48 protein-coding genes and 3 tRNA genes (1 of these 51 running past the window's edge) are annotated in these 56,453 nt (G+C 70.2%); 23 read left to right on the plus strand and 28 right to left on the minus strand.

Going from position 1 to position 56,453, the window contains the following annotated elements; genetic code table 11:
* Positions 1-275: 275 nt before the first annotated feature.
* Positions 276-349, plus strand: a tRNA-Lys gene (locus tag ABZ854_RS26380).
* Here ABZ854_RS26380 and ABZ854_RS26385 read toward each other — a convergent pair.
* From ABZ854_RS26385 to ABZ854_RS26400, 4 genes are all read right to left on the minus strand, one after another.
* On the minus strand, positions 315-1,976 hold the full coding sequence (locus ABZ854_RS26385; protein ID WP_361215092.1) for an AMP-binding protein: 1,662 nt from the start codon (positions 1,974-1,976) through the stop codon (positions 315-317). The genes ABZ854_RS26380 and ABZ854_RS26385 overlap by 35 nt on opposite strands.
* A 57-nt stretch (positions 1,977-2,033) precedes the next feature.
* A complete protein-coding gene (locus ABZ854_RS26390) occupies positions 2,034-2,393 on the minus strand; it encodes a VOC family protein (RefSeq protein WP_361215094.1) in 360 nt (119 codons plus the stop codon).
* Between the two features lie 99 nt (positions 2,394-2,492).
* Entirely contained in the window at positions 2,493-2,954 is a 462-nt protein-coding gene (locus ABZ854_RS26395) for a DUF3592 domain-containing protein (RefSeq protein WP_361215096.1), read from the minus strand.
* Between the two features lie 88 nt (positions 2,955-3,042).
* Complete coding sequence (locus ABZ854_RS26400) at positions 3,043-3,465, minus strand: DUF3592 domain-containing protein (RefSeq protein WP_361215098.1); 423 nt, start codon at positions 3,463-3,465, stop codon at positions 3,043-3,045.
* A 249-nt stretch (positions 3,466-3,714) separates the two neighbouring features.
* Between ABZ854_RS26400 and ABZ854_RS26405 the strand changes: the two genes are divergently transcribed.
* A complete protein-coding gene (locus ABZ854_RS26405; protein ID WP_361215100.1) occupies positions 3,715-4,164 on the plus strand; it encodes a hypothetical protein in 450 nt (149 codons plus the stop codon).
* A 152-nt stretch (positions 4,165-4,316) separates the two neighbouring features.
* Positions 4,317-5,651: a glycosyltransferase gene (locus ABZ854_RS26410; protein WP_361215102.1), complete on the plus strand. Its 1,335-nt coding sequence runs from the start codon at positions 4,317-4,319 to the stop codon at positions 5,649-5,651.
* Here ABZ854_RS26410 and ABZ854_RS26415 read toward each other — a convergent pair.
* Complete coding sequence (locus tag ABZ854_RS26415) at positions 5,582-6,709, minus strand: SPFH domain-containing protein (protein WP_361215104.1); 1,128 nt, start codon at positions 6,707-6,709, stop codon at positions 5,582-5,584. The two genes, ABZ854_RS26410 and ABZ854_RS26415, sit on opposite strands and share 70 nt — an antisense overlap.
* A gap of 66 nt (positions 6,710-6,775) precedes the next feature.
* A complete protein-coding gene (locus ABZ854_RS26420) occupies positions 6,776-7,861 on the minus strand; it encodes a peptidoglycan-binding protein (protein ID WP_361215106.1) in 1,086 nt (361 codons plus the stop codon).
* Positions 7,862-8,034: 173 nt separating this feature from the next.
* Between ABZ854_RS26420 and ABZ854_RS26425 the strand changes: the two genes are divergently transcribed.
* Positions 8,035-8,108 (plus strand) — tRNA-Lys (locus tag ABZ854_RS26425).
* Positions 8,109-8,295: 187 nt separating this feature from the next.
* Here the strand turns inward: ABZ854_RS26425 and ABZ854_RS26430 are convergent.
* From ABZ854_RS26430 to ABZ854_RS26455, 6 genes are all read right to left on the minus strand, one after another.
* Complete coding sequence (locus tag ABZ854_RS26430) at positions 8,296-8,967, minus strand: class F sortase (protein WP_361215108.1); 672 nt, start codon at positions 8,965-8,967, stop codon at positions 8,296-8,298.
* 2 nt (positions 8,968-8,969) lie between these two features.
* Positions 8,970-9,551, minus strand: coding sequence for a hypothetical protein (locus ABZ854_RS26435; RefSeq protein ID WP_361215110.1), 582 nt, complete (start codon positions 9,549-9,551; stop codon positions 8,970-8,972).
* A gap of 133 nt (positions 9,552-9,684) precedes the next feature.
* Complete coding sequence (locus tag ABZ854_RS26440) at positions 9,685-10,464, minus strand: HAD-IIA family hydrolase (RefSeq protein WP_361215111.1); 780 nt, start codon at positions 10,462-10,464, stop codon at positions 9,685-9,687.
* 181 nt (positions 10,465-10,645) lie between these two features.
* Positions 10,646-11,470, minus strand: coding sequence for a hypothetical protein (locus tag ABZ854_RS26445; protein WP_361215113.1), 825 nt, complete (start codon positions 11,468-11,470; stop codon positions 10,646-10,648).
* 160 nt (positions 11,471-11,630) lie between these two features.
* Positions 11,631-11,834: an orotidine 5'-phosphate decarboxylase / HUMPS family protein gene (locus ABZ854_RS26450; RefSeq protein ID WP_361215115.1), complete on the minus strand. Its 204-nt coding sequence runs from the start codon at positions 11,832-11,834 to the stop codon at positions 11,631-11,633.
* A gap of 149 nt (positions 11,835-11,983) precedes the next feature.
* The gene (locus tag ABZ854_RS26455; protein WP_361215117.1) at positions 11,984-13,192 is read right to left on the minus strand and encodes an ROK family transcriptional regulator; all 1,209 of its coding nucleotides are present in this window, start codon (positions 13,190-13,192) and stop codon (positions 11,984-11,986) included.
* A 55-nt stretch (positions 13,193-13,247) separates the two neighbouring features.
* On the opposite strand from ABZ854_RS26455, the gene ABZ854_RS26460 reads away from it, so the two are divergent.
* Positions 13,248-14,318, plus strand: coding sequence for a Gfo/Idh/MocA family oxidoreductase (locus tag ABZ854_RS26460; protein ID WP_361215119.1), 1,071 nt, complete (start codon positions 13,248-13,250; stop codon positions 14,316-14,318).
* Between the two features lie 106 nt (positions 14,319-14,424).
* Here ABZ854_RS26460 and ABZ854_RS26465 read toward each other — a convergent pair whose 3' ends face one another.
* From ABZ854_RS26465 to ABZ854_RS26490, 6 genes are all read right to left on the minus strand, one after another.
* Positions 14,425-15,282 (minus strand): fumarylacetoacetate hydrolase family protein, encoded by an 858-nt coding sequence (locus ABZ854_RS26465; protein WP_361215121.1) that lies wholly within the window; start codon positions 15,280-15,282, stop codon positions 14,425-14,427.
* A 150-nt stretch (positions 15,283-15,432) separates the two neighbouring features.
* Complete coding sequence (locus ABZ854_RS26470; RefSeq protein WP_361215123.1) at positions 15,433-16,173, minus strand: YidC/Oxa1 family membrane protein insertase; 741 nt, start codon at positions 16,171-16,173, stop codon at positions 15,433-15,435.
* Positions 16,174-16,300: 127 nt separating this feature from the next.
* Positions 16,301-16,612: a DUF6412 domain-containing protein gene (locus ABZ854_RS26475; protein ID WP_361215125.1), complete on the minus strand. Its 312-nt coding sequence runs from the start codon at positions 16,610-16,612 to the stop codon at positions 16,301-16,303.
* Positions 16,613-16,690: 78 nt separating this feature from the next.
* Entirely contained in the window at positions 16,691-17,512 is an 822-nt protein-coding gene (locus ABZ854_RS26480; protein ID WP_361215127.1) for a class E sortase, read from the minus strand.
* Between the two features lie 89 nt (positions 17,513-17,601).
* Positions 17,602-18,360: a TIGR03943 family protein gene (locus ABZ854_RS26485; protein ID WP_361215129.1), complete on the minus strand. Its 759-nt coding sequence runs from the start codon at positions 18,358-18,360 to the stop codon at positions 17,602-17,604.
* Positions 18,357-19,433 (minus strand): permease, encoded by a 1,077-nt coding sequence (locus ABZ854_RS26490; RefSeq protein ID WP_361215130.1) that lies wholly within the window; start codon positions 19,431-19,433, stop codon positions 18,357-18,359. Before ABZ854_RS26490 ends, ABZ854_RS26485 begins: the two co-directional genes overlap by 4 nt.
* Before the next feature lie 143 nt (positions 19,434-19,576).
* On the opposite strand from ABZ854_RS26490, the gene ABZ854_RS26495 reads away from it, so the two are divergent.
* The 6 genes from ABZ854_RS26495 (at position 19,577) to ABZ854_RS26520 (ending at position 28,241) form a co-directional block, all read left to right on the plus strand.
* On the plus strand, positions 19,577-20,587 hold the full coding sequence (locus ABZ854_RS26495) for a tetratricopeptide repeat protein (RefSeq protein WP_361215131.1): 1,011 nt from the start codon (positions 19,577-19,579) through the stop codon (positions 20,585-20,587).
* Positions 20,588-20,857: 270 nt separating this feature from the next.
* The gene (locus ABZ854_RS26500; protein WP_361215133.1) at positions 20,858-22,411 is read left to right on the plus strand and encodes an ATP-binding protein; all 1,554 of its coding nucleotides are present in this window, start codon (positions 20,858-20,860) and stop codon (positions 22,409-22,411) included.
* A gap of 58 nt (positions 22,412-22,469) precedes the next feature.
* Positions 22,470-25,427, plus strand: coding sequence for a Z1 domain-containing protein (locus tag ABZ854_RS26505; protein ID WP_361215135.1), 2,958 nt, complete (start codon positions 22,470-22,472; stop codon positions 25,425-25,427).
* A gap of 11 nt (positions 25,428-25,438) precedes the next feature.
* Positions 25,439-25,888 (plus strand): very short patch repair endonuclease, encoded by a 450-nt coding sequence (locus tag ABZ854_RS26510; RefSeq protein ID WP_361215137.1) that lies wholly within the window; start codon positions 25,439-25,441, stop codon positions 25,886-25,888.
* Complete coding sequence (locus tag ABZ854_RS26515) at positions 25,876-26,871, plus strand: DNA cytosine methyltransferase (protein WP_361215139.1); 996 nt, start codon at positions 25,876-25,878, stop codon at positions 26,869-26,871. The genes ABZ854_RS26510 and ABZ854_RS26515 overlap by 13 nt, the downstream gene beginning before the upstream one ends.
* An 11-nt stretch (positions 26,872-26,882) precedes the next feature.
* Complete coding sequence (locus ABZ854_RS26520; protein ID WP_361215141.1) at positions 26,883-28,241, plus strand: DNA cytosine methyltransferase; 1,359 nt, start codon at positions 26,883-26,885, stop codon at positions 28,239-28,241.
* A gap of 2 nt (positions 28,242-28,243) precedes the next feature.
* On the opposite strand, the gene ABZ854_RS26525 is transcribed toward ABZ854_RS26520, so the two are convergent.
* Genes ABZ854_RS26525 through ABZ854_RS26535 form a run of 3 tightly spaced genes read right to left on the minus strand, consistent with a single transcriptional unit; the run spans position 28,244 to position 32,252 of the window.
* Entirely contained in the window at positions 28,244-29,122 is an 879-nt protein-coding gene (locus ABZ854_RS26525) for a DUF6339 family protein (protein ID WP_361215143.1), read from the minus strand.
* Positions 29,119-30,114, minus strand: coding sequence for a hypothetical protein (locus ABZ854_RS26530; RefSeq protein WP_361215145.1), 996 nt, complete (start codon positions 30,112-30,114; stop codon positions 29,119-29,121). Before ABZ854_RS26530 ends, ABZ854_RS26525 begins: the two co-directional genes overlap by 4 nt.
* The gene (locus tag ABZ854_RS26535; protein WP_361215147.1) at positions 30,111-32,252 is read right to left on the minus strand and encodes a helix-turn-helix transcriptional regulator; all 2,142 of its coding nucleotides are present in this window, start codon (positions 32,250-32,252) and stop codon (positions 30,111-30,113) included. The genes ABZ854_RS26530 and ABZ854_RS26535 overlap by 4 nt, the downstream gene beginning before the upstream one ends.
* Positions 32,253-32,588: 336 nt before the next feature.
* Here ABZ854_RS26535 and ABZ854_RS26540 point away from each other — a divergent pair, with 336 nt between their 5' ends.
* The 5 genes from ABZ854_RS26540 to ABZ854_RS26560 all read left to right on the plus strand — a co-directional run bounded on the left by ABZ854_RS26540 (position 32,589) and on the right by ABZ854_RS26560 (position 44,743).
* Entirely contained in the window at positions 32,589-32,858 is a 270-nt protein-coding gene (locus ABZ854_RS26540; protein ID WP_361215149.1) for a hypothetical protein, read from the plus strand.
* Positions 32,859-32,977: 119 nt separating this feature from the next.
* Positions 32,978-37,729: a DEAD/DEAH box helicase gene (locus ABZ854_RS26545; protein ID WP_361215151.1), complete on the plus strand. Its 4,752-nt coding sequence runs from the start codon at positions 32,978-32,980 to the stop codon at positions 37,727-37,729.
* Positions 37,726-39,630 carry a UvrD-helicase domain-containing protein gene (locus ABZ854_RS26550; protein WP_361215153.1) on the plus strand — a complete coding sequence of 635 codons (1,905 nt, stop codon included), beginning with the start codon at positions 37,726-37,728 and terminating at the stop codon, positions 39,628-39,630. Before ABZ854_RS26545 ends, ABZ854_RS26550 begins: the two co-directional genes overlap by 4 nt.
* Positions 39,627-42,884, plus strand: coding sequence for a helicase-related protein (locus ABZ854_RS26555; protein ID WP_361215155.1), 3,258 nt, complete (start codon positions 39,627-39,629; stop codon positions 42,882-42,884). The genes ABZ854_RS26550 and ABZ854_RS26555 overlap by 4 nt, the downstream gene beginning before the upstream one ends.
* Complete coding sequence (locus tag ABZ854_RS26560; protein ID WP_361215157.1) at positions 42,881-44,743, plus strand: DUF1998 domain-containing protein; 1,863 nt, start codon at positions 42,881-42,883, stop codon at positions 44,741-44,743. The genes ABZ854_RS26555 and ABZ854_RS26560 overlap by 4 nt, the downstream gene beginning before the upstream one ends.
* A gap of 73 nt (positions 44,744-44,816) precedes the next feature.
* Here ABZ854_RS26560 and ABZ854_RS26565 read toward each other — a convergent pair whose 3' ends face one another.
* A complete protein-coding gene (locus ABZ854_RS26565; protein ID WP_361215159.1) occupies positions 44,817-45,467 on the minus strand; it encodes an ATP-binding protein in 651 nt (216 codons plus the stop codon).
* A 263-nt stretch (positions 45,468-45,730) separates the two neighbouring features.
* On the opposite strand from ABZ854_RS26565, the gene ABZ854_RS26570 reads away from it, so the two are divergent.
* The 3 genes from ABZ854_RS26570 to ABZ854_RS26580 all read left to right on the plus strand — a co-directional run bounded on the left by ABZ854_RS26570 (position 45,731) and on the right by ABZ854_RS26580 (position 47,337).
* The gene (locus ABZ854_RS26570; RefSeq protein ID WP_361215161.1) at positions 45,731-46,582 is read left to right on the plus strand and encodes a helix-turn-helix transcriptional regulator; all 852 of its coding nucleotides are present in this window, start codon (positions 45,731-45,733) and stop codon (positions 46,580-46,582) included.
* Between the two features lie 8 nt (positions 46,583-46,590).
* The gene (locus ABZ854_RS26575; RefSeq protein ID WP_361215163.1) at positions 46,591-46,788 is read left to right on the plus strand and encodes a hypothetical protein; all 198 of its coding nucleotides are present in this window, start codon (positions 46,591-46,593) and stop codon (positions 46,786-46,788) included.
* 246 nt (positions 46,789-47,034) lie between these two features.
* On the plus strand, positions 47,035-47,337 hold the full coding sequence (locus tag ABZ854_RS26580) for a hypothetical protein (RefSeq protein ID WP_129308939.1): 303 nt from the start codon (positions 47,035-47,037) through the stop codon (positions 47,335-47,337).
* 112 nt (positions 47,338-47,449) lie between these two features.
* On the opposite strand, the gene ABZ854_RS26585 is transcribed toward ABZ854_RS26580, so the two are convergent.
* Positions 47,450-48,370: an AraC family transcriptional regulator gene (locus ABZ854_RS26585; protein ID WP_361215165.1), complete on the minus strand. Its 921-nt coding sequence runs from the start codon at positions 48,368-48,370 to the stop codon at positions 47,450-47,452.
* Between the two features lie 102 nt (positions 48,371-48,472).
* Between ABZ854_RS26585 and ABZ854_RS26590 the strand changes: the two genes are divergently transcribed.
* Positions 48,473-49,444: an MBL fold metallo-hydrolase gene (locus ABZ854_RS26590; protein ID WP_361215167.1), complete on the plus strand. Its 972-nt coding sequence runs from the start codon at positions 48,473-48,475 to the stop codon at positions 49,442-49,444.
* 29 nt (positions 49,445-49,473) lie between these two features.
* Here the strand turns inward: ABZ854_RS26590 and ABZ854_RS26595 are convergent, their stop codons facing one another.
* On the minus strand, positions 49,474-50,811 hold the full coding sequence (locus tag ABZ854_RS26595) for an SGNH/GDSL hydrolase family protein (RefSeq protein WP_361215169.1): 1,338 nt from the start codon (positions 50,809-50,811) through the stop codon (positions 49,474-49,476).
* Between the two features lie 346 nt (positions 50,812-51,157).
* Between ABZ854_RS26595 and ABZ854_RS26600 the strand changes: the two genes are divergently transcribed.
* The 3 genes from ABZ854_RS26600 (at position 51,158) to rdgB (ending at position 54,884) form a co-directional block, all read left to right on the plus strand.
* Positions 51,158-52,636: a DUF445 domain-containing protein gene (locus ABZ854_RS26600; RefSeq protein ID WP_361215259.1), complete on the plus strand. Its 1,479-nt coding sequence runs from the start codon at positions 51,158-51,160 to the stop codon at positions 52,634-52,636.
* 87 nt (positions 52,637-52,723) lie between these two features.
* A complete protein-coding gene (locus ABZ854_RS26605) occupies positions 52,724-54,262 on the plus strand; it encodes an MFS transporter (RefSeq protein WP_361215171.1) in 1,539 nt (512 codons plus the stop codon).
* 19 nt (positions 54,263-54,281) lie between these two features.
* A complete protein-coding gene (rdgB, locus tag ABZ854_RS26610) occupies positions 54,282-54,884 on the plus strand; it encodes an RdgB/HAM1 family non-canonical purine NTP pyrophosphatase (protein ID WP_361215173.1) in 603 nt (200 codons plus the stop codon).
* A gap of 41 nt (positions 54,885-54,925) precedes the next feature.
* On the opposite strand, the gene ABZ854_RS26615 is transcribed toward rdgB, so the two are convergent.
* From ABZ854_RS26615 to bcp, 4 genes are all read right to left on the minus strand, one after another.
* Positions 54,926-55,008, minus strand: a tRNA-Leu gene (locus tag ABZ854_RS26615).
* A gap of 13 nt (positions 55,009-55,021) precedes the next feature.
* Complete coding sequence (locus ABZ854_RS26620) at positions 55,022-55,501, minus strand: HNH endonuclease (RefSeq protein WP_361215175.1); 480 nt, start codon at positions 55,499-55,501, stop codon at positions 55,022-55,024.
* Complete coding sequence (locus ABZ854_RS26625) at positions 55,498-56,151, minus strand: HNH endonuclease (RefSeq protein WP_361215177.1); 654 nt, start codon at positions 56,149-56,151, stop codon at positions 55,498-55,500. Before ABZ854_RS26625 ends, ABZ854_RS26620 begins: the two co-directional genes overlap by 4 nt.
* A gap of 139 nt (positions 56,152-56,290) precedes the next feature.
* Positions 56,291-56,453: the 3' portion of a thioredoxin-dependent thiol peroxidase gene (bcp, locus tag ABZ854_RS26630; RefSeq protein ID WP_361215179.1), read on the minus strand. The gene runs 305 nt beyond the window's last position; the window shows 163 of its 468 coding nt (coding positions 306-468); its start codon lies off the right edge, out of view; it ends in the stop codon at positions 56,291-56,293.

Raw genomic sequence — 56,453 nt, forward strand, 5'->3', positions numbered from 1 at the left:
CCGTACCGGGCGGCGGCTGGAGCTGGGGCCGAAGGAGCACTTCCTAAAGGGCCTGGGGGACCCCCAGGGCGGCACGGGTGGGCGGTGGGGGTCCCCCCGCTCGAGCGAAGCCGAGAGTAGGGGAGGCACCACCCAGCGTGCAGCGCTTGTAGCGGCCCCTCCCCCACGCACCCGCACTGGTCGGAAGCACCCGGCCCTGGTCAGAAGCACCCCTTAGGACCAGGTACTATTTTCTTCGTCGCCGCCCGCGAAACACCGCGGACGGCGGGAGTCACGCGCCGCTAGCTCAGTTGGTTAGAGCAGCTGACTCTTAATCAGCGGGTCCGGGGTTCGAGTCCCTGGCGGCGCACAGCATCGAAGGGCCCCTCATCCCCCGGGACGAGGGGCCCTTCGGCGTCCTCCATCCCCAGCACCCGATACGCCCCCTCCTCCGGCGGACACCACCACACCGGATCCCCGCACCCCACCCCCTCCCTCCGCAGCCGCCCCCGCTGGATCTTGTTCGTCGCCGTGACCGGCATCCGCTCGACCACCCGCACGAACCGGGGCGCCATCTTCGTCCCGAGGTCCGGCTGGGCCGCCAGGAACTCCGCGAAGGCCCCCGGCTCGAACCTCCCGGCGATCGTCGCCATCACCTGGTCCCCGGTCACCGGGTCCGGCACCGCGTAGACGGCGACGGCATCGGCACCGTCGTAGCGGGCGAGGATGTTCTCGATCATCGCGGCGGCCAGGTTCTCGCCGTCGACCCGGATCCGGTCGTCGGTGCGGCCGGCGAAGTAGAGGTAGCCGTCGGTGTCCCGGTAGAACAGGTCGCCCGTCCAGTACCCGTCGTCGCGCCGCCGCTCCCGCTCCGCCTCCGGGTTGCGCCAGTAGCCCTCGAAGGGGTTCGGCCCCCGGTTGACCAGCTCCCCTATCGCCTCGTCCCCGTTCAGCAGCCGGCCCGCCCGGTCGAAGACGGCGCGCGGGCACTCGGCCCCGGTCTCCTGGTCGAGTACGACGAGACCGGGCGCCGCCCGTCCCACCGCGCCGGCCGGGGTGCCCGGCGACCACTGCACGGCCGCCCCGCCCTCGGAGGAGCCGTAGCCCTCCACCAGCCGCACTCCGAACCGCCGCTCGAAGGCCGCCGCGTCGACCGCGCCGGCCTCGGTGCCGAAGCCGACCCGCAGGGGATTGTCCCGGTCGTCGTCGCGTTCCTCGGTGGCCAGGATGTACTGGACGGCCCGCCCGACGTAGGTGAAGTACGTCGCCCCGTACCGGCGTACGTCCGCGAGGAACCCGGAGGCCGAGAACCGCCGCCGCAGCGCCACCCCGGCCCCGGCGGCCAGCGCCGGCGCCCAGTCGGCGATCACCGCGTTGCCGTGGAACATCGGCATGCACACGTAGTGCACGTCCTCGGGTCGCACCCCGAACTGCCCGGCCAGCGCGTAACCGGCGGCGGCGAGCCGGCCCTGGGTGCAGATCGCGGCCTTGGGCGCGCCGGTGGACCCGGAGGTGAAGTACAGCAGCAGCCGGTCGCGGGGCCCCGCCCGCGACGGGTCGGGCACGGCACCGGCGTACGGCGCGAGCAGCTCGCCGTACCCGGGCCTGTCCGTGACGAGCAGCCGCACGCCGGGCAGCTCCAGTCCGTCCAGCAGCGGCAGGTGGGCCTGCTCGGTGACCAGCAGCGCACACTCGGTGTGCAGGATGTCCCGCGCCAGCTCGGCACCGCGCCGGGTCGGGTTGATCCCGGCGACGGCGGCCCCGGCGAGCGCGGCGGCACCCAGCCACAGCGGGAACTCCTCGGTGTTGTCGAGGAGCACCCCGAGGTGCGGTACGGCACCTGCGGGCAGCAGGTCGCCGAGCAGCGCGGCCCGGGCGGCGGCACCGGCGGCCACCTCGTGCCCGCTGAGCACCCGCTCCTCGCACCACAACCGCGGACGGTGGTCGTCCCACCGGGCGGCGACCAGCTCGGCCAGCGTGCACGCCTTGGATTCCATGGCCGCGCAGGTTAATTGACGAAGCGTCAGAAATGGAGACCCGCGCGAGATCCGCTGTCAGTCGTCCGGGTGGCTGACGATGTTCAGGACGTTGCCGGCGGGGTCGCGGACGAAGAACCGGCGCAGGCCCCAGGGTTCCTCGGTGAGCGGGTACACGATCTCGTACCCCCGCCGGCGCGCCTCGGCGTACGCCTCGCCGACGGCCGCCCCGGCCATCACCGAGACCACCGAGTCCACCGGCGCGGTGGCGTCCCGCGTGACCAGTTGCAGCCGCGCCCGGCCGTCGGGCGACTCGTACCGGGCGACCCATCCCATGTTCAACGACTCGACGCTCAGGCCGAGAAAGCCGGTGTAGAAGTCCCGGACGGCGCCGATGTCGGCGACGCGCAGGTTCGGTGTGATGCCGGTGGGTTCCATCGGGGCCTCCTCGGAAGGGCGCACGGGCCGTACACCCTGCGCCCACCACCGAACCACAGGCCCCGTGGGCGGGAGCCGTGGCACGCCGGGCCGTCCCGCCTACGGCATCAGGCTCGACGACTCCGCGAAGATGACGTGGACGACGGCCATGAAGCCCACGCAGAAGGCGATGCCGACGCCGAAGAAGGCCACCACGCAGCCCGTGGACGCGGCGAGCTTGCCCCGGGCCGGGGCGTGGGCGGTGGCCTGCTCGGGGTGGTCGGGCAGGTAGTGGACGGTGACGAGGTCGCCCTCCACGACGGTGGCCGGTCCGTGCGCCTCGTCGAAGCGGACCGCGCGGCCGTCCAGCGTCGTGAACTCGTACACGTGGTGCACGTCGGTGCTCACCGACGTGCTGCCGCCGCCGCTGGTCGTGGTGTACGTCCGCAGACAACGGCCCTGCGCGGTCAAGCCGTTCTCCCAGGCGCGGCCGATCTGCTGCGAGCGGCGGAGCATGACGGTCGCCATGGCCACCATGGCGACGATCATGAAAATGGGCAGGACGTAGAAGATCAGTTCCATCGAGGCCCCCCGTGGTCCGGTACGCCGGCAGGTGATCGGCGTGCGGGGAACTTACCCGCACCGCAGGGGAATCGGCCTCAAGCAAAGCTCAGAACCGCGAGAGCTCCACCCACTCGTGGATCAGGTAGATCGCGCAGGCTGCCATGACGGCCAGCCAGACCACGGTCGTCGTCATGTCCTTGCCGGGCTGCGGCTCGGAGGCGGTGGCCCGTTCAGGGGCGTGCGGGGCGTAGTGGACGAGGACGGTGTGGCCCGTGGCGCGGTCCCGGGGGCCGCCGGACTCCTTGAAACGGACGGCCCGGCCGTCCGCCGTGGTGTAGTCGTACTCGTGCCACTGGACGCGCTGGGCCACGTTGTTGACCACACGCGTGGCGGCCCAGGCACGTACCACCCGCGCCTGCGCGGTCATGCCGCTCGCCCAGGCCTCGCGCCGCTGCCGGGTCCGGCGGACCAGGGCCACGCCGGCACAGACGAAGAGGGCGAGCAGACCGAGCATGACTATGTCGAACATGGCGTCCACGGTGAGTGGTTCCCCCGTACCTCGTCGGCCGTACCCACACCGACATTATCCCGGGCGACCCGGGCCGATGACCTCCGAGCAGGCGTTGAACCACCGCCCTACCGCGAGGGTTTACCGGCCGTGCCCCCGTCGCCGTAGCCCCGAGTTCCAACCGTCGTGGGACGACCGGCCCCGCCGACGGCCCGTACGGTCTCCACTGACCGCTTCTTCGGAGGCACTTCAGTGTCAGGGGGAACAACCATGCGAAGCAGCAGCACGCGCAGGACCGGCCTGGCCGCGGTGGTCGCGGCCGGGGCACTGGTCGCCGGCATCGCCCCGGCGACAGCGGCGACAGGGACGGCGGCTCACGGGGTTCGGAGCGCCGCCGCCTGCAAGGTGAAGGTCAAGGCGTGGGGTTACACCGGCTACCGGATGTGCGGCGCCCACCACTACTGGTCCGCCGACTGGAACCACGACAAGACCAGGGACGAGGTCTTCGTCATCGCGCCCAACCGCGAGATCTGGCACGTGTGGGCCAACGCCGGCGGCTGGAAGGAGATGCCCGGCAACGGGCACGGCGACAGGCTCTACGACTGGAGCAAGAACGGCAGCCACCGCTGTGTCTCCGTGGTGGCCAACGGAGCGGGCGTCTGGAAGAACGTCTTCGGCGGCCATTCGTGGTCCGGCTGGAAACGCGGCACCTGCCGCTGACGGCCGCCGGCAGAACAAAAGGCAAGGAGGTCGAATCGATACCCCTTGCCACTATCAACCTATAGCGCACCGGGGGGCTTGCGGCAAGACCCCCCTCATACCTCAGGATGGGCGGCCGAGACCGGAACCTGAGGTATTGGGGGAATTGCGGCATGCGTGTGGTATTGACGTCATGGGGCTCGCGTGGGGACGTGGAACCACTGGCGGGGCTGGCAGTGGCGCTGCGGGAGCTCGGCGCCGAGGCGCGGGTGTGCGTACCGCCCGACGAGGAGTTCGAGGCGCTGCTGGACGGTGTCGGGGTGCCGATGGTGCCGCTCGGGCCGTCGGTGCGCTCGGTGGTGACCGGAACGCGCCCGCCGTCGGCGGCGGACGCGTTCCGGCTCGCGCCCGAGCTGGTCGCCGCGCGGTTCGCGACGCTCCCCGAGGCGGCCGAGGGCGCCGACGCGCTGCTGGCGACCGGCCTGATGCCGGCCGGCGCGCGCTCGGTGGCCGAGAAGCTGGGCATCCCCTACGTGTACGGGTGCTTCCACACCCTCGGGCTGCCCTCGCACCGCTTCAGTCCGCCGAGGCGGCCGGGTACGCCCTCGCCGGACGACGAGACGGACAACAAGGTGCTGTGGGAGCAGGACGCCCAGCGCGTCGACTCCCTCTACGGCGGAGCACTGGCCGAGCACCGGGAGGCGCTCGGGCTGCCGCCGGTGGACAACGTCCGTGACCACGTGTTCACGGACCGGCCCTGGCTGGCCGCCGACCCGGTCCTGCTGCCGGGGCGGGAGATGACCGACCTCGACCTCGTGCAGACCGGCGCGTGGATCCTGCCCGACAGCCGTCCTCTCCCCGAGGACCTGGAGGCGTTCCTGGACGCCGGAGCGCCGCCGGTGTACGTGGGCTTCGGCTCGATGGCCATGCACACCGCGAAGGACGCCGCCCGGGTGGCCGTCGAGGCCGTCCGCGCGCACGGCCACCGCGTCCTGCTCGGCCGCGGCTGGGCCGCCCTGGACCGCGTCGACGACGGCGACGACTGCTTCGTCGTCGGCGAGGTCAACCAGCAGGCCCTGTTCCGCCGGGTCGCCGCCGTCGTGCACCACGGCGGCGCCGGTACGACGACGACGGCGACCCGGGCCGGCGCGCCCCAGGTGATCGTCCCGCAGATCGCCGACCAGCCGTTCTGGGCCGGCCGCGTCGCCGAACTCGGCATCGGCGCGGCCCACGACGGCCCGGTCCCGACCGTCGGCTCCCTGACCGCGGCGCTGGCCGGCTGCCTGACCCCCGAGACACGCGCCCGCGCGAGGACGGTCGCCGACACGATCCGCGCGGACGGCGCCACGGTGGCCGCGAGGCGGCTGCTGGCCCTGGCCGACGCGGGCCGCCGGGGCGACGCCTCCGGGACCGGTCGGGCAACCGAGTCCCGGCCCGGTCAGGACGACGGTTCGCGGCCCGCGCAGAACGCCACCGTCAGGTCCCGGACCAGCACCTTGCGTTCGTAGTCGTCCAGTTCGACCAGACCGCGCATGGTCAGGCGGGTCACCGTGTCCTCCACCGAGTCGACGACCGAGGTGAGCATGGTGGCCCGCTGCGCCGCGTCCAGGGCGGCGATACGGCGGCGGTTCATCGCGGCGGCCACCTCCGGGGCGTACTCCATGCGCACCGGCCGTACCGAGAACACCTCCAGGCCCACCGGCGCCGCCTCCGACGCCACCAGCCGGGTCAGCGCCTCGGCGGCCGCCTCCGCCGCGCCCGCGCCGCGCGCCCCGCCCGGCATGTCCACCGGGACCCGGGCCAGCGCCGCCTCCACGCACTCGCGCAGGTACGACTCGTGGTCCTCGATGCCGAGCGCGGCCCGCGCGGTGTCCCGCACCCGCCACACCACCAGCACCACCACCCGCAGCGCCACCCCGCTGGAATCCGCCGCCGGCAAGGTCTCGCTGCGCCAGTGCCGCAGCCGTACGTCCACCCGGCGGCGGCGCAGCAGCGGGTTCACCCAGAGCAGGCCGGTGCGCCGTACCGTGCCCCGGTAGCGGCCGAACAGGCCGAGCACCCAGGCCCGGCCGGTCGTGCCCCGGGCCAGCCCGCCGAACCCGGCCAGACCGAGCGCGCCGGCCCCGGCGTACGCCGACCACTGCGCCGGTCCGAGGCCCGCGCCCGCGTACGCCGGCAGGTGCAGCGCCTGGGCGGCGAGCGGCGGCAGCACACCGGCCCACCAGCAGGTGGCCAGGCAGCCGGTGAGCCCGCCGACCCCGGCGAGCACCCCGGCCGCGCCCGGGAGCGCCCGTCCCGGCCGTTCGGTCAGCTCCGGGTCCAGATGCGGTACCGCGATCCGGCGGGCCGGCGCCGGGCGTCGGAGGCGGGGCTGTTCACCGGTGCCCTGCCGGCGGCCCACCACGGCGGGCCGCAGCGGGACGGCCACCGGGTCGGGGTCGTCGCGGAACAGCAGGTGGACGGGGATCTCGGTGGTCGCCTCGTTCTGGATCAGCCGGGCCGGTCGGGAGGCCGTGGTCTCCGGATGCTCCTCGGACTCGGGCGTGTGTGACGTCGTCGTACTCATGCGTGCTCCAGCCTCCGCGCCAGATGCGTCATGAACGTGGGTGGATGTGAGGGGCCGGTGGGCGACTCACGAGAACAGCCGGCGCCAGGTCTCCGGTCCGGGGTAGCCGTCGGCAGCGCCGCCGCGCCAGCCCTGGCTGCGCTGGAACGCCTCCACGGCCCGCCGGTCTGCCTCTTTCCAGCGGGGCCCGGGTGGGGTGGCGTAGAACCTGCCGAATCCTTTCTCCACGAGACGTCGGCCCAGCTGGGCCACGTAGGGGTTGTCCGCGCCCGGGCGGAAGAGGTTGCGGCCGGGGTAGCCGGACACGCCGTGCGAGGCGGGCTGCCGCGAGGGGCCGGCCGAACCGGCGACCGCCCTCGTGCCCGCCATGGCACGCGCCTTCTCCGGGGTGACGCCCTTGTACCGGTAGGGCACGTATTTGTCGGCGTTGCTCCAGTAGGGATAGGGGGTGGGCCGGCTTTGGGTGTGCGGCGGCGTCTGCTCGTAGACCAGGTAATAGGTGTGCGTGTAGTCCGTCCAGCCGCCGAAGATCACCACGTGCGAGCCCGATTCCGGGTTGTCCGGGTTGTGGTACAGCAGGATGTCGCCCGGCTCCAGTTCCTCCTTGGTGATCCGCACCCCGAACTGGTCCAGGCTCCCCGTCCACTCGTTGCCGGCCAGGCCCCAGGCCATGGACACATAGCCGGAACAGTCCTGCCGGTACCCGTCGGACCAGTACTCGTCCATGCTGTACGGCACCTGCGCCGCCACCCAGATCTTGGCCCGGTTGATGATCTCGGCGCGGGTGGTGGCCGGGGTCTCGACGTCTCCCGGCGCGGCCGGTTCCCCGCCGTGGCCGTGCAGCGGGGACCTGCGCCCCTGCGGGGTGGCGGGCTCCGGGTCGACGGGGACGGCCCGGGCACCCCGGCCGTCCCGGTGACCGGGAGCATCGGGGGAATCGGGGCCGGAAGGGGACCGGACGCCGGCGACCGCCGTCGGTGCCGCGGCGAGGGCGGCGGACGTGGCGGTGGCCACGATCACGATCCCCCGGGCCGCCGGGTGGCCGCCGAAGCGGCCCGGCAGCGGGCGGGGACTCACCCGCTGCCGGTGGGCGCAGCCGGGGCAGTCGCAGTCGCTCGCCGGGTCGAACTCCTCGAACACCGGAGCGGTCATACGACGTCCCTCACCTTCAGGGTGGAAATGTCCGCGATTGTCACGTTGATCAGTTTCACAACTGTGGTCGGGACGCGCATGCTGACGGTCCGAATGATGTACGGCACCCACCCCCCAGGGGGTGGTGGTCAGGAGCACCCGGGACCGTCCGGTAGAGTTCTCGATGTCAGCAGGCGCCGCTAGCTCAGTTGGTTAGAGCAGCTGACTCTTAATCAGCGGGTCCGGGGTTCGAGTCCCTGGCGGCGCACGATGACGATGGCGAGGCAAGTTCGCGAAAACCGCGAACCGGCCTCGCCATCTCTGTTTCCACGCGACTCACGCCCCTGAAAGGGGCGCGGGGAACTGCGCGACCAGCCCCCACCGGCCCGCGGCGAGCCTGCGACCCCGAAAGGGGGGTTCCGGGGCCCCGGGACGAACCAGGGGCCCCGGTTCACTCACAGCCCACGGCCAGTGAGGTACGCCGAGACGACCACGTTGGCCGTGTAGGTGTTCCGAGCCCGGTCGAAGGTGCCCCCGCAGGTCAGCAGGCGGAGCTCGGCGCGGCCGGCCTCGCGGGGGCCGTAGGCCGCGCGGGCGTCGAAGTGGTTGCGGGGCAGCACGCGCACGTCGTCGACGGTGAACTGGGCGACCTTGCCGTCGGCGCGGACCACGCGGATCGTCTCGCCGGCCTTGAGGGTGCTCAAGCGGTAGAAGACGGCGGGCCGGGTCCTGGTGTCCACGTGCCCCACCATCAGCGCCGCGCCGGGTGCGCCGGGGGTCGTTCCGGAGCCGTACCAGCCGACCACGCCCGGCTGGTCGTAGGGCGGCGGGTCGAGGGCGCCCCGGCTGTCCAGGCCCCGGCTCACCACCGGGGCCTGGACGTCGAGTGCGGGGATGTCGATGCGCTGCGGCCGGGCGGCGGCCAGCGGCTCGGCCGGGGCCGGCAGGCGGACCTCCTCGGCGGGACGCCCGAGGCCGGCCACGTCACCCGTGACCGGCCCGGCCGTGTGGTGCTCCACGTCGGTCACCCCCCGCCCCCACAGCCACAGACCGAGCAGCAGGACCGCCCAGGCCAGGCCGGTGAGGAGGCGTGCGGCGCCGGAGGAGCGCACGGCGTCGTCCGCCACGGTCAGTGGTTGCCGCTGCGCCGGCGCCGGGCGCCGAGCAGTGCGACGGACACGGCGGCGACGGCGGCGAGCACGAGCCCGGTCACGGCCTGACCGGTGCCGGGGCCGGTGCTGCTGGTGTCCACGGTGGCGAAGTAGGCGCCGCCACCGCCCGCGTCGACCGGGGCGACGGGGCTCGCGGGCGCGGCTGACGGGACGGGCGGGGCGGACGGGGCGGGCACGGTGGAGTGCCCGGAGTTCCCGAGCGCGGCCTTCGCGACGACGGTGATCTTGCCCTTGATCACGTAGTCGGCGCAGGTGATCTGGACGTCGTAGGCGCCCGGCCGGGCCGTGGTGCGGACCCGCGTGTCGCCGGCGAGCTTGCCCTGGGTGCCGGTGAGGCGCGCGTCGGAGACGAACACGGCCGAGGCGGCGGTGCCCTGCCGGCCCGAGCAGCCGCGCACCTGAAGGGTGACGTCGGCGCCCGGGGCCGGGGAGGCGGGGGTCACGGAGACGTCCCGGCCTGCGTCCGCCGCGTACGCGGTCGGCGTGAGTGCCGCCGTGACCAGGAGCCCGGTACAGAGAGTGAGGCGTAGTGAGCCCATCGTGAACCTCCAGATACCAGGAGGCTCCCCCGGGCGGGGCGCCGCCGCATCCTCGGCGACGCCCGCATTGCTCCACTCGGGTGACGGTGTGCGGGACGCGTTTGTCCCGTCGCTGGCGGCTCAGGCGCCTGCCTCAGATCAGGTCGACGAGGTCCGCGATGGAGTCGACGACCTGGGACGGCCGGAACGGGTAGCGGTCGACGTCCTTGGGCTGGGTGACGCCGGTGAGGACCAGGAAGGTCCGCATGCCGGCCTCCAGGCCCGCGAGGACGTCGGTGTCCATGCGGTCGCCGATCATCGCGGAGGTCTCCGAGTGCGCGCCGATCGCGTTCAGCCCGGCCCGCATCATCAGCGGGTTGGGCTTGCCGACGAAGTACGGCTTCTTGCCGGTCGCGGCGGTGATCAGGGCGGCGACCGAGCCGGTGGCGGGCAGGTCGCCCTCGGTGGAGGGGCCGACGTTGTCGGGGTTGGTGGCGATGAATCGGGCGCCGTCGTTGATGAGCCGCACGGCCTTCGTCAGGGCCTCGAAGGAATACGTACGGGTCTCGCCGAGGATCACGAAGTCGGGCTCGTGGTCGGTGAGGATGTAGCCGATGTCGTGCAGCGCGGTGGTCAGGCCGGCCTCGCCGATGACGTAGGCGCTGCCGCCGGGCCGCTGGTCGTCCAGGAACTGGGCGGTGGCCAGGGCCGAGGTCCAGATGTTCTCCACGGGCACGTCGAGGCCCATGCGGCGGAGCCGGGCGTGCAGGTCACGCGCGGTGTAGATGGAGTTGTTGGTGAGGACCAGGAAGGGCCGCCCGGAGTCACGGAGCTTCTTCAGGAAGGCGTCGGCGCCCGGGATCGGGACGCCCTCGTGGATCAGGACGCCGTCCATGTCGGTGAGCCACGACTCGACGGGCTTGCGGTCTGCCATGTGCTGTGCGTCTCCTGCGTGCGTAACGGTCAGAGCGGGGGCGCCGGAACCACGGCGTACCGACGCCACCAGCGTAATCAGGGGACGCTGATCTCGACCCCGGTCGTTCGGCAGGTGGGCAGGGTGCAGGCGAGTCCGCACGGAGCACACCTGCCGTGGGCCCGCCCGGAGACGTCGTACCTCAGCGGCGGCCGCGGGCCACGACGAACGCGGTGGCGCCGGCGGCGAGCAGGGCCGCGGTGGCCGCGAGCAGCCCCTCGGCGAGCCCGATCCCCGTACCGGCCAGCTCCCAGGCCGGCTGACCGGTCTCGTCGGTGGCGCCGGGGGACGGCAGGGCGGAGCCGGTGGAGGTGGAGGAGGGCGGGGCGGAGGGCGTACTGTCCCCGCCCCCGTCCCCGATGCCGAACGCGTAGTCGTTGGACTCCCCGATCCAGTCGCCGTCGGCGCCGCGCCGCTGGACCACGGCGGCGTTGACGGTGACGCGGTCGGGTACGGCGTCGGAGGTGACGGAGAGCCTGACCCGGACGGAGACGGTCTTGCCGGGGCCGACGGTGAACCCGGCGAACCCGGTGCCGTCGAGCACGCCGACCAGTTCGTCCTCGTCGGTCCGCCGGAACCGGACGGGCCGGATACGCGAGCCGTCGTAGAAGTCCAGCTTGGGCTGGGACGGCTGGAGCACGTGGTGGTCGTCGACGAGCACGACGACCGGGTGTACGTCGGTGCAGGTCCGGCGCGTGGTGTTGGTGAGGTCGATGTACCAGGTGCCGTAACCGCCGCCCGCCTCGTACGACGCCGGCCCGCCGCGGATGCGGGTGGCCAGCGGGAAGGAGTGGTCGCCGGGCGGGGCACAGGACGGCGGGGTGGTGGCGGCGAGGGCTGCGGCGGGGACGCCGGGCAGGACCACGACGACAGCGGCGACCGCAGCGGTGAGGAGGCGGCCGAAGGGGAGGGAACGGTGAGCGGAGGACACGGACGGCGGCGGGGACAAGGAGACCGACAATCGCATGAACACATGACCATGCCGGGTCGGGGTGGAGCACCGGGGCCGCCACTCCGGGGACGGGCCCCAAGTCCCCTCGATCAGCGCACGGCCGCACCGCCACACAGTCCCGCCGTACCGCCGCACCGCCGCACAGTCCCGCCGTACCGCCGTACCGCCGTACCGCCTACGGACGTACGAGGTCGTCGCGGACGCGCTCGAAGGCGGCCGCCGGGTCGGCGGCACGGGTGACCGCACGGCCGACCACGACATGGGAGGCACCGGCGTCGACGGCGGCCCGCGGGGTGCCGGGGCGGGCATGCTCGGCCGGGGACTCGCCGGGCAGCGTGACGCCCGGGGTGACGACGAGCCGGCTTGCCCCCAGGGCCACCGCTAGTGATCGTTCCGGGCGGATCCGGCGTGCCCCCGGGCCCCCTCCCTCCCCGGAGGAGCGGCCGAGGACGGCCCGCGGCCTCCGCCGGCCGACCTCAAGCGCCCCCTCAGCCGTCCTGGTCGCCCTTCACACACCCTCAGGCACCCTCAGCCGTCCTCCCGGCCGAACACCGGTGCGAGCAGCAGCTGGGCCGCGCCCTCGGCGACGCCCCACTCCCCGCCCGGTGCGACAGCGACCGGTACCGACTCGCGCATGCCTCCCTCGCGCCAGGTGCGGGCGTCGAGGACGCCGGCGACGCCGGTCACGAAGACATCCGGTGCCGTGCCGATGGTCCGCCCGCCGAGCAGGACGCGGTCGATGTCCAGCAGCCCCACCAGGTTCCCGGCCGCGACCCCCAGCACCCGGGCCGCCTCGACCAGGTCACCGCGGGCCACCGCCGCCAGGCACAGTGCCTCGACGCACCCCCGGTCGCCGCATCCGCACAGCGGGCCGTCGAGCTGGATCACCTGGTGGCCGAACTCACCCGCGCGGTTGCGCGCGCCCCGGTGCACGGCACCGCCGACGGCGAGCCCGGCCCCGAGCCCCGTACCGAGATGCAGATACGCGAAGGACGAGCCGACGCCCCGTACCGCCAGCCCCAGCGTGGCCGCGTTGGTGTCCTTGTCGACGACGACCGGCACCCCGAGCCGCTCCGTCAGCGCGTCCCGCAGCGGGAACCCGTCCCACTCCGGGAAGCCGGTGACCCGGTGCAGCACGCCCTGCCCGTGATCGAGCGGCCCCGGCAGCGCGACGCCGACCCCGAGCAGCGACCGGACCTCGCCGAGCCCGCCGTCCGCCTCTCCCCCGCCGCCCGGCTCCTCAGCGCCAAGCCCGCTGAGCTCTTCGGGGCCCAGCTCTTCGGGGCCCAGCTCTTCGGGGCCCAGCTCTTCGGCGATCAGGCCGGCGACCTCCCGGTGCACCACTGCGAGCACGGTCTGCGAGCCTGCCCCCAGGTTCAGCGGGGCGCACCGCCGCCCCACCACCGTCCCGTCCAACTCGACGAGCACCAAGCGCAGTTCGTCCCGGTCCAGCTGGACGCCGACCGCGCGACCGGCCCCCGGCACCAGCCGCAGCACGGTCCGCGGCTTGCCCCCGGTCGACGCCCGGTACCCGGCCTCCGCCGCGAGGCCCTCCTCGCGCAGCCGTGCGGTGATCTTGCTGACGGCCTGCGGAGTGAGCCCGGTGCGCTCGGCCAGTTCGAGCCGGCTGATCCCCTCCGCGCCGGCCTCCCGCAGCAGCTCCAGCACCAGCGCGGTGTTGTGATGGCGCACCGTCGGCAGGTTCGCACCGGCGGACCCGCTCCTCGTCCTGTTCACCTGTCCATTGTGCCCCCCGCTTGCTCTTTGGCAACAGCGTTGCCAAAGTGGTTCCATGACTGCCACACCCCTCCGCGTCGGCCTGGTCGGCTACGGCCTCGCAGGCTCCGTCTTCCACGCCCGGCTGATCGCCGCCACCGAGGGCCTCGCCCTGGACACTGTGGTCACCGCGAACCCCGAGCGGCAGAAGCAGGCCCTCGCCGAGTTCCCGGACGTCCGGCTCGCCGCCACGCCCGGGGAGCTGTTCGACCGAGCCGACGAGCTGGACCTGGTCGTCGTCGCCTCCCCGAACAAGACCCACGTCCCGCTGGCCACCACCTCCCTGGAGGCGGGCCTGCCGGTCGTGGTCGACAAGCCGGTCTCCGGGACGGCCGCAGAGGCCCGCGCACTGGCGGCCCTGGCCGACGACCGGGGCCTGCTCCTCTCCGTCTTCCAGAACCGGCGCTGGGACAACGACTTCCTCACCCTCCGCCGGCTCCTCGCCGAGGGCGCGCTGGGCGACGTCTGGCGGTTCGAGTCCCGCTTCGAGCGCTGGCGCCCGCGGCCCAAGGGCGGCTGGCGCGAGTCCGGCGACCCGGCGGAGATCGGCGGCCTCCTCTACGACCTCGGCAGCCACGTCGTCGACCAGGCCCTGCTCCTCTTCGGCCCGGCCGCCCAGGTGTACGCCGAGACGGACGTCCGCCGCCCGGGCGCCGAGACCGACGACGACACGTTCATCGCGATCACCCACGCCTCCGGCGTCCGCTCCCACCTCTACGTCTCGGCGACGGCGGCCCAGCTCGGCCCCCGCTTCCGGGTACTGGGCTCACGGGCCGGCTACGTCAAGTACGGCCTCGATCCCCAGGAGGCGGCCCTCCGCGGGGGCCTACGCCCCCACACCGCCGACTGGGGCACGGAACCCGAGTCCCTCTGGGGCGCCCTGGGCTCCGGAGAGTCCCCCCTCACCGGCGGCGGCACCCCCGTCCCCACCACCCCCGGCGACTACCCGGCCTACTACACGGCAGTGACCCACGCCCTCACGGGCACGGGCCCCAACCCGGTGACGGCACTGGAGGCGGCGGCGACCCTGGACGTACTGGAAGCGGCCCGCAAGTCAGCGAACACTGACGCAACGGTGACCTTGTAGCGCCGAGGCCACACACCCACCCGAGGGGCGCGGGAACTGCGCGAGAAACCACGACGCACCCGCGCCCGACACACGACCGCAGTTACCCGGCGACCCAGTGGAGCGCCTACGCGTTCTTGAGCTCCTGCCGCTGCCGCCCCAACCCCCCAACCTCCAGCTCGACCACATCCCCGCCGCGAAGATAGGGCTTGGGCTCGGGCTGCCCCATCGCCACCCCCGCAGGCGTCCCCGTGTTGATGACGTCCCCGGGGTACAGCGTCATGAACTGACTGACGTACCGCACGACTTCAGCCACGGAGAAGATCTGCTCCGCGGTCGTACCGTCCTGCTTCAGCTCCCCGTTGACCCACAGCTTCAGCGGCAGCCGCTGCGGGTCGGGCACCTCGTCCGCGGTGACCAGCCACGGCCCGAGCGGGTTGAACGTCTCGCAGTTCTTGCCCTTGTCCCACGTCCCGCCGCGCTCGATCTGGAACTCGCGCTCGGACACGTCGTGCGCCACGGCGTACCCGGCGACGTGCGCGAGCGCCTCCTCGGCCGACTCCAGGTAGCGGGCCGTACGCCCGATCACGACGGCCAGCTCCACCTCCCAGTCGGTCTTGGTGGACCCGCGCGGCACGAGCACGGTGTCGTTCGGGCCGACGACCGTGTCCGGCGCCTTGAAGAAGATCACCGGCTCGGCGGGCGGCTCGGCCCCGGTCTCGCGGGCGTGGTCGTGGTAGTTGAGCCCGATGCACACGATCTTGCCGATGCGGCCCACCGGCGGCCCGATGCGCAGCCCGGTGGCGTCCAGTACGGGCAGCTCACCGCTCGCGGCGGCGGCCCGTACCCGGTCGAGGGCGGTGTCGTCGGCGAGGAGCGCCCCGTCGATGTCGTAGACCAGCCCGGACAGGTCCCGCAACGTCCCGTCGGCGTCCATCAGCGCGGGCCGCTCCGCCCCCGCCGTACCGACTCGCAGCAGCTTCATGGTCACCATCTCCCTCGATCGCGGGCGCCCGGGCCGATGGGTGCAGCCACCGGTGGACTTGGCCGATCCTCCAATCAGCCGGTCCACCGGACAAGACCCTGTTCACGTACTGGACCGTAACCCCGGGCCCGCGTGCTCTCCTACGGGGACCTACGGATACAGCACGGCCCGTTCCACCGCGCTCCATGTCGTGCTGGTGACCACGTACAGCGCGGCGGCGAGCGGCACCACCGCCACGGTGACGAGGGTGAAGAAGGACATGAACGGCATGACCTTGTTGAGGGCCCCGAGCCCCGCCACCGGCGCCGTGCCTGCCGACGCCCCGCCCACCGGGGCCCCACCCGCCGGCATCAGCCCGCCCGTGGCGATCCGCCGCCTGGTGCGGACGAAGTTGAACGACGCGACGGCCACGACGAGGGCGAACAGCCCGAGGTAGACCAGCCCGGCCCCGCCGAACGCGCCGCCGGCCCCCAGCGCGTCGGCCCACCGCCCGCCGAGCGGGGCGGCGAACAGCTGGTGCGACAGCAGCCCGTTGGCGTGGCCGCCGATCGTGGTGTTGGAGAACAGGTGGTAGAGGAGGAAGAAGGCCGGTATCTGGAGCAGGCTCGGCAGGCAGCCGGACAGCGGGGACACCTTCTCCTCGGCATGCAGTTCCATCACCGCCTTCTGTAGCCGCTCCGGGTTCTTGGCGTGCTTCTCGCGCAGTTCGGCGATCCGGGGCCGCAGGGCGGCCTGGGCGCGCTGGCCGCGGGCGGCGGCCCGGGACAGGGGATGCACGAGCAGTCGTACGAGAGCGGTGAACAGGACGATCGCGGCGGCCGCCGCCGAGGTGTGGAACAGCGGCTGGAGCAGGTCGGCGAGCCGCTCGACCAGGCTGGCGAAAACGGACATGGGTGAGCCCTCCGTGGGGTCTCGTCGTGCCGGGGTCAGATCTGCATGACGGCATGACGACCCGCGCGGGCCCGTGGTCTGGGACAGGTGCTACTGGTGCTCACGTACGTACGTACGCGTGCGTGCCCTACGCGGTGGTCGCCGGGAGGGCGTGCCCGGGTGCCCTGGGCCGCGGCCGGCCGGAGGCGTCGGGATCGCGCTGGGGCAGGAACGCCGTACGCCGGTCCCGGTCCCTGATGGCCGTACGGACCCGGGTGGGCGGCACGGCGGGGGCGCAGCGCGCGGCGATGAGCGTGCAGACGGCGAGCGCGGACCCGGCCGCCGCGGTGGCGGCGAGGGCGACGGTCGCGGTGAGCGTGCCGGTGTCGAGCAGGGCGAGGTTGAGGAGGACGAGGAGGAGCACGGCGGCGGGACGCACACCGATCCGGCTGCCCACCATGGACTCCCTCCCCTCTCCCGCCGATGCCTGCGGTGACCCCTGTCGGCCACTCCAGTCACTTATACAGGACGGGTCCGGCTACGCCCGAGGTTCCCGGGACACCAGCTTTCCCCACACCGCCATCCGGTAGCGCGAGGTGAAGTCGGGGGTGCAGGTGGTCAGGGTGATGTAGTGGCCGGGCTCCGAGTAGCCGTAGGACGGCCGGGTGAGGGAGCGGGGGACGGGGCGGATGACACCCGAGTCACGGGGCGACGTCTGCGGCAGGATCCGGTCGACCCGGTACGTGTAGGTCGCCGACCGTGTCTCGACCTCCACCGTGTCCCCGCGCCGCAGCCGGGGCAGGTGCCGGAACGGCTCCCCGTGGGTGTTCCGGTGCCCCGCGAGAGCGAAGTTGCCCGCCTGGCCGGGCTGCCCGGTGCCGGGATAGTGGCCGACGTACCCCTTGTCCAGGACGTCCCGCTTGCTCACGCCCTCCGCGACCGGCACCCGCAGACCCAGACGCGGGACGACGAGGATCGCGTATGCCTGCGAGCGGTGCGGGGTCATGTGTTGCGAGGCGTACGAGCCCTGGGGGCGGCGCGGTGCCTTCCCGGCGACCGGCGTCGGCGTGGACGCGGGCGCCGTACCGGCGGAAGGGGAGCCGGAACCGTCGCCGCCCCCGGCCCCGTCCCCGGCCCACTGCCGCTCCAGCGCCTCCACCTTCCGCTCGGCCCCGCGCCGCGCCTCCCGGTTGGTCCACCACAGCTGGTGCACGACGAGCAGCATCAGCACGACGCCGACGGTGACGAGCAGCTCGCCCCCGGCCCACAGGGCCTGCCTCCGCCGCGCGCGCCGGCGTCGGTCCCGGTGCCGTACGACTGGTACCCGTGCCCGTCCCCGTACCCCTGCCCGTACCCGCACGCCCACCTCCGCCTGCGTCGCCGTGAGGGCCGCCCGCACGATAAGGGCAGGGCCTTCAACTCACCAGAGGCGAGGGCCAGGGAGACCCCTCAGGGCAGCGGAAGGGCGTCGGAGTAGGCGTTCACGGGCTTGGCGACCTTCGTGACGGTGTGCGCGTCCAGCGCGACCGGCGCGGAACCGGTGCCCAGCCGCCCGCCCGGGTGCCAGTTCCCGGTGACGGTCACCCAGGTGTTGGCGGGCGGCACCTGGCCGCTGTAGATCCGTACCTTCACCGACTGGGCGTCCGCCGCACAGCAGTTGATGATGATCCGGGTCAGGTCCCAGGAGCCCCCTGCCGGCGCCGGGGTGACGAACCCGGTCATCTCGATGTCGCGCCCCCGGATGGCCTGTCGCCAGTCCTGCCGCACCCGCTCCGTGAAGTGGGTGAGGGTCATGGGCAGCGGCGAGGTGCGCGGCAGCGGACCGAAGTCGTCGTCCTCGGCGACGACCGCCTTCGGCGGCTGCCGGGAGGCGGTGTAGGCGCCGAGGGCGGGCGGGGCGTAGAAGAGGAGGCTGAGCGCGGGGAGGAGCAGCAGCCAGGCGACACGGGGAACGCCGGAGTGATCGTGCCCGTGCCCTTCCCCTCGCCGGGTCGGTTCATCGTGCTCCGCGGACTCTCCCCGCCCTCGCTCCCGGCGGTCGAGGACGGCGCTCGCCGCGCCCAGCAGGAGCAGCACCACCCCGGAGGCGATGAGGAGTGGCCGCATGCCTTCCTTGACGTAGCGCAGGCAGACGTCGCTGAAGAGTGAGATGCGCAGCAGGGCGACGCCGGACAGGACGAGCAGGACCGCCCGCAGGGACCGCTTCACAGCAGGACGCCTCCGATCAGCGCGCTGGACAGGACGGCGACGACGACGGTCGCGGCGGAGAACCGTACGGCGAAGGCCCGCCCGAACGTGCCCGCCTGGAGGGCGATGAGCTTCAGGTCGACCATCGGCCCCACCACCATGAACGCCAGCCGGGCGGCCGGCGAGAACCCGGTGAGGGACGCGGCGAGGAACGCGTCGGCCTCGGAGCAGACGGCGAGCAGGATGGCGAGCGCGGCCAGGAACGCGATGGACAGCCAGGGCGCCCCGGCGAAGGTGTCGAGCACGGACCTCGGGACGGCCACGTTGAAGGTGGCCGCCGCCATGGCGCCGAGGACGAGGAACCCGGCGGTCTGCAGGAAGTCGTGCTGGAAGCCGAGCCGGAACTCCTCCCAGCGGCTGCGCCCGTGCTGGTGTCCGGTGTGCCGTACCGCCGGCCGCAGCCACTTCGCCCGGCCGAAGCAGAGCCACAGCCACCCCATGACGACGGCGGTGAGGAGCGAGGCGGCGAGCCGGGCGAGCACCATCTCCGGATGGCCGGGGAAGGCGATGGCGGTCGCGGTGAGCACGACCGGGTTGACGGCCGGCGCGGACAGCAGGAACGCGAAGGCGGCGGCCGGCGGCACGCCGCGCCCGATCAGGCTGTTCGCCACGGGCACCGAGGCGCACTCGCAGCCGGGCAGCACCACGCCCGCGACCCCGGCGACCGGCACCGCGAGCCCGGCCCGCCGTGGCAGCAACCGGGTGAACACCCGCTCCGGAACGAAGGCGTTGATGGCGCCGGACAGCACGGTGCCGAGCAGCAGGAAGGGCGTGGCCTGCACGGTGATGGCCAGACACACCGTCCGCCAAGCCTGCATCGCGGGGGCGTCCCCCCAACGCCCCAGGACAAAAAGGAGCATACCGGGCACGACGGCCGCGCCGATCAGCAGCAGCGCCCAGTGCCGGGGCAGTTCGCGCACCACACCGTCCGCACCCTCGACACCACTGTCGCCGGCCGCGCGGTCCGCCGCCTCGTCCCCGGCCCCTGCCCCTGCCCCTGCCTCCGGGACGAGCCCACCCGCCGTCTTCCGCATGCCGACTCCACCCGATCGATGCCGGACCGAAGATAGCGGCTGGGGCCCGCGCCCTCGAACGGGCACCCCACACTCCCCCGTCCCCCCTTCCCTGACCTGCACCGGCCTCACCAATCCGGGCGCCCGGCAGTACGGTGTCACCCATGCGCCCCGACACGCCCGCCGAGAACGTCGACCACACCGCGGAAGCGGCACGCCTGGAGCGGACCGCCGGCCTCTACCCCGAGGACGCCGAGACCCTCCTCCTGCGCGCCGCGGCCCACCTGGAACTGTCCGGCGACCGCCCCGCCGCGACCGCGCTCTACGACCGCCTGCTGCTGTCCGCCGACTCCCTGGACAGCCCGTCCCTGGTCCGCGCCCTGAAGGCGTCCAACCTCTGGGAGTACGGCCACGAGGCCGAGGCCCGGGCGATCATCGACGGCCTGCGCGCCACCACCCCGGCCGACCCCGCCCCCTGGGTGATCATCGCCGAGGCCCTGGAGTCCCACGACGAGTTGGAGGCGGCGGAGGAGACGTTCACCCAGGCCGCCCGCCTGCTCCTCCCCGACTCGACGGAACCCCCGCACGCGACCCACCCCCTCCTCTACGGCCGCCACCGCGTCCGCCGCATGCTGGGCCTGACCCACGACGACTGGGACACCCTCGCGGACACCCTCCACACGTCCCCGGTCAGCCTGGACGAACTCCACGACCCCAAACGCGTCTGGTCCCTCGGCTCCGAGAACCCGGCGGAACTCCTGGCCGAGATCTCCCGCCTCCGCGCGGAACTGGGCGCCTACCGAGAGGCCCTCTCCCGCCCCTTCCCGGTAGCGGTCCTCCACTGGCCGGCGGGCGAACTCGCCGAACTCCTGGCGGCCTACCCCACCCTCGCCACGGAGTACCCCTCCCACGAGACCCACCTGTCGACCATAGAGTCCTCCCTCCGAGAACTCGCCACCTCCGGCACCCCCAACCTGGGCATCGTGACGGGCACAGTCCCCTCCTACGAAGCCTTCGCGGCCTCGGAGGGCTCCACCCCGTCCGACCCCACCCTGCTCCCGCAGTACGCGACGACCCTGGCGGCCCGGGGGCGAGCGGTGGCCTGGCCGCCACAGCGGGGGGCTGTGTGCTGGTGCGGATCGCCGGATAGCTACGAGATCTGCCACGGGGCGTGATCCACTCAGGCGCCTCACCCACCGTTCCCTCCAGGCCGCCCGCTCGCTTCCTCGTGGCGATGGTCAGAAGCGGGCGGCCCGCCTGACGCGCAGAAAGCAGGACATACCAGGATCGGGGTGACTTAACGTCCCCCGAACACAGGGACTTTGCGCCTCCAAGTTCGGCATCCACCTCCCGCTATGTCCAACCTTTGCAGTACGGTCACATGACGACCGTTGTATAGGGCTGCTAGTTGCGGAGCACGCCCTGACCTGTGCACTTGAGGAAACATGCCCTACGAGTCCGGCGCCGAATGGCAGTACGACGTCCCGACGACCGGCAGCACGCACCTGCCGCCCGACGCGGGCTACGGCCGGGCGCTGACCAACCAGGGTTACGGCTTCGAGGTCGCCGTCGCGGACCTCATCGACAACTCCATCGACGCCGGCGCCGACAAGATCGTCGTGCACTTCCTGCGTGACGCCGGCCGGATCCTCACCCTGCTGATCATCGACAACGGTCACGGCATGGACGACGCGGGACTGGACGCCGCGATGACGGTGGGCCGCCGACGCGACTACGGCGACGGGGCCTTGGGCATGTACGGCACGGGGCTCAAGGCCGCTTCGCTGTCCCACGCCTCCTCCCTCACCGTGGTCAGCCGCACCAAGCGAAGCCGGGCGGCAGGGCGCCGGCTCACCGCCGAAGGCATCGAGGACAGCTTCCGCTGCGACACCGTCGACCCCCGGTACGCGCAGGATCTCGTGGACCGCTACGACGGAATCATCGAGTGGCACGGGACCGTCGTGCGGTGGGACCAGGTCCGCGCGTTCGAGACAGTGGCCCGCGGCCAGAGCGACCAGTTCCTGTCCAAGGCGATCTCCCGGCTGGAGACCCACCTCGGCCTCTATCTCCACCGCTACCTTCAGGGCGGCCTGAATCTCGACATCGCGGTGTGGGACGTGAGCAGCGGCGAGCTGGGCATCGGCGAGGAAGTGGATCACATCGCCGTGGAGGCCCTCGATCCCTTCGGCTACAAGGTGCCGGGCAAGGCGGGCTACCCGCGGACGTTCACGGCCCCCGTGGAAGGCCTGGGCGAGGTGCGGCTGACCGCGCACATCTGGCCCGCCAAGTCGAAGCAGGCGGGCTTCCGTCAGATCGGCGCGCTCACCGAGCGGCAGGGCTTCTACTTCTACCGGAACGACCGCCTCGTACAGGCCGGAGGCTGGAACAACCTGCGGAACCCGGAGGGGCATCACGTGCTCGCTCGGGTCGCGGTCGATCTCCCTCCGGGCGACAATGGCGTTCTGAGTCTGGATGTGAAGAAGGAAAGTGTGACCGTCACGCCCGCCTTCACGCTCGGCGTGGAGCATGCGGTGGACTCCAGCGGACACACCTTCCACGGCTACCTGGCCGACGCGGAAGCCGCGTACCGGGACGGGGCCAGGCGCACTGAGACCGTCCGAAAGCCGGTCACCCCTCCGGGGAAGGGTATCGACCCGAAAATCAAGCGAGTCATCAAGGAAGAACTGCCCGAGAAGCCGGGAGAAGAGCCGATCAGCTTCATCTGGGGCTCGCTTCCGCCCGATCAGTTCTTCGGGCTGGACCGTGAAGGCAACACCGTCATCCTCAACAAGACCTACCGCGACGACTTCAACGACGGAAGACGCGGCGGTGCGAACGACGCACCCGTCACCAAGACCCTGCTGTACCTCCTCCTTGAAGACTGCTTCGGGCTGGGACGCTGGGAGCGTGGGCGGCAGGACCGGGTGGACTACTGGAACACCATCCTCCTTGCCTCGGCGGAAGCGCAGCGTGAGAGGCGTAGTCAGGTGCTCCCTTGACAGGCAGCAACGCGGCAGCCTTAACGGATTCATCTCTGCTCCCTGACTGAGGACTCACATGAGCGACACCACGCCCACGGCACTCGTTGAGATACACACCTCCGCGCTGGCGGGCATGGTGAACGGCCCCCGGCACTTCGCGCGCTGGGCGGCCCTGGCCGCTGACGAGGACTATCCGGACGCGGACCTGGGCGAGGAGCTGTTCCACACCTACCTCGCAGGCGGTGACGAGGCGCTGACGGCTCTCTGGAGCCGTCATCTGACGGCCTGGGACTTCGCCGAAGATCCTCAGTGGGCACTCACGGTTCCGGCCCGCACCGACGAGCGGCGCACGGCCGTGTACGACCGTCTCCGGTTCGGAAGCGACCTGCGGAAGGCCCTGGACAGCGCGGTTCCGGTGGCCAAGGTTCCAGGACCCACCGTGATCACCCGGGACTTCACGCCGTGGTACACGCCTGAGCGAGCCGCAGCCCACTCCTTCTACTGGACGTCGTACGAGCGGAAGCTCCGGGACAAGGGCTGGCCGGACGCCGCGATCGCAAGCCTGCACGAGGCAAGCCGAGCGGTCGTGGAGCGCCTGACGGACCCGGAGCAGCCGGCAGCCCGCCAGGCCAAGGGCCTGGTCGTCGGGTACGTGCAGTCAGGCAAGACGGCGAACTTCACCGGTGTCGCCGCCAAGGCGATCGACGCCGGCTACCGCCTCGTCATCGTGCTCGGCGGCACGCTAAACCTGCTGCGCGGCCAGACCCAGCGCCGGATCGACATGGAACTCATCGGGCAGGAAAACATCCTGCGCGGGGCCGACGTCACGGATTTGGACTCGCTCGTGGGCATCGACTACGTGGGCGATGACGAGGACTGGCCCGAGTTCGTACGGCACGGCGGCCGTCCGTCCGCTCTGGGCGCGTTCGACGTCGAGCGGCTGACGACACGCGACAACGATTACAAGAGCCTGGCCCAGGGCATCAGGGCGCTGGAGTTCGAGAAGCGCGAGCCCACCCGCCCGCTCCATGACCCCGCGAACCTGCACCACGCGGCGGCACGCGTCCTGGTGGTGAAGAAGAACAAGTCGGTTCTGACGAAACTGGTCAAGGACCTCAAGCAGATCCACGGGCTCCTGGGCGAACTGCCCGCCCTGGTCATCGACGACGAGTCCGACCAGGCTTCCGTCAACACCCTGGACCCCAAGAAGTGGGAGCAGGGCAGCACGGAGCGGACGGCGATCAACGGGCTCATCTCCCAGCTCCTGACCCTTCTGCCTCGCGCCCAGTACGTGGGCTACACCGCCACCCCCTTCGCCAACGTCTTCATCGACCCCGGTGACGACGAGGGCCTCTTCCCCAGCGACTTCCTGATCTCCCTGCCCCGTCCGGCGGGTTACATGGGGGCACAGGACTTCCACGACCTGGACTCGGCCGTACCGCGAGAAGAACGCACGTACGCCAACTCCCAGGAGAGGACCCACGTCCGGGACATCTACGAGTCCACGGGTGACCGTCTCCAGGAAGCTCTGGACGCCTTCGTCCTCTCGGGCGCGCTGAAGCTGTACCGCGGCGACCACGGAGTGCCCGACGGCCCGTTCCGGCACCACACGATGCTCGTGCACCAGTCCGTACGGAAAGACGATCACGCGGACCTGGCGCTGCTCATCAACTCCATGTGGCACCAGGCGGGCTACAGTTCGGCCGCAGGCCACGCACGGCTCGCCGCGCTGTGGCAATCGGACTTCGCCCCGGTGAGCGAGGCGCGTGCGGCGGACCTTCCCGCGCCGGCGTCGTACGAAGAACTCCGCCCGTTCGTGAACGCCGCGCGCCAACTCATCGGCTCTGGAGGCCAGCCGGTCATCATCGTGAACGGCGACTCGGACCGCTACTTCGACCAGCTGGACCTCGACTTCGACCGCACCCCGCACATCTGGAAGATCCTCGTCGGCGGGACGAAGCTGTCCCGGGGCTTCACCGTGGAAGGCCTGACGGTCACCTACTACCGACGCACCACGCAGCAGGCCGACACCCTGATGCAGATGGGCCGCTGGTTCGGCTTCCGGCCTGGCTACCGGGACCTGGTCCGCCTGTACATCGGCCGCGAGGAGCCCTTCGGCCCCAGCAGATACGCCGATCTGTACGAGGCGTACGAGGCGATCTGCCGGGACGAGGAGACGTTCCGCGAGCAGCTGGCGCAGTACGCCGAGGTCGTCGACGGAAAGCCCCAGCTCACCCCGGCGCAGGTGCCTCCCCTCGTGGCCCAGCATCTTCCGTGGATCCGGCCCTCGGCCCGCAACAAGATGTTCAACGCGGAGCTGGTGGAGATCCGGTCGCCGGGCACCTGGGTGGAGCCGACCGCCTACCCGGAGACCCGAGCCGAGCTGGCCCACAACGTCGACTGCTGGAAGCCCGTGTTCGCCGCACTGGGTCATGACCCGGTGAGTCTGTCTGTCGGGGACGCCCCCGCCTACGAGGCACGTGTAGGAACCGTGTCGCACGAGACCCTCACCAAGGTGCTGCACGACCTACGGTGGTCGATCCCGAGCCAGTTCGCACCGCATCTGGCGTTCCTGTCGGGGGCACGGCAGGAGCAGGCGACGATCGACGACTGGCTCGTGATCACCCCGTTGCAGACCTCCGCCAGGCGCGCTGAGGTCCGCATCCTGGGGGATGGCGTGTTCACTCCTGCCCGCCGTAGCCGCCGACGGGGCTCGCTCTTCGGCGCGTTGAGCGAGCCCAAGCACCGCGCTGCCGCCCTGCGCATCGCGGGCGCCATCGACAGGGCCGGGAATACGCCTCTCGAGCAGTATGTCCGCCCGCGCCGAGGAGCGCTCCTGCTCTACCCGGTTGTCGAGTCCGAGCCTCGGCTCCGGCGCGACGGGACGATGGACCCCGGGGACCTCGTCATTGCCTTCTCTTTCGTCGCACCGAAGTCGTCGAGGCGATTCGACCAGCCATTGATCCGGTTTCGTGCGATCGACTCGAGCCGGCAGGATGCGGTCGTCATCGACCGAGCCGACCCACGTTCCTGAGGCGCGACAGCATGGACATGACTCCATCATCCCCCGGCGTCTCAGCACGCATGTCCCGCCAGGCCAGCAAGGACACGAGCGCCGAGTTGGCCGTGCGGCGCCTGCTGCACGCGGCGGGTCTGCGCTACCGGGTGGAGTATCCCGTTCCCGGTATGAAGCGGCGGCGCGTCGACGTGGCCTTCACTCGAGCCCGTGTGGCCGTGCTGATCGACGGGTGCTTCTGGCACGGATGCCCACAGCACGCCACGCAGCCGAGGGCAAACGCAGAGTGGTGGCGCAAGAAGCTGGATCGGAACATGGCTCGTGATCGCGAGACGACGGAGCACCTGACCGCCCAGGGATGGCTGGTGTTGCGGTTCTGGGAGCACGACGCACCCGAGGAAGTGGCCGCGCGAGTGGCAGCGGCTGTGGAGCAGCGTCTGGCAGAACGTTCGAGGAGGAGCAAAGTGTGGGGGGACTGACCTTGGTGGACGTGTGCTCAGGGGCGGGCGGTCTCGCTCTCGGCCTGGAGCAAGCAGGATTCGAGCCACGTCTGCTGCTGGACAATGACGAGCTGTCCGTCACGACCCTGCAGACCAACCGGCCACGCTGGAATGTTCTCCACACCGACTTGTTGGACTTCGATCCGGCCGAGCACCCCGTCAGTCTCGACGTCGACGTCCTGGCGGCGGGACTGCCCCGAGTGAGATCCAGCGCGACTGCCCGACGCGTCGACACCGGCCTGGAGGAGCGGCTGCTGAAAGCGGCCGTATATCTCGTTCATGCGATCCGACCACGCGCGGTACTCATCGAGAACGTGCCAGAACTCGTCCACGCCGAGATCCACCAACCGTTCCGTGACTTCGTCCACGCCGAACTGGATCACTTGGAATACGCGCTCAGCTGGTTCGTCATGAACGCCGTCGACTTCGGCGTACCGCAGAGCCGCAGGCACGGTGTTCTGGTGGCTGTCCAACGAGAGTGGGCCGGAGCGTTCCGGCCGCCTGTGCCCACCGTGCGGGAACCAGTGACCGTCGGTGCCGCCCTGGGACCATCCATGGGCGCCCGTGGTTGGACGGGCGCCGCCCTCTGGGCCGCCCAGGCCGATCAGCCGGCCCCGACGCTGGTGGGCGGATCGAAGAACCGGGGCGGCCCCGACCTCGGGCCCAGCAGAGCGAAGGCGAAGTGGGCGACGATGGGTGTGAACGCGCATACCGTGGGTGACAGCGCCCCGGGCCCGGACTTCATCTGGGATCCCGGACTCGGCAGAGACAATATGGTGAAGCTCACGGTCGAACAGGCGGCGCTGCTGCAAGGGTTCCCCGCGTCATGGCAGATCAGCGGGTTGAAGACCGCCCGGTACCGTCAAGTCGGCCACGCGACGCCGCTCCCTGTCGGAAAGGCACTCGGGCGAGCCGTCGTCGAAGCGCTGAACAGTGATCCAGTGATCTTCTCCGCCGGCTAGACTTCAGCCCCATGACCAGCACGGCGCCCTACCCGTTCATCCTCGACAGACCCTTCGTCCTGGATCTCTTCGCGGGACCTGGAGGACTGGACGTCGCCGGGCATAAACTCGACATCCCGTGCTTCGGCATCGAGTGGGACAAGAGTGCCTGTCTGACCCGCTACGCGGCCGGACTGGACACTCTCCACGCCGATGTGAGCGCGGTGCGCCGGGATGCCTTCGAGTCGCTGCCGCCGGAGATCAATGTGCTCGCAGGCGGACCTCCGTGCCAGACCTACTCGGTGGCGGGGCACGGCGCCGGCCGAGACGCTCTGGAAACCGTCAAGCGGTACATCGATCAGCTCGTGGCGGGCGAATCCGACGAGGAGATCGACAGAGATCTAAAGAGGTTCAGCAACGACCAGCGGACCGCCCTGGTTCTCGAGCCTCTCCGCTACGCCATCCAGGCGACCAGGAGTCCGAACCGGGGCAACCGCCCGTACGACGTCATCGTCCTGGAACAGGTGCCCACGGTCCTCCCGGTCTGGGAACACTACGCCAAGGCGCTGACGAACAAGGGTCTGCCCGACGGCACCAAGTACGAGGTCGTCTTCGGTGTCCTTGCCACCGAGAGGTACGGAGTGCCTCAGACGCGATCCCGCGCGGTGCTGATCGCTCGGCGTGTGGGACTCGGTGACCCCTCACTGCCCGAGGCGACCCACCGCGCCTACGAGCCGAAGGAGTGGAACCGGGGGAACGCCCCGGTCGAGAGCCGGACCCATCAACCGACCTTGTACGACGACAGCGCGCAGAAGTCGCACGAGCACCGCGCGAGCGACGACGAGCCCAAGAAGCGGTGGAGGTCGATGGGTGATGTGCTCCGCGAACCCGTGGGCACCCACAGGGGGCGAGCCAAGCCCTTTCTGGTCCGCTCGAACTACGGCAGCTCCGGGAACCCGGGACGGCGCGGGGTGCGGACCGACCAGCAGCCCGCCGCCACCGTCACCGGTCGCATCTCCCGCTCCGTGGTCTTCGAGCACCTTGACGAGAACGTCGTCCACGAAGGTGCGCGTTTCAGCATGAACGAGGCGGGGATCCTTCAGAGCTTCCCGCCGGACTATCCGTGGTCCGGTACGGCGCAGGCCCAACAGGTCGGCAACGCCGTGCCACCCGCGTTCGGTATGCACCTGCTGAGCGCTGCGCTCGGTCTTCCCGCACCCGACATCGAGGTCCTGCGAGAGCCGTGGCCGGCGGCCACGGAGGAACAACGAGCCAAGCTGCGCAGCCACGGCTGCGGGGACGCGGACACGTGCACGGACAGGTGCCCGCGCGCCAAAGACCAGGTGCCGCCGCCTTCCTCGCGCCCGCGCAAGAAGATGTCGGTCGAGTAAGGTCAGTCCCCGATTGCCCGACCTCTGACCGGGGCCGTCTCGAAGAGTTCGGCGAAGTACTCGGTGAGAGCCATCACCGACGCCTCGGGGACCGGTTCCTCGTCGGGCCCGGTGGGCAGGTCGTGGCGCGGCACCGGGGGCGCGGACTCGGCCTCTTCGATCCAACGGCGGAGCGCTCCGGGTTCACGCGGTTCGTCCGGGGCGAGTGCGTCGTAGACCAGGGTGGCGCCGGCGGTGTTGATGGCCGCCATGAGGCCGTTGATCTCACGTCCGGTACCGGCAACCTTTCGCTCCAACGTCCGCACCAACGCCTGTGCTGTCGGTCGGTGATCGATCAGGTCCATGCGCAGCGCGTTGTGAACGAGGTCCTGGTTGGAGCAAGCCGTCACCACCGGTGCGTAGTCGCCCGCGTTACGGAACATCTCGGCCAGCCACCACAGTCGTGAGAAGCACTGGCGATCCGGCGCGCCTTTGAAGCGGTCCCTGTTGATACGCGGCGCACCGCCGTCACGTGTGGGCGCAGGGGGATGCCGGAAGGCCACGTAGTCCGGTGCGACAGCCAGGGCCAGATGGTTCCAGATACTCCTGTCCGCCGCTTCCCGTCGGGTCAGACGCAGCGTGGCGTGGAGCCGAGGCGCCAACCAGCCGTCGGCGTCCGTCCGGTTGTCCTTGAACTGGTACTTCGCGTCGTCCACGAGGTCTCTGAGAGGTTCTACCGCCCACCGGGCGTCGTCCTCCGGCAGAGGCTCGACGACTCCGGCCAGGTCGACGCCTCCGTGACCCTGAACGCCCTTGACGAGGTCATCGGTGAGGAAGTGATCCGCGGCCGTCGCAGAGAGCAGGCCGAGCCGCTCGGGCAGGTGGTGCGGTTTCTCGATCACGCGCTGTCCTCTCGGTTCATCTGCTGCAACGTGCGCAGGATGTTGGCGAGCGCCTTGCCGGCACCGGCGCGGCGCACGGCGGCGTAGTGGACACGGGTCTGAAGCTCGACCCATCCAGAATCGCCCGTCCGACGCCGATGGACTTCGCGGAGTGCTTCCTCGACGTGAAGGCCGGGCACGACGTCAGGGAGCATCTCCCTCAGCACTTCTCCCCGCCAGTCGGTGGGAAAGACCGGGGAGCCGTCGGGCTCGATCTCCAAGTCTCCGACAGCGCTGTGGAACACCGCCGTCCATACATCGGTGGCCATCTGGGACAGCAGCAACTCGTGGACTTTGTTCTCGATCCCGGCGCTCTCACCACCGAGGAGATCGGAGAACCCCTCGACGTCCGTGTTGACCATCACCAAGGGCAACCGGCCCGAGGCATCGACGACCCAGGGCGCGTCGGCGTAGGGACGCAACCATTCCCGCGCGCTCCTGGAGAAGCTCGCCTGCTTCACGTCCAGTCGCAGGCCACCGAGCGGCTCTTCAGCGGTCAGGTCGACGGTCCAGTCGCTGTCGGTCTCGGCGATCGACCGACCGGGCACATCGTCGACCGTGGCGACCGCATGAACGGCCAACGAGGCACGACCCGCATGGTCGTCGCGCAGCACCTCGATCTCACCGGACCACTCCTTGCTCCCAGGAGCGTCCTGGCGCATGTCGACGGTGGTACGCACATTGGTGTCGCCGTCGGTGAGGACCGCCAGGACCCGCAGATCGTTCCACGGGCCCTCCGGGTCGGTGGCGCCGGGCGGCAGGGTGGCGGACAGGCCGAGCCTCGCCGACACCCAGTCCTCGTGCTGTGCCACGCCCAGGGCGACGGTCCGTTGAGGGATGGAGTAGGCCGAGGTGTCGAGGTGATCGCGGGTGCCGTTGGGCAACTTGAGGGAGGCCGAGGTCACCCTCAAGGTGATCGGGCGGTTGAGTCGCTTGTACGGATAGAACTTCATGCCTCGCTCCCCGTACCGGCTCGAAGTTCAAGGACGAGCCGCGTGAGTTCGGTACGGACCGGGTGGCTCGTGGCGTCGGTGGAGCCACGGAAGACGGCGCGCCGTGCGCGCGGCGTGAAGCGGAGGAGGCCGCCCTCGACCTCACAGCCCTCGACAGCGACGAGTTCCGCCCAGTCGAGCTTGGGACGGCTACCCGACCGGACGTCGAGGAGCACCACCGGCCTCATGGCGGGCAAGTCGTCCACCCGCGGCAGCTTCACCTCCGCCGTGATCCGCCATTCCCCACCGGCACCGATCTCCGCATCCAGTTCGTCCAGTTCCGGCAGCACCGGCCCCGCGATCCGCTTGGGAGCGGTGCTCTTGCGAGATACCGTGAGCTTCTTTCGCAGCTTGGCACTGTCCTGCGCCCCGGCACTCTTCGGTCGAACGACCAGTTCCTTCACGGCGGCGTTGACCTCGGTGGTCAGCCTGGCGAAGCGGTGGTGCGCGCTGTGCGACCAACGGAGCGTTAGCTCCTCGGTCTGCCCCCAACGGTCGTGCTCGGGCGGTTCGGCGGCTCGCAGGAACTCCTCGGCTTCCTCGGCGAAGGGTGACGACTCTCCGGCTGCCCGTCCCACCAGGAGAACCGCCTGGAACGGATTGACGCCCAGCGGCAGCCCGGAGACGGCGGCCTTCTTGATGGTCATCCTGCTGCCGCGCAGCGAGTGGACCTGGTTGGGCACGCCGTCGTCGTCCTCCGCCGTCGTGACCAGGAGAACTCCCGAGTGTGTGCCCAGCGTGCCGGTGCGCCCTCCGGACAAGGGCAGCCGCAGGGGAACCGTGCGGAGCGCCACCTGCCCGGCCTCGGTGAGCCGGTCCACCGTCGTCCCCTCGTAGAAGGCGCGCAGCGCCCGGGTGCGCGAGGGCTGTTTGTCGACGGGATCGACCTTCTCGTCCTCGATGATCTCGCCGTTGCGCATCGTGCGGACCCAGGTCTCCAGCAGCGGAAGCCTGCTGCCGCCTCCGGTCATCGCCGCCCAAAAATCCCGGCTCAGAGCGTCGACCAAGCGTCGGTGCATGGCATTGATGTCGCGGGTACCGTCGTCGCTGCCGTTCTCGTCGTCGGCGGATTCCGACTTGCCCTGTTCGAGACTCGCCACGTCATGGGCACCGACGATGAGGAAGGACGTGCCCGGCTCGTCGCTGTCGCGGGTGAGGTGAAGACGATCCAGCGTCTCCTCGTCCGCCCACCAGGAGCGGACCACTTCCGCGCCGGGTGTCTCGGGGTCGGGGCGGCCCAGCCAGGCGGGGCCGGCATACGAGTTGCCGTCGACCGCACGCCAAGGCAGTTCGAGTCGCCCGATCACACGACGCTCGGTACGACCCTCGTGAGGGACGGAGAGCGTGGAGTTGATCAGCACCAGGCCGAGCGCGCTGGTAGCCCAGAGAGTCGCCTTGCCGAGACCGTAGGAACCGCCCGCGCCTCGGCCCGACTTGAGACTCTCCAACTGCCTGCGGACGACGGCTGCGAATTTGCCATCGTCATAGTCGTCACCGGTGAGGCCAGAAGCGTTGTAGTCGTCGATCCGCAGAAGGATCAGGCGGCCCTTCTCGAACATGTCGCGCACGCCGGCGTCCACGACGCGCCCCACCTTCTGGTCGGCGGCGGATTCGGAGACCGCGGAGTAGTGGGGCTGAAGGTCGTCCCAGAGGAGGGCGGCACGGAACGCATCCAGCTTCTCACCGGTGAGCTCATGGATGGTGTACCGCACGCGGACCGGACGGCCGTTCTCCGCGAGTCGCTCGTCGAGACTGTTCTGACAGGTCTCCCGAGCGAGCACCTGGACGTCCGCGTCGAAGGCGAAGGCCGCCGCGTTCCCGCCGTCGCGCCCTCCGTCCTGGTATCCCGGTCGGTGGTACCAGGTGACCGGGAGGCCCGCCTGGGTGTCGGTGGTACGGGTGTGCACGGTGCCCAGATCCGTACCGAGCGCCTTGGCGATCTCCCCCATGACGGTCGGACGCGGGACGGAGCGCTTGGTGATCCACGCCGAGACCGCGGCCCGGGTCAGCCCCAACTCATCGGCCAGCTCCGCCTGCGTCTTGCCCGCGATCTTGAGCTGCCGGGACAGCCAGGGCCCGAACTCCTCGCCGACCTCCATATGGCCTCCCACTCTTCGGCGTTCGCCGTTGTGCCCGCAGTTATGCGCAGGCTAATTTGACATCAAGCGATGCGTCAACTGGGGCTTGACGCAAGCCCGATCACCCCTCTGAGGGTCAACCGTCCAACTTGTCAAATATGTCCGATTAGTATCTGGATCTGGTGCCGCCTCGCGTGAACACCACCGGCGAAACGGCGGCGTCAACTCCGTTAAACGGAAGGGGAATTGGGGGTGACGCGAACGGGTGACGCCCACTAGGGTCGCCACGACGGCAGTGTCCGCCTCCCCCGGGAACTCCCCTATGACAACGGGTGACTTATGCCCACATGCGTTTCTATGCCCCCGTCGCTGCTGCTGGTGCGGGGAGATCGTCGACAAGAACTGGAGGACGCGAAAAATTCCGTGGAAGAGCCTCCCGGAGAGTCGGACTCTCCCTACCACTGCATCCCTCATTCGCTGCGCGAAATTCACTCCACGTCCTTGCTGCTCTCTTTAGCCAGTTCCGACACGGAAAGAAAGCAGATTCTCGACTCGTTCGGTATGACGATCGAGGAATTTGGCGAGCTCTTCGACCACAGTCGCGGATTCCCCGGTGCCGACGACTGACCCCTCCAGGCAACCATCGAACTTGCATCACCACAGGTCAAGCAGCTTGGACCGCTCCGCGGTCGGCTCCGTCGCCCTCTTCAAGTCATGCCGCCCGTCGCAGGAGCCGTGAAGCAGCAATGCCCAATTCCCCGCAGCCGGTCATTCGCACCGTCATCGAGCAGTCCTCTCGCGTCCTGCAGACCTACGAGGTCGACCCCGGTCTGGTGCCGGAACACGCCAACGGAGAACGCCGCATCACCCAGGGCGGCTACGGCGACCGTCAGCTCTTCGAACTCGTACAGAACGCTGCCGACGAAATCGCCGCCCAGCCCGGTGGCTCTGTCCAGGTCGTCCTCACCGACACGCATCTCTACTGCGCGAACGAGGGCGAGCCGGTGACCGCCGAAGGCGCGGAAACCATCCTCCGAATGAGCATGTCGCGCAAGCGTGGTGGCCAGATCGGCCGTTTCGGCGTGGGTTTGAAATCCGTTCTGGTCGTCACCGACACTCCGCAGTTCTTCAGCAGCTCCGGCTCCTTCGGATTCGATCGCGAATGGGCACTGGAGAAGATCAGTTCGGTGCCCGGGGTGCGGGAGCGCCTGGGCGAGCGGTTCGAGGCACCGGTGTTGCGTATGGCACGGCCCCTCGATGTCGACACCGAGCGGGCCGAAGATCCTGTTCTCGACGAGTTGCTGGGCTGGGCGACGACCGTCGTCCGCCTCCCGCTGCTCGACGGCGCCGCCGGCAGGTTGGCCCTGGACATGCACGGCGGACGGACGGTTGCAGGATCAGCTCGCGAGGAGTTCCCCCTCGGGTTCCAGCTCCTTTCTCCGCATGTGGCGAAGGTCGTCCTGGAGGACCGTCGACCCCGCTCGTTCGTTCGCCGCGTGCTGACCACCGAACAGGACGGAGACCTGCGCACCGTCGTGGAGGTGCGGACCGGGCGGCCGACTGTCAGCGCCGGTTGGCGGGTCTTCTCCACCGCGCACGAGCCAGGTCCGGTTGCCAGAGCCGACGCCGGCGAACTGCACGACCGGACCACCCTGGACATCGCCTGGGCGGTACCCGCATTGGAGAAGGACGAGAAGAGCGGGCTTCACGTCAGTCCGCAGTCGCGGGGGCGAGGTCGCTTCTGGTCCTTCTTCCCGACCAAGTACGAGATGTCTTTGAGCGGCATCCTCAACGGCGCTTGGAAGACCAACGAGGACCGACAGAACCTTCTCGACTCCTCCGCATTCAACGAGGAGATGGTCAGGGTCTCGGCGGCACTGGTCGTCGACTCCCTCCCCCGTCTGGCTCCCGCCGAAGATCCAGCCGCGTACCTGCCACTGCTACCCGGTCGTGTCAAGGAGGCCATCAGCTGGGCCGACGAGTTCCTGACCCGGGAGATCTGGGAACGGGCGGCGGTCCGACCGTCGCTGCCGGATCAGGAGGGTGTGCTGCGCGTCCCGGCCGAGCTGCGGGTCCCTCCGCGTCTCGACAAGGAACGCAATGCCGGCTGGCTGCGGATGTGGCACGAGTCCCCCTGTCGCCCGTCGAACTGGCTGCACCCGAACGCCGAGGCGGACACGCTGCGATCGGGCAAAGTCGAGCACATTCTCGGCGCGGCCGGGCACAAGCGCGCCGACGTGCGTGAATGGCTGGAGGCACTGGTCGAGTGCGGCACCGCCCAGGCGTCCGCCACGGCGATCCGGATCGTCGCCGACATGGTCGCAGCCGGGTCGCCGCACGCCGAGGAGGCTCGCAGGGCGAAGATCGTACTCACCGAGGAGCACGGCCTCGTCCCCCCTGTCCCCGGACAGGTCTTCCGCCGTACGGACGAGGACGGGCTGCGGGAATCCCTGGTGTACGTGGTCGGAGAGATCGCGAGGAAACCGGAACTCTTCGCCGCGCTCAACCTCCTGGGCATACGCGAGGCGGACGTCGAGGGCCGGTTCATCAGTGTGCTCGACCAAGGGTTCGCAGGTTACGGAGGCGCCGAATGGGAGCGGTTCTGGGACCTGTTCCGTCAGGCAGGCGGACGCCGACTGACCCACACGGTGCTCGAACACGTGCGGAACGCCCGCGAGACGCTCCGCGTGCGAACAGCGGACGGTGGGTTCCGCCCGGTGCGCGACTGCATGCTGCCGGGTGCGGTGGTGGAGGCGGGACGCGATCCGAGCATCGCAGTGGACATGCGGTTCCACTCCGACGACCTCGCCTTCTTCCGCGAGATCGGCCTGCGCGAACGGCCCTCGACCTCGGTGCGCCCGGAGGGCGAGGCCTGGTTCGAGGAGTATCGGGAAGCGGTCCACGCCGCCTATTTGAAGCGCCTAGACCAGCGGACCCCCCGTCCTGCCCTCAACCGCATGAAGGTGGAGGGATCCGCGATCGGCGGTCCGCTGCACTTCTTCCGGTCGCTCTCGGAGGAGTCCCGCGCCGCCTTCCTGAAGGTGTTGCCGGACGACGCCGTGGTGGACAACTGGACGTGCCAGATCGGCGCGCAGTCGAGCACCCGCCAGGCGGTGATGTCGCCGATCCGCTGGATGCTCAGGAAGTACGGAACCGTCTCCACCTCCCAGGGCGTCAAGCCGCTGACCGAAGCGGTCGGCCCCCAGCTCGCCGCCTATCGCGACGTGCTGCCGGTCGCCGACATCTCCCCGGAGAAGGCCCGCAAACTGCGCCTGCCCACCACGGTCGACGACGTGCCCGCCGAACGCTGGGAGACCCTTCTCTCCGAGGTGACCCGCAGCGAGGACGACACCTTCGTCGGCAACACCTACGTGATGCTCACCCGCTTCGGAGCGGACTTCCCCGAAGACGCGCTGACCCGCTGCCGGACCGGCGAGACCTGGGACGCTCGCCCCGACGACGAGATCACCGTCGCGGTCGGCACGACCGAGTACCGGGCATTGCGCGCGGAACAGCTTCCCGCCCTGCTCGTAGCGACCGCCGAGGACGCTGAGCTGATGGTCGAGAAGTGGGGCATGAAGCGCTACGCCGAATCCATCACCCTGGAGACCCGAGAGGTTCCGGCCGGGGACCCGGTTCCGCTCGCTGAGCTGTACCCCGCCCTGCGGCAGCGGCTGAACAGCGGCAACCGGAACACGATGGTGCAGCGGTGCACCGAGCTGGAGGAGGTGACCCGGACCCAGAACGCCGCGAAGTCCCGCCCCCTGGACGCGGTGCGGCAGGGCATCACGATCAAGGTTCGTGTCCCCCTGGAGCCCGAGCCCATGCTCCGCCTGATCGACCGCGAGTTGGGACTTGGTCTGGGCGCGGCCGGCTGCAGGGCGGTCCTCGAACATCAGGAGCGGATGGCCCGCGACAGCAGGACGAAGGCGGCTCTGCAGGCCATACGCGACGCGGACGACGTGGTTACCAAGATCGAGCTGTTGGTCGGCGCGGAGGCCCTGCGGTCGGGCCTGCCGGAGGGACTGATGGATGCCGAGTTGGAGGCGACCGGCGGCGCGGAGCCGTCCGGTCACCGAATCGCACAGATGGCCTTCAACGCGCGCGGCGACAGGGTGCTCCACCACCACGCCCGGGACATCCAGGCCAGGTTCCCCAACGCGCCTGTCGGCTATGGCGGTTCCTCGACAGCCATCGCCTTCGCGTCGAGCCTCGGACTCCCGGTGACCTTCGCCGGCAGCCGGACGCCGTCACCGCCGGCCTTCGAGACGATCGACGGTCCGCGGGACTTTCCCCGCCTCCATGCTTACCAGGAAGACCTGGTACGCAACATCACCACGTTGCTCGACCGGTTGGCCCCGCAGCGCGCCATGCTGTCACTGCCCACAGGCGCCGGCAAGACACGCGTCACCGCGGAGGCCGTGATCCGCTGGGTGAAGCGGGTGGGTGATCTCCCGGGTCCGCTGCTCTGGATCGCGCAGACGGAGGAGCTGTGCGAGCAGGCCGTTCAGAGCTGGCGGTTCGTTTGGAGCAAGGTGGGAGCGGAGCGCCCCCTCACCATCAGCCGACTGTGGGGCGGCAACGAGGTCGGGCATGTGGAGGGACACCCGCACCTGGTGGTCGCCACGGACGCCAAGTTGGAGCGGTGTCTGGGCACCGACCATTACGAGTGGCTCCGGGAAGCCGCACTGGTGATCGTGGACGAGGCCCACACCGCGATCTCCCCGCGATACACCGCCGTCCTGGGAAAGCTGGGCCTCACCCAGTACGAGACACGACGTCATCTGCTCGGTCTGACCGCCACCCCCTTCCGCAACACCAACGAGGATGAGACCCGCCGCCTGGTCAACCGCTTCGGCGGTCGACGCCTCGACGAGGGAGTCTTCCCCTCCGGTGACCCGTACGGAGACCTTCAGAAGTGGGGGATGCTCGCCCAGGTGGAGCATCGCACTCTGGAAGGCGGCAGCATCGAGCTGACCCGCGACGAGAGGGAGCAGGCCGAGCGTATGGCCACGCTCTCTCGCTCTGCCGAACAGCGGCTCGCGGAGGACCACGCGCGGAGTCGTCGCATCGTCGACGAGGTGGCCGGCCTTCCGAAGGACTGGCCGACCCTTCTCTTCGCAACCTCCGTGGACCACGCCAACTACCTCGCCGCCCTTCTGAACGACCGGGGGGTCCCGGCCGCAGCCGTGGACTCGAGCACGAGCACCCAGGACCGGCGCCGACGCATCGAGGACTTCCGCGACAAGCGCATCCGCGTGCTCACCAACTACGGTGTCCTGACCCAGGGGTTCGATGCTCCCGCAACCCGTGTCGTGGTGGTGGCCCGCCCGGTCTACAGCACGAACGTCTACCAGCAGATGATCGGTCGCGGTCTGCGTGGCAAGGAGAACGGCGGCAAGCCCGACTGCCTGATTCTCAACGTCAGTGACAACATCGCCAACTTCGACACCCAGCTGGCCTTCACACAGTTCGAGCACCTCTGGAGCCGGAAGTGACCGACGTCTACCTGGACAGTCCTCCTCTCACCAACGAGCAGCGGGCCGTCGTCGAGCAGCCGTGGGACGCACGTGTCCTCGTGACCGCCGGGGCCGGGGCCGGGAAGACGCACACGCTGGTACGCCGGCTCGACGCGCTGTGCGGCCACGAGGACCCTGACGAGGCGCTGGAAGCCGCCGAGATCCTGGTGCTCACCTTCACGCGGGCCGCCGCCCGGGAACTGCGCGAGCGTATCTCGCGTCACGGGGAACGAGCCCGCCGGGTGCGTGCCCGGACCTTCGACATGTGGGCCTACGAGGTGCTCCTCCAGGCACATCCGGACGGCGAGTGGGGGTCGCTCGGCTTCGAGGAGCGGATCGCGGCCGCGACCCGCGCGATCGAGAGCGGCGCGCTGGAGATCGGCGATGCCGTACCGCCCGCGCATGTCGTGATCGACGAGGTGCAGGACCTACTGGGCGAGCGTCGAGAACTGGTGGAGACGCTTCTCGACCGGTACCAGGGCAGCTGCGGCTTCACCGTCGTCGGAGACGCCGCTCAGTCCGTCTACGGCTTCCAGATCGAGGACTTGGACGAACGCGTCGACGAAACCGGCCGGTTCTTCGACTGGCTGCGCTGCTCGTACCCCGACGACCTGGTGGAGCTGCGTCTCACCGCGAACTTCCGGGCGAAGACCGACGAAGCCCGCGTGGCTCTGGCGCACGGTCCTCGCCTCCAGCAACTCAGCGATCCTGAGGAGGCGGCAGCGCTCTACGACGAACTGCGCAACCTCCTCCTGGCTCCGACGAACGGCATGGGCGACCTCGACGACGAGTTCACCTTGGCCGGCCTTCGGGATCTCACCGACACCTGCGCCGTTCTGACCCGTGACAACCGAGAAGCCCTCGTGGTCTCCGGCCTGCTGCATGCGCACGGCGTCGAGCACCGGCTGAGGCGTCCACTCGAAGAGCGCCCGGTGCCGTACTGGGTGGCCGAGTTGTTGCGCCGGACGGAGGCAACCGGCCTCACAGAGGACCGGTTCCGGACCCTCCTCGGGCAGGTCCCGCTTCCCTACGAGCCGAACATCGGCGCCCTGTGGACAGTGCTACGCCGGATCGCGCGCGGAGCGGGGCGCGGTGTGCTCGACGTAGATCGGCTGCGCCGCGCGGTCGCCGACGGCAGGTTCCCCGACGAGGCTGCCGACCCGGAAACCGCACGGATCGTCGTCTCGACCGTGCACCGGGCCAAGGGCCTCGAATTCGACCGTGTGATCGTTCTGGTCCCGCCGACAGTCGCGGAACTCCACAAGCGCCACAAGGGCGAGCTGGACCTTCCTGCCGAGGCCCGCGCCCTATACGTGGCGATGACACGGGCCCGCCAGGACCTGTACCACGTGCCGTCCCCAGAATTGCCGCAGTTCAGGCTGACCGAGAAGCGCAGCCAGGGGCGGCGCTACATCGGTGGCTGGAGGTCGCACGACAGGTACGGCATCGTCGCCGGTGCCGGCGACGTCTGCCGGGACACCCCGCCCGGCCGAGACGTCGACGCCGGCGCCACCCAGGCCTACCTCCTGGAAAGAGTCGCCTACGGGCACCCGGTGACGCTGCGCAAGCGCCACGACATACCGATGGGGGAGACGGAGAGCCCCCCCTACGCCCTCGTGCACGACGGCCGGGAGATCGGCGAGGCTTCGCGACGGTTCCGGGAGGCCCTGTTCGAGGTGCAGAAGGTGAACCGCAGTTGGGACCCATGGTGGCCCGACGAGATCCACGACCTACGGATCGACACCCTGGAGACCGTGACGGGCAGCACCGCCGCCGGCGCCAACGTCGGGCTCGGTGAGCGAGGCGTGTGGATCGTCCCCAGAATCACCGGTGTCGGCCGATACCGCCGGGCCGACCACGACGAGGAGCAGGGCGCATGACGCACGTGGCAGACGGGCACTCCGAGCACTACAGAGTTCGGGACGAGACACTCCTGGTGGGACTCCGCCGTGAACTCCTCGGCCCCGACGAGGACGCCGGACCGGGCGACCGGGACGAGGTCCTCACCCAGGACGCGCCGATCGACCGCTACGTTACGGGCGTCCTGTACCCGCGTGCGGCGGACAAAGCCGCGATACAGCGCAAGACGGAGGACGCCGCCTCACAGGAAGGCCTCGATGTCGCCCCTCTGCTCAAGCGCGACGACATCGAGGAGTCCGGCACCGCGCAGGAGTCTGGGGCCTCGGGGGACAGACGTCCCTCCTCGATGGGTCTGACCTTCGCGGTCGACCCGTCCGAAAGCGCCACGATCGTGGTGTCGGCACGCGCCGCCGTGTACGAACCCACCGACGCTGACGGTACGCCGATCCCCGCCCGCCGCGCCGAGGCCCGCACCACGGGCGACCAGCGGGAGCACTGGCGGCGCAGGGAACTGGTGCTTCCGGACCAGCTCGTCGTCGTGACCGATCCGGCACCGCGAGATCTGATCGGACTGGCCCCGGAAGCAGCGTTGCACGTAAACGTCCGGCACCGGGACAGGGCCACCGGCTTCGTCACGATCACGGTCACGCTGATCAACATCCAGAACGTCGGCGAATGGGACCTCCAGGACGCCTTCTCCCTCTTCCAGTGCGGTCTGAGGGTCCGTGCCGTCAACGGTTCCACCGCGTTCGTCGAACGTCCCGCCCAGACCTCCGCCCACGACCCGGATGTCGCCGTGAGTCGACTGCTGCACCGTCATGCTCCGACCTTCGCCGTCGGACACGGTTGCGCCGCCGAATGGGACTGGACTCCGTCACCGATAGGTGTGACCGACACGGCCCCAGAGGCCGCCGTCCCTGAGGTCCGGAGCCAGTTCGTACCCACCGTCGAGGTGTTGCTCACCGACTCCAACCCCGAGATCGACAGCTCGGCTCTGTCCATGCTGGGGCTGGCGGAGAAGTCCGATACGGAGGTTCTGGGCGCTCTCGAGCAACTCGCCATGGGCTACGAGCGCTGGATCGACCGCAAAGCGGCCGAGGCGGCGGCCATGGTGGGAGGTCCCCACGAAAATCCCGCGCGGAACCAGGTCAGGGCCTGTCGAGAGGCACTCGACCGGATCCGCGAGGGCATTCGGCTACTGCGCACCAAGCCCGACCTGATGAAGGCTTTCCGGCTCGCCAACCGTGCCATGGCCGACCAGCGGGCGCGCAGCATGTGGGTGAAGAGCGGCCGGATCGAAGCCCCAGACCCGGCAGCCGGTCGATGGCGCCCCTTCCAGATCGCGTTCCTGCTGCTGTGCCTCGCCGGCATCGACGACCCCGAGCACCCCGACCGGCGGATCTCCGACCTGCTGTGGTTCCCCACCGGTGGCGGCAAAACGGAGGCCTACCTCGGGCTCATCGCCCTCACGTCGTTCCTGCGCCGCATGCGTAAGGGTGAGGACGGCGGCGGTGTCACCGTCCTCATGCGCTACACCCTGCGGCTGCTCACCCTCCAGCAGTTCGAGCGTGCGGCCGTTCTGCTCTGCGCCATGGAACACATGCGGCGCCGCACGCCTGAGTTGGGACATGAGGAGTTCTCCGTCGGCATGTGGGTGGGGCGCTCGGCCACCCCCAACACGCTGTCCGAGGCCGTCCAGAAGCTCGACGAGCTGCGCGCGAATCTCGACAAGCGCCTCGCCACCGAGAACCCCGTCCAATTGCACGCCTGTCCCTGGTGCGGGACCCGCCTCGACGCCCGCGATTACGACGCCGACGAGGACGCGAAGCGAATGTACGTCCGCTGCTCCGGGAAGGATTGCGACTTCGCCGACGGCCTGCCCGTCCACTTGATCGACGAGGCGGTGTACGACGCGCGACCGACGCTGGTGATCGCCACCGTGGACAAGTTCGCGTCGATGCCGTGGCGACCAGCTACATCCGCCCTCTTCAACCTCGATGACCCCGACGACGGCACCCCTCCTCCCGAACTGATCGTCCAAGACGAACTCCACCTCATCTCCGGTCCACTGGGCACGCTCACCGGCCTCTACGAGACGGCTGTGGACGCGCTCGCCGACGGCCCCAAGGTGATCGCCTCCACGGCGACCATCCGGCGCGCCGCCGAACAGGGCCGCCACCTCTTCGCACGCGAGGTGAGGCAGTTCCCTCCCGCCGGCCTGGACGCGCGAGACTCGTGGTTCGCCGTGGAGACACCGCGTGAGGAGAAGGCGAGCCGCCGCTATGTCGGACTTCTCGCCCCCGGCACCAGTCAGTCCACGTTGCTGATCCGTACGTATGCCACGTTGCTCCACCGGGCGAAGCACGCGGACACCAAGGACGCAGTGCGCGACGCCTACTGGAGTCTCGTCGGCTACTTCAACAGCCTGCGGCTGCTCTCTGCGGCCGAACTCCAAGTCCACGACGACGTCGTGGCGTACCTTGAGCTGCTCGCCGAGCGCGAGGGTGTCGCGGTCCGGTCGACCGCCAACTACTCGGAACTGACGAGCCGTGTGGATGCCAGTGAGATCCCCGCCCGTCTCAAAGGGATCGAGAAGCGGTTCCCCGACGAGGACGCGGTGGATGTCCTCTTGGCCACCAACATGATCGCGGTGGGCGTGGACGTGGACCGGCTCGGTCTCATGGCCGTGATGGGTCAGCCCCAGACGACCGCCGAGTACATCCAGGCCAGCAGCCGGGTCGGGCGCGCGCACCCCGGACTCGTTGCGGTCATGCTCAACGCCTCACGTCCCCGTGACCGGTCGCACTACGAAAGCTTCCAGCATTTCCACTCAGCTCTCTACCGAGAGGTCGAATCCACCTCCGTCACCCCCTTCTCAGCCCGCGCGCGCGAGCGAGGCCTGCACGCGGTGATCGTCGCTCTCGCCCGCATCATGATCCCGGACGCTCGCCGCAACGAGGGGGCCGGCGACGTCGAATCCTACGAACACCTACTGCGGGGCAACATCAGGTCGGTCCTCATGAAGCGCGTTCGTGAGGTCAGCCCCGAGGAGACCGATGCCGTGTCTCAGGCATTCGACGAGTTCGTCGAGTGGTGGTGCAAGGAGGCCGACATCCACAACGGCCTGGTCTTCGAACCCCGCCGAGGGCTTCGTACACCCTCGCTCCTGAAGGCGTACGACGACGAGTCCGAGGACGCCGAGGCCTGGTCCACGCTCTGGAGCCTGCGCGACGTCGACGCAGAATCCGCCTTGTTCATGGAGGGAACCCGATGACACCGTCCCCAGCTCGACGCCGCCGGGCCGGCGCAGGCAGGACCGCGCCCGCCCACAACCTGCCGAGGAGGGGTACGGTCCGCCGTGCTCAGGCGATCACCACGTACGGCGTCGGATCGCTCATCGCCGTGGACCACGAGTCCTTCGTCGTCTCGGGGCTGGACGAAGCTGAGCAGAGCTGGAGGGTCGACGAGTCGCCCCGGATCCACGAGAGGCGTCTCGCTCGGCTCCTCGGCGTCGACTACTTCCGACTCCCGCCCGCGTCCGGCGACGACAGCAAGGACGGCCTCCGAGTCCGACGCTTCCCCCAGATGCACTCCTGCCCCGAGTGCACGGAACTGCGGCAGCACCGCGAATTCTCCCCGCCCACTGGTCGAAGCGTATGCGGCACCTGTGAGGTCGAACTCGTTCCCTCCCGATTCGTCGTGGCATGCGAGGCCGGGCACCTCGGAGAGTTTCCGTACTGGAGTTGGGTGCACCGCTCCACCGGCCGCGCCGTGACGGTAGGTCAGTGCGGGGGAACCCTCAAGCTGCGTTCGTCCGGGCGTACGTCCTCGCTGCGCTCGATCCTCGTCTCCTGCACCTGCGAGCCGGCTCCTGAGGTCTCCATGGAAGGCTCGTTCCGGAGGAACGCGCTCAAGGACCTGGGACTGAGATGCCGAGGTTCTCGCCCGTGGCTCGGAACATCAGCCCCGGCTCAGGAGTGCGGACTCCCCCTGCGCACGCTCCAGCGCGGTTCGTCGGCGGTGTGGCAGCCGGTGTTGAAGTCGGCGTTGTCCATTCCTCCCTGGAGCAACGGCCGTGCGGATCCGCTCGCCGAGCATTGGGACGCACTCCGCCAGTACGACAGCCGCGAGCATGTCGAGATCTACCTCAGAGGTGTTTTCAAGGGAGAGTGTCCCGTCCAGCTGGACGAGGTGATGGCGCTGCTCGACGCCGAGCGCGAGGAGGATCCGGACGGCGAGACGGCCCCCACCTTCGACCACCGCTACCGCGCCCTGCGCAACAAGGAGTACGAGCGGCTCCGCTCGGGCAACGACGAGAGTGAGCACTCACGCGAAGAGCAGTTCGTCTGCGAGACCCCGCTGGGCGACCAGAGCGTGCTCGATCCGCTCGGTGTCACGGGTCCGATGCTCGTCAAGAAGCTGCGTGAGGTGCGCGCCCTGAAGGCTTTCACCCGGCTCGCCGACCCCGACTCGACCACCGATTCGAAGGAGATGCCGCTCTCCGAGTCCGCCATGCGATGGCTCCCGGCCATGGAAGTGCACGGCGAAGGAGTCTTCCTCCGACTGGACGAGGGACGACTCGACGCCTGGGAGAAGGCCCCGGCGGTGGCAGCCCGCATCGAGCGCATGCGCACCGCGCACCAGCGGCTGCTGGAGCAGCGTGCGGGCGACCCGAGCCGGGTCGTTCCGTCCCCCGCGACGCCTCGCATGGTGCTTCTTCATACCCTGGCCCACGCCCTCATCAACGAATGGAGCCTGGAGGCCGGTTACCCGGCCGCGGCCTTGCGCGAGCGTCTGTACGCCGCCGATCACATGGCCGGAGCGCTGATCTACACGGCGACGAGTGACTCGGCGGGCAGCCTCGGCGGTCTCGTTGCTCAAGGCGAACCAGAGCTGCTCGACCGCACGGTCCGTTCGGCCGTGCACCGCGCGGAATGGTGTTCCTCCGACCCGCTCTGCATGGAGACCCAGGTGTCCGGTACCGGCGGCACCAATCTCGCCGCCTGTCACGCCTGCGTGATGCTCCCGGAGACAAGCTGCGAACACAACAACATCCTGCTGGACCGCGCGCTCCTGGTCGGTACCCCCGCGAACCGTCTCGTAGGCTTCTTTGCCCCGATATTGGACCGTTGACGTCCATCCGCCCTCAGGACACCGACAGCTGTCGGTGTCCTGAGGCCCCTGCACCAGTCTCGGCTACCACGGACTACCGGGCTGTCCTGCCCGACTCCTTGTCACATCGCCTTTGGGCACGATCCAGAATCTCGTCCACGTCATGGCCCTGTGCCCCGAGCCAAAGAAGCAGATCCGCGATCGCCTCGATCGCCGCCGTCTCCTCTACGACAGACGTCAGCTTGCTGTATGCCTGATTCTGCGCCCGTCGCGCCTCGTCACGGGCAAGCCACACGGTTCCCGAGACCGGCACGCTTCCACGGTGGCCGATGGACCCGGTCCCCGCGACTGCCAGTTCGACCCAAGTGACCTTGTGCCCGGGCATGAGTTGAGTTCCCCACCGGTCGGAACATGCTGCGACGAGCACCATCCCGCGCCCCGATTCCGCGTCCTCGACTGACTCGACCAACGTCGGTAAGGCGCGCGTGTCGGGATCACGAACCTCGATGCGGAGGCACGTGTCCTTCACGAAGACGGCCAAGGTAGCCGGGGTCCCCGATCCCACATGCCTGATCACATTGCCGACGAGCTCACTGACGCAGAGTTGGGCTGCTTCTGTCAGTTCCGGAAGACCCCAGAGACCCAGATGGATGCGCAGAAGACGGCGTAGTGCCGCCACCGCCTCGGGCTCTGCCAGAAACGGCAGCTCCCCAGGTCGCCTCGGTGTGAATGCGTTGCAATCCATGGCGCGACTTCCTCTCCCGCTTCTCGACTGGCGACACTTGGCGAGCAGTGGCCTGTCTCCCCGGCGCAAGCCCGCCACTCCCAGGGCAGGAGGGGCCAGGCAGGCGTGCGCGATGCACTTCTGCTCGCCGCGCGTCAACGGCATGGCGTCCAAGCTAGAAGAGAGTTCGACAAATTTGCCATCCATGTCGGTAAATTAGCCCGATCGTGGAGTTGATGGAACGGCCGGCAGACTGCCGTCCGAGCCCTCTCGGAAGGATCGACATGGCCGCGACAGCAGTACCGACTCAGCGTCAGAAGCGCCTCGGACACGAACTGCGCAGGATGCGCGTGGCCGCGGGCGTGTCAGCGGAGGAGGCGGCCCAGCTGCTCGGCGTCGACCGAGGCAAGATCTCCTATATGGAGTCCGGGGTGCGGAACGTCAGCGAAGAGCGCCTACGGACGTTGGCCAAGCACTGCCGCTGCGAGGACGACACCTACGTGACGGCCTTGGTCGAGATGGCCAAGGTCGGGAACAGGGGCTGGTGGGAGCAGTACCGCAGCACCCTGCCTCAAGCCCTGCTGGACATCGCGGAGTTGGAGGCGCGAGCCACCCGCATGCGTGCGGCGTGCACGGTGCACATTCCCGGCCTTCTACAGACCACGGAGTACGCGCTGGCCGTGTTCCGCGCCGTACTCCCTCATCTACCGGAACACGAAGTGACCATGAGGGCGGCCCATCGCAGCCGGCGCCAGGGGGTGTTGTCCACCGACCCGGCTCCCCCGTTCACCGGCATCGTGCATGAGGCGGCCCTTCGCATGCAGTTCGGTGGGCCACTTGTCACCCAGGAACAACTCGGCTATCTGCTGGCGCAGTCGGAGATGGACGGTGTCACCGTGCTGGTCGTTCCCTTCGCCCGCGGAGCCTTCCCCGGCGCCGGGCAGACCGTTTTGTACGCGGAAGGGGCGACGAGTCAACTCGACACCGTGCAGATCGACAACTCCCATGGTCCGGACTTCCTCTACGCGGAGGCCGAATTGGCGAAGTACCGTGCTCACCTGGACCGGATGGAGGACCTGGCGCTGTCCCCCGACGACTCGAGGGACTTCATCCGAGCCGTCGCACGCGACCTCTAGGAGGCTTCATGTCCGAGATCCAGTGGGAAGAGGCGTTCTGTGGGGAGGGCAACTCCTGCTTCCGACTCGGGACTGATGAGACAGGCAATGCCTACATAGCAGTCAGCGGCCAGGAGGACCGTTTCATCACGGACAGCCGAGAGGCCTTGCGGACCATGATCCTCGACATCAAGGCAGGAAAAGCCGACCACCTGCTCCAGTCATGACTTCTCGCGCAGCACGGTTTTGAGACCCCGGCCCAGATGACGGGCAACCCCGGATCGGGGAGACACTCCTGGATGTTCGGTCGACTTCGGGGTGCGTGAACCGCACCATTCCGCCTCGACAAGCCAGTTCCTGCAGCAGCGGCGACGGAGCGGAGCGCAGGTCGTCGAGGCAGCCCCCGCGGCCGTCGAGGACCGGTGCGGGTTAGCCTCGGGTCAGAGACACGAAAAAGTACGAGGAGGCGCTCAATGGCCAGGGTTCCCAGCGCGGTGGTTGCCGCCGGTGGTCTCGTCGGGGGGTACGGCGTTGCCCGCTGGACCAAGAAGCGGCAGCTCGGCGGGGTCGTGCTGGCCGTCGCCGGCGGCGCTGCCGCGCAGCAGTGGCGCAAGCAGGCCGGCGGGAAGGCCGCGGGGGCGCTGACCGCCGCCTACGTCGCCGCGTTCGCCGGGTCGCATCCACTGGCCAAGAAGGTCGGCGCCTGGCCGTCCGTGTTCGGCGTCGCCGGGGCGGTGGCCCTGGCTTCCTGGGCCGTGGCCGACCGGCGCGGCTGAGTCCTGGAGTCCGGCACGGCTCATCCCTGGACGACCGGCGCGGCCGCGCCTCGCCGACCGCCACGGCCGGCCCCTGGGCGACCGGCCGGTGCGCCCTGCCCGGAGGCAGGAGTCACCCCACCGACTGCTCCCCCGCCTGTGCGCGGTACCGCCCAGGAGTCGTGTCGAACTGTCGCTTGAAGGCGTGCGAGAGGGCGTAGGGGGTGCCGTAGCCGACGCGCTGGGCGATTGCGGCCAGGGGATCCGCGGTCTCGCGGAGCAGGGTGGCGGCCAGGGTGAGGCGCCACCAGGTCAGGTACGCCATCGGAGGGCGGCCCACGAGACCGGTGAAGCGGCGGGCCAGTGTGGGGCGTGAGACGCCGGCCTCGGCGGCGAGGCGATCGTTGGTCCACGGGGCGGCCGGGTCCGAGTGCAGCGCTCGTAGCGCGGCGGTCGTCACCGTGTCACTCAACACGGCCGGCCAGGCGCCGGTCGCGGCCTCGGCCATCCAGGAACGGATCATGTAGACGAGGAGCAGGTCGAGCAGGCTGGGGACCGCGATGCACGAGCCCGGCTGCCGCGCCTCCAGCTCACGGCCCAGCAGGTCGATGGCGGACCGGAGTTCGGGGTGGCTGCCCACGCGGTTCTCCAGGAGGACGACCTCGGGCAGCTCGCTCATCAGCGGATGCGCGCGGCTGCGGTCGAGCCGGTACTTCCCACAGAGCAACTCGGCCTCGCCGCCGGCCGCTTGAGGCGGCCGCGACTCCTCCGACCAGCGCTCGAAGGGCACCGCGTGTCGTACGGCAGCGGCGTCGGCAGGGGAGTCGGCGAGCACATGCCCGGTGCCGTGCGGGAGCAGTACCGCGTCACCGGCGCGGAGCGAGACCGGAGGGCCGCCCTCGGGCAGCAGCCAGCAGGTCCCCTTCAGGACGACGTGGAAGCCCGCCCCGTCGTACCCGGCCAACCGTGTGCACCAACTGCCGCTCACCCGCACCCGGTTGGAGGAGGGCTGCCCGATGCGTACGGCGGCGATCGCGTCACTCACCACGTCCATTGCGCCAGGCTATCCGGTGCGGCATGGACTGAGACGAACGCGTATTCAGGTGAGGCCGGCAGGCATTGGGATGCTCTGTTGTGCCGTTTTAGGGTCGAGGACATGGACAACGAGAACTCCCGGAGCGGGAGCGCACAGCGCATCATGCTGGGGGACGTCGAGGTCATCCGGATCGTCGAGTGGCAGGCGCCGTTCGCTCCGGCCCGCGGCCTCGTCCCCGAGTCGACCGACGAGGTCTGGACGGACAACGCGGACTGGCTGGCGCCGGACCACTGGGCCCCGGACGGCGGCGAGGCCGTGGTCGCGCTGCAGACCTGGGCCTTGCGCAGCAACGGGCGGACCGTCCTGGTCGACACCTCGGTCGGCAACGGCCGCGAACGACCCGGCTCGCCGCAGTTCCACCACTGGCAGGGCGACTTCCTCGGTCTGCTCGCACAGGCCGGCATCTCCCCGCAGGATGTCGACGTCGTCGTGAACACCCACGTCCACGGCGATCACGTCGGCTGGAACACCCGGGATGTCGACGGGCACTGGGTGCCGACGTTCCCCAACGCCCGATATCTCATCCCGGCTGCCGACGACTTCCACTACGGGCCGGACAACTCGTACGGGAACGGCGTTCGCGTGGACGACCGGCTGATCTACCAGGACAGTATCGCGCCCATCCACCGGTCCGGCCAGGCCGTGCTGTGGGACGGCGCCCACCGCATCGACGAACACCTCACCCTGGAGTCGGCACCCGGCCACACCCCGGGATCCAGCGTGCTCCGGCTCGAATCGGCGGGCGACCGTGCCGTGTTCGTCGGCGATCTGGTGCACAGCCCCGTACAGATCCTCCAGCCCTGCTGGAACAGCTGCTTCTGTCTCGACCCGGCACAGGCCGCGGCAAGCCGCCGCCGGATTCTCGAACGGGCCGCCGCCGACCGCGAACTGGTCGTCCCCGCGCACTTCGGCGGGGCCGGCGCGGTGGAGGTCCGGAAGGAGGGCGAGGGGTTCGCCCTCGGGGCGTGGGCGGCGTACGGCGCGGGCGGCAGCGCCGGCGTCGGCGCTGCCGTCCGGGGAGGGCGTTCCTGACGGTTCCGGGGAAGCGCCCAGGCCGAGAGCTACAACTCGGCCTGTCCCGCCGCCCCCTTCAGCGCGCGCAGGTCGAAGACGTCGCCCATCTTCTGGTAGCCCAGGTCGCTGGGGTGGAGGTGGTCGCCGGAGTCGTAGTCGGCGCGCAGGCGGCTCGGCTCGTAGGGGTCCCTGAGGGCCTTGTCGAAGTCGACGACTCCGTCGAACACCCGGCCCGCCCTGATCTGCGCGTTGACCTGCTGCCGTACCGCCTCCCGGGCCGGGGTCCAGCCCCGGTGGCCCTTGAACGGCATCAGGGTCGCGCCGACAACCCGCAGGCCGCGCGCGTGTGCCTCGCGGACCAGGGTGCGCAGGCCCTCGGTGATCTTGTTGGGGTCGGCGAGCCTGGGGTCCTTCAGGATGTCGTTGATGCCGAGGTCGATGACGACGCCCTTGACGTCCGTGCGCGAGAGGACGTCGCGGCCGAAGCGGCCGAGGCCGCTCTGGTTCTCGGCGGGCCGGCCGAGGCCGTCGGTGAGGATCTGGTTGCCGCTGATGCCCTCGTTGACGATGCCGTATCGGGGCAGCTGGACGCCGCTCTCCAGCGCCGTGTGCAGCCGGTCCGACAGGATGTCGGTCCAACGGTGGTTGGCGTCCACGGTGGAGGTGATGCCATCCGTGATCGAGTCGCCGAACACGACGACCGTGCCGTTCGCCTCGTTGCTGAGCACGTCCAGCGCCGTCAGATACCGCCAGTACGGCGTCTGTTCGGTGTACGGCGTCCCCGTCGCGTCCTCGGTGCGGTCGCCCTGGGCGACGTACGACATCTGCCGCGCGTACGGATGGTAGGTGACCGGTCCGGACGGGGTCGGCGAGAACGTGGTGACCAGGACGTCCGCCCCGTGCGGGATGGTGAGGCGTACGGCGTCGCTGACGATCTCCCGGCCGGCCGGTATCACCACGCTCGTCGCGCCGTTGAAGGTGAGCCGGCGCATCGTACGCGCGTCGGCCGCCGCCGTGCCGTCCCCCGAGGAGAGGGCGATCGAGGCGTGGGTGATCGTCAGCGGGGCCTGGCCGTAGAGGTTGGACAGGGTGACGCGGGCGCTGGTCCCCGCGGTGCTCGCGTGAACGACGTTGCGCACGGAGCGTCCCGCCAGGCCGGCCGTCTCGGTACCGGGTTCGCCGCCGACGGGGGACGCCGCCCAGGAACCCACCCAGGCGCCGGTGGACACCGGGGCGACGGTCGCGCCCCGGTGCGGGCGGGCGTCGTCCACGGTGCCGCCGGCGGCTCCTCCGCCGGCCGACGCGACGACGTAGATGCCCGCCGCCAGGGCTACGACCAGGGCGACGAGCGCGCTGAGTACGACATGGTGTTTCGTGGCGGCCACGGGCCTCGGCTGCTGCGCAGCGGGCCCCGCACCCCCGTCATGACGCTTGCTCACTCTTGCGTTGTTCTCCTCGGGCGATGGGAGCCCGAGGCTCCGATCCGGTGAGCCCATGATGCGGCATGGGCCGGGGCGGGCAGGCGGCGGGGCCGACACGCGCGCCCAGATTCCCCGTAGAGACAGACGCCGGGAACTCTCGTTCCGTTCCGGGAGTCGGTCAGGAAGGGACAATTGTGCGCGGGATCACCGACGGGGTCCCCGACAGGATCACCGACGGGACCACCGGCGGGGTACCTGGAAGGATCACCGACGGGGTCACCGAACGGTGGAGCGGATGGGACGGGGACGGATGGAGAGCGAGAGCAACGCCACGGGAGCCGGGAGCTACGGGCCCGAGGGCACGGAGTCCGGCCACACGGAGTCCGGCCCCACGGGGTCCGACGGCGACATGGAGTCCGCGAGCACGGAGGCCGACGCCACCGCGCCCGGAACCGGAAGAGCGCCGGAACCCGGACGAGGGCCGGAAGCGAGCGCCGCCGCCACCCGCACCCCCTCCTACCGGACCATGACCGCCTTCACCCCCGCCGACGAGGAGCGCCGGCGCGGCGTGCGCCGGATGAAGCTCACCGCGACCGGCATGCTGCTCTTCGTCGCCGTGGTCTACGTCCTCGCCACCTGGGCCTCCCACTCCGGCGCCGGACCCTGGGCCGGCTACGTGGCCGCCGCAGCCGAGGCCGGCATGGTCGGCGCGCTCGCCGACTGGTTCGCCGTCACCGCCCTCTTCCGCCACCCCCTCGGCCTGCCCATCCCGCACACCGCGATCATCCCCACCAAGAAGGACGCGCTCGGCGTCTCCCTCGGCGAGTTCGTCGGCGAGAACTTCCTGTCCCAGGACGTCGTACGGCAGCGGCTGCGCGCCGTCGGCATCGGCAGCCGGCTCGGCGCCTGGCTCGCCGAGCCCGAGCACGCCGACCGGGTAACCGCCGAACTCGCCACCGCGCTGCGCGGCGCCCTGACCGTGTTGCGCGACTCCGACGTGCAGGCCGTCGTCGGCGAGGCGATCACCCGGCGGGCCGACGCGCAGGAGATCGCCCCCGGCATCGGAAAGCTGCTGGACCGGATCGTCGCCGACGGCGGGCACCGGCGGGTCGTCGACCTCGTGGTGGCCCGCGCCCACGACTGGCTCGTGCTGCACCAGGACAACGTCATGGACGCCGTGCAGGGCGGCGCCCCCGGCTGGACCCCGCGCTTCGTCGACAAGAGGGTCGGCGAACGCGTCTACAAGGAACTGCTCCGCTTCGTCACCGAGATGCGCGACATGCCCTCGCACCCCGCGCGCGGCGCCCTGGACCGCTTCCTCACCGACTTCGCCGCGGACCTCCAGTCCGACACCGACACCCGCGCGCGCGTCGAACGGCTCAAGCGGGAGGTGCTGGGGCGCGGCGAGGTACAGGACCTGATCGCGTCCGCCTGGACCGCCGTACGATCCATGATCGTCGCGGCGGCGGACGACGAGCGCAGTGAGCTACGACTGCGGGTGCGGGCCGCGCTGCTGTCGCTGGGCGCGCGGATGGCAAACGAGCCGAAGGTGCAGGAGAAGGTCGACAGCTGGGTCGAGGGCGCCGCCGTGCACGTCGTCGGCACCTACCGCAAGGAGATCACCTCCCTCATCACCGACACCGTGGCCGGCTGGGACGCCGAGCACACCACCCGCAAGATCGAGGCCCACATCGGACGGGACCTGCAGTTCATCCGGATCAACGGCACGGTCGTCGGCTCCCTGGCCGGACTGGTGATCTACGCCCTCTCCCGGGTGGTCGGCGCGTGACCCACGACTGATCACGGGCGGTTCAGGGCACTCGGTTCCCGTTGCCCCGTACCCACGTCCCCCCGTTCCTCGACGAGGAGGGAGCCCATGAGCGCTGCCGAGGCCGCGACCGGCCGGACCATCACCACGGACATCCCCGCCCGGCTGGACAGACTGCCCTGGTCCCGCTGGCACTGGACGATCGTCATCGGGCTGGGCACCGTATGGATCCTGGACGGCCTGGAGGTCACGGTCGTCGGGAACATCGCCAGCCGGCTGTCCGAGCCCGGCAGCGGGCTGTCCATCTCCTCCGGCCAGGTCACCGGCATCGCCGCCGCGCTCTACGTCGCCGGCGCCTGCATCGGCGCCCTCTTCTGGGGGCGCCTCACCGACCGGTTCGGCCGCAAGAAGCTGTTCATGATCACCCTGGCGGTGTACCTCGCGGCGACCGCGCTCACCGCGATCTCGTGGACGGCCTGGTGGTTCTTCCTGTTCCGGTTCCTCACCGGCTTCGGCATCGGCGGCGAGTACGCGGCGATCAACTCCGCGATCGACGAACTGATCCCGGCGAACTACCGCGGCCGCGTCGACCTCATCATCAACGGCAGCTTCTGGCTCGGCGCCGTCGGCGGGTCCCTGCTCTCCATCGTCGCCCTCAACACCGACCTGCTCGCCGCGAACCTGGGCTGGCGCCTGACGTTCGCCCTCGGCGCCGTCCTCGCCTCCGTCATCCTCCTCGTACGACGCCATGTGCCCGAGAGCCCACGGTGGCTGCTGATCCACGGCAGGGACCGGGAGGCGGAGGAGATCGTCTCCGACATCGAACGCCAGGTCGAGGAGACGAAGGGGGAACGGCTGCCCGCGCCCGAGGGCGAACTGGAGATCCACCAGCGCCACAGCATCGGCTTCATGGAGATCGCGAGCACGATCTTCCGCACCTACCCCAAGCGCGCCGTCCTCGGCTTCTCCCTCTTCATCGGCCAGGCCTTCCTCTACAACGCCATCACCTTCGGCTTCGGCGCCATCCTCACCAAGTTCTTCGACGTGCCCTCCGACCACACCGGCTACTACTTCGCCGTCATCGCCATCGGCAACTTCTGCGGCCCCCTGCTGCTCGGGCGCCTCTTCGACACGGTCGGCCGCCGCGTGATGATCTCCTCGACCTACCTGCTGTCGGGCGTCCTGCTGTTCCTCACCGCCTGGCTGTTCAGCCAGGGCACGCTCAACGCCACCACGATGACCGCCTGCTGGTGCGCCGTCCTGTTCTTCGCCTCCGCCGGCGCCTCAAGCGCCTACCTGACGGTCTCCGAGATCTTCCCGATGGAGACCAGGGCCATGTCCATCGCCTTCTTCTACGCCCTCGGCACCGCCGCCGGCGGCATCAGCGGCCCCCTGCTCTTCGCCGACCTCACCAACACCGGCAAGACCAGCGACACCGTCCTCGCGTTCTCCATCGGCGCGGCCCTCATGTGCGCGGCGGGGCTCGTCGCGGCGGCTCTCGCGGTCAACGCCGAGCGCCGCTCCCTGGAGGACGTCGCCCGCCCCCTCACCGCGGTGGCCGGCAAGGCGAAGGCCGCGACCAAGGGCGCCCGCCCCGGCACCAGGTCCGGCGGCCCCGCGGCACCCCCGGCCGGCAGCACGCCGTGACCCGGGGATACTGGCCCCCATGACGCGCTTGATCCTCGCCACCCGCAACGCCGGAAAGATCACCGAGCTGAGGGCCATCCTCGCCGACGCAGGCCTGCCGCACGAGCTGATCGGCGCCGACGCCTTCCCCGACATCCCCGACGTCAAGGAAACCGGCGTCACGTTCGCCGAGAACGCGCTGCTCAAGGCCCACGCCCTCGCCCAGGCGACCGGACTCCCGGCTGTCGCCGACGACTCCGGCCTCTGTGTCGATGTCCTGCACGGCGCCCCCGGCATCTTCTCCGCCCGCTGGGCCGGCCGCCACGGCGACGACAAGGCCAACCTCGACCTGCTCCTCGCCCAGCTCTCCGACATCGCCGACCTCCACCGCGCGGCCCACTTCGCCTGCGCGGCGGCCCTCGCCCTCCCGGACGGCACGGAACGCGTCGTCGAGGGCCGACTCCGCGGCACCCTCCGCCACGCCCCCACCGGCACGAACGGCTTCGGCTACGACCCGATCCTCCAGCCCCACGGCGAGATGCGCACCTGCGCCGAACTGACCCCGGAGGAAAAGAACGCGATCAGCCACCGCGGCAAGGCTTTCCGGGCACTGGTACCGGCGGTGCGGGAGCTGCTGGGCTGACTGTGAAGGGGCCGTCCACATGTGGACGGCCCCTCTGAGCGTGCGGCCGATGGGAGTCGAACCCACATGGGCAAATGCCCCGAGGCACCTAAAACCTCTGCTTATACCATTCAGCAACGGCCGCCTGCCCGCTCATGCTACCGGGACTGCGTGCGACTCCCACCCCTGCACCACGTATTGGTGATGGCATGGCAATTGGGACACAGGAGCCGCAGGTTCTCGCGTCGGTCGTCACTCCAGTCACCATTGACGTGATCAACCTCGAGTGTCATGGGCCTCCCGAGCCACTCGGGGCCCACCCCACACTCGGCGCATTCCTCCGGTACGCCCACCTCATGGAGAGCACGGCGGAGTAAATGCGTTCGGGTCCGGCGTCGCCCGTCCTGCTTGACGAGGATCTCCTCGGCTCGCCTGGAACGGCGGGTCTTGCCCCGTTGATGAGCCTGCCCGAGGAAGTGCGCGGTCGAGAAGCCCCCTTCGGTCACCCACTGACGCAGCAGCGCTCTCTGGGGACCCGTGTCGGGGCGTCCAAGTCGCCGCAGCGTCTCGGCAATGGAGACCGAGTCGGCGACAGCGACACGCAAACCCTCAGGCGGGGACGAGTCCGGCTTCCTCATGCCGCGCCGTCCTGATGGTGCGCCTTGCCGCGGCCCCGATAACTGTCCGTCGTGGAGTGGCAGTTGGGGCAGGGGAACCGCAGGTTCTCGATACGGTTGTCGCGCCAGTTGCCGTCCACGTGATCGACCTCGAGTGGAAGCGGACGGCCCCGCCACACCGGCTCCGTGCCGCACCGGGCGCAGTGTTCCGGGATGCCGAGAGACGTCATCGCCCACCTGAGCCGATCGCCAGGAATGCGCCGTGCTCGATCGGCCGGTTGCTGGACGAGAAAGGCCTCAGCAGTACGCGGGCGCCAAGGCCTTCCCCGCGTCGTCGGCATGCGGAAGTGTGACGTGTCGATCCCGTAGGCCTTGATCCGGCGGCTGATGTGCGTGTGATGTCCGCCGACGACTTCCAGGCCGAGTCGGCGCAGTACCTCGCACATGTTCGTGGAGGCGGCTACGGCCTCCTGGAGGATTTCCCGGGTCCACTTCACCCCCTCCCGCTCGAAGTGCGAGACGTCGACTCCGAGCTTCTTCATCCGTTCTGCCACGTACCGCCGCGTCGAACTCCTCGGGTCCACCCCCAGCCGCTCCAGCGCGTCTGACAAGTTCCGCGCTCCCCGCGCGGCGTCCTCCAGCCGTTCCTTGGTGTACACGCTGACCCCCATCGAACCCTCTCCGTTCCGGCTGCGTGTTCGCAGCTCGTACGGAGTAACGAACCGTTTGTCGGACAGTCACGGTGGGGACAGGGGACGGCCCGCGCCGGGGTTTCCGGGGCGGGCCGTAAGGGGCTGCGGGGCTCGGGGCTCAGATGCCGAGGTCCTTGATCAGTTTGGCTACGTGGCCCGTTGCTCGGACGTTGTAGAGGGCGTGGGAGATCTTGCCCTCCTCGTCGATGATGATCGTGGAGCGGATGACGCCGAGGTAGGTCTTGCCGTAGTTCTTCTTCTCGCCGTAGGCGCCGTAGGAC

The organism is Streptomyces sp. NPDC047028, assembly GCF_040644095.1.
Classification (GTDB): Bacteria; Actinomycetota; Actinomycetes; order Streptomycetales; family Streptomycetaceae; genus Streptomyces.

What these genes read in the sequence shown, in the direction of transcription:
- ABZ854_RS26560 (WP_361215157.1), top strand. Translation starts at nt 42,881, where the DNA reads ATGACACCGTCCCCAGCTCGACGCCGCCGGGCCGGCGCAGGCAGGACC.
- ABZ854_RS26470 (WP_361215123.1), bottom strand. Translation starts at nt 16,173, where the DNA reads ATGTCCGTTTTCGCCAGCCTGGTCGAGCGGCTCGCCGACCTGCTCCAG.
- rdgB (WP_361215173.1), top strand. Translation starts at nt 54,282, where the DNA reads ATGACGCGCTTGATCCTCGCCACCCGCAACGCCGGAAAGATCACCGAG.
- ABZ854_RS26475 (WP_361215125.1), bottom strand. Translation starts at nt 16,612, where the DNA reads ATGGTGGGCAGCCGGATCGGTGTGCGTCCCGCCGCCGTGCTCCTCCTC.
- ABZ854_RS26390 (WP_361215094.1), bottom strand. Translation starts at nt 2,393, where the DNA reads ATGGAACCCACCGGCATCACACCGAACCTGCGCGTCGCCGACATCGGC.
- ABZ854_RS26435 (WP_361215110.1), bottom strand. Translation starts at nt 9,551, where the DNA reads ATGGGCTCACTACGCCTCACTCTCTGTACCGGGCTCCTGGTCACGGCG.
- ABZ854_RS26405 (WP_361215100.1), top strand. Translation starts at nt 3,715, where the DNA reads ATGCGAAGCAGCAGCACGCGCAGGACCGGCCTGGCCGCGGTGGTCGCG.
- ABZ854_RS26490 (WP_361215130.1), bottom strand. Translation starts at nt 19,433, where the DNA reads ATGCGGAAGACGGCGGGTGGGCTCGTCCCGGAGGCAGGGGCAGGGGCA.
- ABZ854_RS26465 (WP_361215121.1), bottom strand. Translation starts at nt 15,282, where the DNA reads ATGAAGCTGCTGCGAGTCGGTACGGCGGGGGCGGAGCGGCCCGCGCTG.
- ABZ854_RS26395 (WP_361215096.1), bottom strand. Translation starts at nt 2,954, where the DNA reads ATGGAACTGATCTTCTACGTCCTGCCCATTTTCATGATCGTCGCCATG.
- ABZ854_RS26585 (WP_361215165.1), bottom strand. Translation starts at nt 48,370, where the DNA reads ATGGACGTGGTGAGTGACGCGATCGCCGCCGTACGCATCGGGCAGCCC.
- ABZ854_RS26575 (WP_361215163.1), top strand. Translation starts at nt 46,591, where the DNA reads ATGTCCGAGATCCAGTGGGAAGAGGCGTTCTGTGGGGAGGGCAACTCC.
- ABZ854_RS26605 (WP_361215171.1), top strand. Translation starts at nt 52,724, where the DNA reads ATGAGCGCTGCCGAGGCCGCGACCGGCCGGACCATCACCACGGACATC.
- ABZ854_RS26535 (WP_361215147.1), bottom strand. Translation starts at nt 32,252, where the DNA reads ATGGAGGTCGGCGAGGAGTTCGGGCCCTGGCTGTCCCGGCAGCTCAAG.
- ABZ854_RS26495 (WP_361215131.1), top strand. Translation starts at nt 19,577, where the DNA reads ATGCGCCCCGACACGCCCGCCGAGAACGTCGACCACACCGCGGAAGCG.
- ABZ854_RS26540 (WP_361215149.1), top strand. Translation starts at nt 32,589, where the DNA reads ATGCCCCCGTCGCTGCTGCTGGTGCGGGGAGATCGTCGACAAGAACTG.
- ABZ854_RS26500 (WP_361215133.1), top strand. Translation starts at nt 20,858, where the DNA reads ATGCCCTACGAGTCCGGCGCCGAATGGCAGTACGACGTCCCGACGACC.
- ABZ854_RS26520 (WP_361215141.1), top strand. Translation starts at nt 26,883, where the DNA reads ATGACCAGCACGGCGCCCTACCCGTTCATCCTCGACAGACCCTTCGTC.
- ABZ854_RS26400 (WP_361215098.1), bottom strand. Translation starts at nt 3,465, where the DNA reads ATGTTCGACATAGTCATGCTCGGTCTGCTCGCCCTCTTCGTCTGTGCC.
- ABZ854_RS26410 (WP_361215102.1), top strand. Translation starts at nt 4,317, where the DNA reads ATGCGTGTGGTATTGACGTCATGGGGCTCGCGTGGGGACGTGGAACCA.
- ABZ854_RS26600 (WP_361215259.1), top strand. Translation starts at nt 51,158, where the DNA reads ATGGAGAGCGAGAGCAACGCCACGGGAGCCGGGAGCTACGGGCCCGAG.
- ABZ854_RS26545 (WP_361215151.1), top strand. Translation starts at nt 32,978, where the DNA reads ATGCCCAATTCCCCGCAGCCGGTCATTCGCACCGTCATCGAGCAGTCC.
- ABZ854_RS26420 (WP_361215106.1), bottom strand. Translation starts at nt 7,861, where the DNA reads ATGACCGCTCCGGTGTTCGAGGAGTTCGACCCGGCGAGCGACTGCGAC.
- ABZ854_RS26415 (WP_361215104.1), bottom strand. Translation starts at nt 6,709, where the DNA reads ATGAGTACGACGACGTCACACACGCCCGAGTCCGAGGAGCATCCGGAG.
- ABZ854_RS26570 (WP_361215161.1), top strand. Translation starts at nt 45,731, where the DNA reads ATGGCCGCGACAGCAGTACCGACTCAGCGTCAGAAGCGCCTCGGACAC.
- ABZ854_RS26460 (WP_361215119.1), top strand. Translation starts at nt 13,248, where the DNA reads ATGACTGCCACACCCCTCCGCGTCGGCCTGGTCGGCTACGGCCTCGCA.
- ABZ854_RS26440 (WP_361215111.1), bottom strand. Translation starts at nt 10,464, where the DNA reads ATGGCAGACCGCAAGCCCGTCGAGTCGTGGCTCACCGACATGGACGGC.
- ABZ854_RS26385 (WP_361215092.1), bottom strand. Translation starts at nt 1,976, where the DNA reads ATGGAATCCAAGGCGTGCACGCTGGCCGAGCTGGTCGCCGCCCGGTGG.
- ABZ854_RS26565 (WP_361215159.1), bottom strand. Translation starts at nt 45,467, where the DNA reads ATGGATTGCAACGCATTCACACCGAGGCGACCTGGGGAGCTGCCGTTT.
- ABZ854_RS26555 (WP_361215155.1), top strand. Translation starts at nt 39,627, where the DNA reads ATGACGCACGTGGCAGACGGGCACTCCGAGCACTACAGAGTTCGGGAC.
- ABZ854_RS26620 (WP_361215175.1), bottom strand. Translation starts at nt 55,501, where the DNA reads ATGAGGAAGCCGGACTCGTCCCCGCCTGAGGGTTTGCGTGTCGCTGTC.
- ABZ854_RS26580 (WP_129308939.1), top strand. Translation starts at nt 47,035, where the DNA reads ATGGCCAGGGTTCCCAGCGCGGTGGTTGCCGCCGGTGGTCTCGTCGGG.
- ABZ854_RS26445 (WP_361215113.1), bottom strand. Translation starts at nt 11,470, where the DNA reads ATGCGATTGTCGGTCTCCTTGTCCCCGCCGCCGTCCGTGTCCTCCGCT.
- ABZ854_RS26510 (WP_361215137.1), top strand. Translation starts at nt 25,439, where the DNA reads ATGGACATGACTCCATCATCCCCCGGCGTCTCAGCACGCATGTCCCGC.
- ABZ854_RS26625 (WP_361215177.1), bottom strand. Translation starts at nt 56,151, where the DNA reads ATGGGGGTCAGCGTGTACACCAAGGAACGGCTGGAGGACGCCGCGCGG.
- ABZ854_RS26530 (WP_361215145.1), bottom strand. Translation starts at nt 30,114, where the DNA reads ATGAAGTTCTATCCGTACAAGCGACTCAACCGCCCGATCACCTTGAGG.
- ABZ854_RS26505 (WP_361215135.1), top strand. Translation starts at nt 22,470, where the DNA reads ATGAGCGACACCACGCCCACGGCACTCGTTGAGATACACACCTCCGCG.
- ABZ854_RS26590 (WP_361215167.1), top strand. Translation starts at nt 48,473, where the DNA reads ATGGACAACGAGAACTCCCGGAGCGGGAGCGCACAGCGCATCATGCTG.